This window comes from Paracoccus sp. NIOT.M2S5SZ12 (assembly GCF_057748165.1).
On record NZ_JBYLFR010000021.1, the window covers coordinates 1 to 49,166 of the forward strand.

50 protein-coding genes and 4 pseudogenes are annotated in these 49,166 nt (G+C 65.9%); 17 read left to right on the top strand and 37 right to left on the bottom strand.

From position 1 onward, the window contains the following. Positions 1-191: 191 nt before the first annotated feature. The 11 genes from AC2SGK_RS15555 (at position 192) to AC2SGK_RS15605 (ending at position 11,478) form a co-directional block, all read left to right on the top strand. The gene (locus AC2SGK_RS15555) at positions 192-1,208 is read left to right on the top strand and encodes an IS1380 family transposase (RefSeq protein WP_299912662.1); all 1,017 of its coding nucleotides are present in this window, start codon (positions 192-194) and stop codon (positions 1,206-1,208) included. Positions 1,209-1,474: 266 nt separating this feature from the next. Then, a complete protein-coding gene (locus tag AC2SGK_RS15560) occupies positions 1,475-1,963 on the top strand; it encodes a hypothetical protein (protein ID WP_488324414.1) in 489 nt (162 codons plus the stop codon). Continuing rightward, positions 1,960-4,152, top strand: a complete 2,193-nt coding sequence (locus AC2SGK_RS15565) for a NosR/NirI family protein (RefSeq protein ID WP_174212933.1) — start codon at positions 1,960-1,962, stop codon at positions 4,150-4,152. The genes AC2SGK_RS15560 and AC2SGK_RS15565 overlap by 4 nt, the downstream gene beginning before the upstream one ends. A 26-nt stretch (positions 4,153-4,178) precedes the next feature. Continuing rightward, positions 4,179-6,140: a TAT-dependent nitrous-oxide reductase gene (gene nosZ, locus AC2SGK_RS15570; RefSeq protein WP_299912668.1), complete on the top strand. Its 1,962-nt coding sequence runs from the start codon at positions 4,179-4,181 to the stop codon at positions 6,138-6,140. 5 nt (positions 6,141-6,145) lie between these two features. Further along, entirely contained in the window at positions 6,146-7,474 is a 1,329-nt protein-coding gene (locus AC2SGK_RS15575) for a nitrous oxide reductase family maturation protein NosD (protein ID WP_174212931.1), read from the top strand. Continuing rightward, positions 7,440-8,336, top strand: coding sequence for an ABC transporter ATP-binding protein (locus AC2SGK_RS15580; RefSeq protein WP_174212930.1), 897 nt, complete (start codon positions 7,440-7,442; stop codon positions 8,334-8,336). The genes AC2SGK_RS15575 and AC2SGK_RS15580 overlap by 35 nt, the downstream gene beginning before the upstream one ends. Continuing rightward, a complete protein-coding gene (locus tag AC2SGK_RS15585) occupies positions 8,333-9,154 on the top strand; it encodes an ABC transporter permease (RefSeq protein WP_174212929.1) in 822 nt (273 codons plus the stop codon). Before AC2SGK_RS15580 ends, AC2SGK_RS15585 begins: the two co-directional genes overlap by 4 nt. 2 nt (positions 9,155-9,156) lie before the next feature. After that, the gene (locus AC2SGK_RS15590) at positions 9,157-9,714 is read left to right on the top strand and encodes a nitrous oxide reductase accessory protein NosL (protein ID WP_488324442.1); all 558 of its coding nucleotides are present in this window, start codon (positions 9,157-9,159) and stop codon (positions 9,712-9,714) included. 4 nt (positions 9,715-9,718) lie between these two features. Next, positions 9,719-10,624: an FAD:protein FMN transferase gene (locus AC2SGK_RS15595; protein ID WP_174212928.1), complete on the top strand. Its 906-nt coding sequence runs from the start codon at positions 9,719-9,721 to the stop codon at positions 10,622-10,624. A gap of 12 nt (positions 10,625-10,636) precedes the next feature. Continuing rightward, positions 10,637-11,050 carry a c-type cytochrome gene (locus AC2SGK_RS15600; RefSeq protein WP_174212927.1) on the top strand — a complete coding sequence of 138 codons (414 nt, stop codon included), beginning with the start codon at positions 10,637-10,639 and terminating at the stop codon, positions 11,048-11,050. A 131-nt stretch (positions 11,051-11,181) separates the two neighbouring features. Next, entirely contained in the window at positions 11,182-11,478 is a 297-nt protein-coding gene (locus AC2SGK_RS15605; protein WP_165016634.1) for a hypothetical protein, read from the top strand. Here the strand turns inward: AC2SGK_RS15605 and AC2SGK_RS15610 are convergent. The 10 genes and pseudogenes from AC2SGK_RS15610 to AC2SGK_RS15655 form a co-directional block, all read right to left on the bottom strand. Next, a complete protein-coding gene (locus tag AC2SGK_RS15610; protein WP_206677640.1) occupies positions 11,475-11,804 on the bottom strand; it encodes a UvrD-helicase domain-containing protein in 330 nt (109 codons plus the stop codon). The genes AC2SGK_RS15605 and AC2SGK_RS15610 overlap by 4 nt on opposite strands. 45 nt (positions 11,805-11,849) lie before the next feature. Beyond that, on the bottom strand, positions 11,850-12,518 hold the full coding sequence (locus tag AC2SGK_RS15615; protein ID WP_488324415.1) for an RES family NAD+ phosphorylase: 669 nt from the start codon (positions 12,516-12,518) through the stop codon (positions 11,850-11,852). Positions 12,519-12,535: 17 nt separating this feature from the next. After that, a complete protein-coding gene (locus AC2SGK_RS15620) occupies positions 12,536-12,949 on the bottom strand; it encodes an MbcA/ParS/Xre antitoxin family protein (RefSeq protein ID WP_174212926.1) in 414 nt (137 codons plus the stop codon). A 58-nt stretch (positions 12,950-13,007) separates the two neighbouring features. Next, positions 13,008-13,685, bottom strand: a complete 678-nt coding sequence (locus tag AC2SGK_RS15625; RefSeq protein ID WP_174212925.1) for a hypothetical protein — start codon at positions 13,683-13,685, stop codon at positions 13,008-13,010. Continuing rightward, positions 13,682-14,254, bottom strand: coding sequence for a DNA methyltransferase (locus tag AC2SGK_RS15630; RefSeq protein ID WP_488324416.1), 573 nt, complete (start codon positions 14,252-14,254; stop codon positions 13,682-13,684). The genes AC2SGK_RS15625 and AC2SGK_RS15630 overlap by 4 nt, the downstream gene beginning before the upstream one ends. Before the next feature lie 46 nt (positions 14,255-14,300). Continuing rightward, a pseudogene (locus tag AC2SGK_RS15635) lies at positions 14,301-14,765 on the bottom strand (DNA cytosine methyltransferase); the annotation flags it as partial. A 5-nt stretch (positions 14,766-14,770) separates the two neighbouring features. After that, positions 14,771-15,778 (bottom strand): helix-turn-helix domain-containing protein, encoded by a 1,008-nt coding sequence (locus AC2SGK_RS15640; protein ID WP_488324417.1) that lies wholly within the window; start codon positions 15,776-15,778, stop codon positions 14,771-14,773. Beyond that, positions 15,775-16,170 carry a VRR-NUC domain-containing protein gene (locus tag AC2SGK_RS15645; protein ID WP_155065512.1) on the bottom strand — a complete coding sequence of 132 codons (396 nt, stop codon included), beginning with the start codon at positions 16,168-16,170 and terminating at the stop codon, positions 15,775-15,777. Before AC2SGK_RS15645 ends, AC2SGK_RS15640 begins: the two co-directional genes overlap by 4 nt. After that, positions 16,167-16,406, bottom strand: coding sequence for a hypothetical protein (locus AC2SGK_RS15650; RefSeq protein ID WP_488324418.1), 240 nt, complete (start codon positions 16,404-16,406; stop codon positions 16,167-16,169). Before AC2SGK_RS15650 ends, AC2SGK_RS15645 begins: the two co-directional genes overlap by 4 nt. Continuing rightward, positions 16,406-16,663 carry a helix-turn-helix domain-containing protein gene (locus AC2SGK_RS15655; protein ID WP_068767734.1) on the bottom strand — a complete coding sequence of 86 codons (258 nt, stop codon included), beginning with the start codon at positions 16,661-16,663 and terminating at the stop codon, positions 16,406-16,408. Before AC2SGK_RS15655 ends, AC2SGK_RS15650 begins: the two co-directional genes overlap by 1 nt. A 573-nt stretch (positions 16,664-17,236) precedes the next feature. On the opposite strand from AC2SGK_RS15655, the gene AC2SGK_RS15660 reads away from it, so the two are divergent. Further along, the gene (locus AC2SGK_RS15660) at positions 17,237-18,502 is read left to right on the top strand and encodes a tyrosine-type recombinase/integrase (RefSeq protein WP_488324419.1); all 1,266 of its coding nucleotides are present in this window, start codon (positions 17,237-17,239) and stop codon (positions 18,500-18,502) included. A 25-nt stretch (positions 18,503-18,527) separates the two neighbouring features. Here the strand turns inward: AC2SGK_RS15660 and AC2SGK_RS15665 are convergent, their stop codons facing one another. Further along, complete coding sequence (locus tag AC2SGK_RS15665) at positions 18,528-19,127, bottom strand: hypothetical protein (RefSeq protein ID WP_488324420.1); 600 nt, start codon at positions 19,125-19,127, stop codon at positions 18,528-18,530. 825 nt (positions 19,128-19,952) lie between these two features. On the opposite strand from AC2SGK_RS15665, the gene AC2SGK_RS15670 reads away from it, so the two are divergent. Genes AC2SGK_RS15670 through AC2SGK_RS15680 form a run of 3 tightly spaced genes read left to right on the top strand, consistent with a single transcriptional unit; the run spans position 19,953 to position 22,532 of the window. Further along, positions 19,953-20,261 carry a helix-turn-helix domain-containing protein gene (locus AC2SGK_RS15670; protein WP_149589762.1) on the top strand — a complete coding sequence of 103 codons (309 nt, stop codon included), beginning with the start codon at positions 19,953-19,955 and terminating at the stop codon, positions 20,259-20,261. After that, positions 20,258-21,169, top strand: coding sequence for a reverse transcriptase family protein (locus AC2SGK_RS15675; protein WP_488324421.1), 912 nt, complete (start codon positions 20,258-20,260; stop codon positions 21,167-21,169). Before AC2SGK_RS15670 ends, AC2SGK_RS15675 begins: the two co-directional genes overlap by 4 nt. A 22-nt stretch (positions 21,170-21,191) precedes the next feature. Next, positions 21,192-22,532: a DUF7986 domain-containing protein gene (locus AC2SGK_RS15680; RefSeq protein WP_488324422.1), complete on the top strand. Its 1,341-nt coding sequence runs from the start codon at positions 21,192-21,194 to the stop codon at positions 22,530-22,532. A gap of 461 nt (positions 22,533-22,993) precedes the next feature. On the opposite strand, the gene AC2SGK_RS15685 is transcribed toward AC2SGK_RS15680, so the two are convergent. The 24 genes and pseudogenes from AC2SGK_RS15685 to AC2SGK_RS15800 all read right to left on the bottom strand — a co-directional run bounded on the left by AC2SGK_RS15685 (position 22,994) and on the right by AC2SGK_RS15800 (position 43,479). After that, on the bottom strand, positions 22,994-23,749 hold the full coding sequence (locus AC2SGK_RS15685) for a hypothetical protein (protein WP_488324423.1): 756 nt from the start codon (positions 23,747-23,749) through the stop codon (positions 22,994-22,996). After that, entirely contained in the window at positions 23,746-24,174 is a 429-nt protein-coding gene (locus AC2SGK_RS15690) for a hypothetical protein (RefSeq protein WP_216032407.1), read from the bottom strand. The genes AC2SGK_RS15685 and AC2SGK_RS15690 overlap by 4 nt, the downstream gene beginning before the upstream one ends. 508 nt (positions 24,175-24,682) lie before the next feature. Next, entirely contained in the window at positions 24,683-24,811 is a 129-nt protein-coding gene (locus AC2SGK_RS15695) for a hypothetical protein (protein ID WP_488324424.1), read from the bottom strand. A gap of 22 nt (positions 24,812-24,833) precedes the next feature. Continuing rightward, complete coding sequence (locus AC2SGK_RS15700) at positions 24,834-25,052, bottom strand: hypothetical protein (protein WP_488324425.1); 219 nt, start codon at positions 25,050-25,052, stop codon at positions 24,834-24,836. Then, positions 25,052-25,711, bottom strand: coding sequence for a lysozyme (locus AC2SGK_RS15705; protein ID WP_043132468.1), 660 nt, complete (start codon positions 25,709-25,711; stop codon positions 25,052-25,054). Before AC2SGK_RS15705 ends, AC2SGK_RS15700 begins: the two co-directional genes overlap by 1 nt. A gap of 65 nt (positions 25,712-25,776) precedes the next feature. Further along, a complete protein-coding gene (locus AC2SGK_RS15710) occupies positions 25,777-26,016 on the bottom strand; it encodes a hypothetical protein (RefSeq protein ID WP_074971075.1) in 240 nt (79 codons plus the stop codon). Between the two features lie 19 nt (positions 26,017-26,035). Further along, positions 26,036-26,779, bottom strand: a complete 744-nt coding sequence (locus tag AC2SGK_RS15715) for a DUF2793 domain-containing protein (RefSeq protein ID WP_488324426.1) — start codon at positions 26,777-26,779, stop codon at positions 26,036-26,038. A 14-nt stretch (positions 26,780-26,793) separates the two neighbouring features. Next, positions 26,794-28,914: pseudogene (locus tag AC2SGK_RS15720) on the bottom strand (baseplate multidomain protein megatron); the annotation flags it as partial. A gap of 573 nt (positions 28,915-29,487) precedes the next feature. Further along, positions 29,488-31,308: pseudogene (locus tag AC2SGK_RS15725) on the bottom strand (baseplate multidomain protein megatron); the annotation flags it as partial. A 3-nt stretch (positions 31,309-31,311) separates the two neighbouring features. Continuing rightward, positions 31,312-31,749, bottom strand: coding sequence for an NlpC/P60 family protein (locus AC2SGK_RS15730; protein WP_488324427.1), 438 nt, complete (start codon positions 31,747-31,749; stop codon positions 31,312-31,314). Positions 31,750-31,811: 62 nt separating this feature from the next. After that, positions 31,812-32,696, bottom strand: coding sequence for a DUF2163 domain-containing protein (locus AC2SGK_RS15735; RefSeq protein ID WP_488324428.1), 885 nt, complete (start codon positions 32,694-32,696; stop codon positions 31,812-31,814). Further along, positions 32,693-33,319, bottom strand: coding sequence for a phage distal tail protein, Rcc01695 family (locus AC2SGK_RS15740; protein ID WP_488324429.1), 627 nt, complete (start codon positions 33,317-33,319; stop codon positions 32,693-32,695). Before AC2SGK_RS15740 ends, AC2SGK_RS15735 begins: the two co-directional genes overlap by 4 nt. Then, complete coding sequence (locus AC2SGK_RS15745; RefSeq protein ID WP_488324430.1) at positions 33,319-35,718, bottom strand: tape measure protein; 2,400 nt, start codon at positions 35,716-35,718, stop codon at positions 33,319-33,321. The genes AC2SGK_RS15740 and AC2SGK_RS15745 overlap by 1 nt, the downstream gene beginning before the upstream one ends. After that, entirely contained in the window at positions 35,681-35,947 is a 267-nt protein-coding gene (locus tag AC2SGK_RS15750; protein ID WP_100526102.1) for a DUF7697 family protein, read from the bottom strand. Before AC2SGK_RS15750 ends, AC2SGK_RS15745 begins: the two co-directional genes overlap by 38 nt. Then, positions 35,944-36,381: a hypothetical protein gene (locus tag AC2SGK_RS15755; RefSeq protein WP_085376818.1), complete on the bottom strand. Its 438-nt coding sequence runs from the start codon at positions 36,379-36,381 to the stop codon at positions 35,944-35,946. The genes AC2SGK_RS15750 and AC2SGK_RS15755 overlap by 4 nt, the downstream gene beginning before the upstream one ends. Before the next feature lie 3 nt (positions 36,382-36,384). Further along, positions 36,385-37,329, bottom strand: coding sequence for a phage tail tube protein (locus tag AC2SGK_RS15760; protein ID WP_488324431.1), 945 nt, complete (start codon positions 37,327-37,329; stop codon positions 36,385-36,387). Further along, entirely contained in the window at positions 37,218-38,828 is a 1,611-nt protein-coding gene (locus AC2SGK_RS15765; protein WP_488324432.1) for a DNA methyltransferase, read from the bottom strand. Before AC2SGK_RS15765 ends, AC2SGK_RS15760 begins: the two co-directional genes overlap by 112 nt. Beyond that, complete coding sequence (locus AC2SGK_RS15770) at positions 38,828-39,010, bottom strand: hypothetical protein (RefSeq protein ID WP_488324433.1); 183 nt, start codon at positions 39,008-39,010, stop codon at positions 38,828-38,830. Before AC2SGK_RS15770 ends, AC2SGK_RS15765 begins: the two co-directional genes overlap by 1 nt. 9 nt (positions 39,011-39,019) lie before the next feature. Further along, entirely contained in the window at positions 39,020-40,012 is a 993-nt protein-coding gene (locus tag AC2SGK_RS15775; protein ID WP_488324434.1) for a DNA cytosine methyltransferase, read from the bottom strand. 4 nt (positions 40,013-40,016) lie between these two features. Then, on the bottom strand, positions 40,017-41,324 hold the full coding sequence (locus AC2SGK_RS15780; RefSeq protein WP_488324435.1) for a site-specific DNA-methyltransferase: 1,308 nt from the start codon (positions 41,322-41,324) through the stop codon (positions 40,017-40,019). Positions 41,325-41,652: 328 nt separating this feature from the next. Further along, positions 41,653-42,141: a DUF6362 family protein gene (locus tag AC2SGK_RS15785; protein ID WP_488324436.1), complete on the bottom strand. Its 489-nt coding sequence runs from the start codon at positions 42,139-42,141 to the stop codon at positions 41,653-41,655. Continuing rightward, positions 42,138-43,019, bottom strand: coding sequence for a helix-turn-helix domain-containing protein (locus tag AC2SGK_RS15790; protein ID WP_488324437.1), 882 nt, complete (start codon positions 43,017-43,019; stop codon positions 42,138-42,140). Before AC2SGK_RS15790 ends, AC2SGK_RS15785 begins: the two co-directional genes overlap by 4 nt. Then, positions 43,016-43,222: a hypothetical protein gene (locus tag AC2SGK_RS15795; RefSeq protein ID WP_488324438.1), complete on the bottom strand. Its 207-nt coding sequence runs from the start codon at positions 43,220-43,222 to the stop codon at positions 43,016-43,018. The genes AC2SGK_RS15790 and AC2SGK_RS15795 overlap by 4 nt, the downstream gene beginning before the upstream one ends. After that, entirely contained in the window at positions 43,219-43,479 is a 261-nt protein-coding gene (locus AC2SGK_RS15800) for a helix-turn-helix transcriptional regulator (RefSeq protein ID WP_240558605.1), read from the bottom strand. Before AC2SGK_RS15800 ends, AC2SGK_RS15795 begins: the two co-directional genes overlap by 4 nt. 315 nt (positions 43,480-43,794) lie before the next feature. On the opposite strand from AC2SGK_RS15800, the gene AC2SGK_RS15805 reads away from it, so the two are divergent. Beyond that, positions 43,795-44,367 carry a hypothetical protein gene (locus AC2SGK_RS15805; RefSeq protein WP_488324439.1) on the top strand — a complete coding sequence of 191 codons (573 nt, stop codon included), beginning with the start codon at positions 43,795-43,797 and terminating at the stop codon, positions 44,365-44,367. Here AC2SGK_RS15805 and AC2SGK_RS15810 read toward each other — a convergent pair. Then, positions 44,330-45,625 (bottom strand): tyrosine-type recombinase/integrase, encoded by a 1,296-nt coding sequence (locus AC2SGK_RS15810; protein WP_488324440.1) that lies wholly within the window; start codon positions 45,623-45,625, stop codon positions 44,330-44,332. The two genes, AC2SGK_RS15805 and AC2SGK_RS15810, sit on opposite strands and share 38 nt — an antisense overlap. A 288-nt stretch (positions 45,626-45,913) precedes the next feature. Here AC2SGK_RS15810 and AC2SGK_RS15815 point away from each other — a divergent pair, with 288 nt between their 5' ends. Next, complete coding sequence (locus AC2SGK_RS15815; RefSeq protein ID WP_488324441.1) at positions 45,914-49,021, top strand: restriction endonuclease; 3,108 nt, start codon at positions 45,914-45,916, stop codon at positions 49,019-49,021. Positions 49,022-49,049: 28 nt separating this feature from the next. Here AC2SGK_RS15815 and AC2SGK_RS15820 read toward each other — a convergent pair. After that, a pseudogene (locus AC2SGK_RS15820) lies at positions 49,050-49,166 on the bottom strand (IS5/IS1182 family transposase); the annotation flags it as partial.

Genomic DNA, 49,166 nt, shown 5'->3' on the forward strand with positions numbered 1-49,166 from the left:
GTAGCGGGCGGGCTTGGGCTTGCTCATGCTGCCCATCTAACCGCATGGATTCACCAAGTGAATCCTTCACGGGGAGAGTTCTGCAACAACGCCGTTCAGATATCGGGCGATCTCAGCTACCAAGCTGATCTGTGAGTACACTCGTTTCTTTCGGCGCTCAGTAAGGTCGAAAGTTTGGCTCGAGGACGCACGTGCAGCGTCGGTTGGGACGGTTCGAGACCGAGACGCTGGCTCTGGCCGCGAACCGGGCGGCGCTGGCCGATCTGAACGGCCAATGGATCGACCGGTTTCATGACCGCAACGGGTTGCAATACATCGTGCTGGACATGGACAGCTCGGTCAGCCCCACCCACGGCGATCAGGAAGGTGCTGCCTGGAACGGGCATTTCGACTGCACCTGCTATCACCCCATCTTCTTGTTCAACCAGTTTGGCATGCTGGAGCGCTGCGCCCTGCGTAACGGCAATGTCCACAGCGCCGATGGCTGGCGGGATGTCCTTGATCCCGTCATTGCCCGATATGCTGGCCGCGACCTTGGTGGACGCTTCTTCCGGGCCGACGCTGCCTACGCGATCCCCGCGATCTATATGCGGCTGGAAGAAGCCAGGTTCTTCTACGCCATCCGTCTGCCCGCCAACGCCGTCTTGCGCGAGAAGATCGCGCATCGGCTGACACGGCCCGTGGGACGGCCTTCGCTGACCAAGGTCAAACGGTTCTTCGAGGACTTCGAGTATCAGGCGGCGTCCTGGGACAAGCCGCGCCGCGTCATCGCCAAGATCGAATGGCATCCGGGCGAGCTGTTCCCCAAAGTCGGCTTCATCGTCACCAACCTGCCGATGGAGCCAGACTGGGTGGTGAGGTTCTACAACCAGCGCGGCACCGCAGAGCAGCACATCAAGGAAGGCAAATATGCCTTTCGCTGGACGCGGCTGTCATGCCGGAAGTTCCGGCACAACGAGGTGCGGCTGCAACTGCACGCGCTGGCCTACAACCTGGCAACCTTCCTCCGCTGCATCGAACTGCCCGAGGCCATGGCGGACTGGTCGTTGACCAGCCTGCAACTCAAGCTGATCAAGATCGGCGCCCGCGTCGTCCGCCACGCCCGCGCCATTACCTTCCAGTTGGCCGAGGTCGCCGTCACCGGCCCGATGGTGCGGGCCGTCCTTGCCGCCATCCGCCGTCTTCGAACGCCTCCGTCATGCGCATGACCACGATCCATGCCCAAGCTGAACGAAAGCGGCAGGACAGGTCCGTCTGCCGCGCGGAAAAGCGGCTCTGCCGGGCCAGAATGCTGCGGGTTCGAGGCTTGATCCACCCGACTTCGGCCGTTTGCGCGACGACAGACACCGCTCGGGGCGAAAAACGCTTGCCCAGCGAGCAAAATCAGGCGATCTTGAAGTCAAGCGGCAGGCCACTTGGGGAATGTCGGTCTATATCAGTTTCATATTTTCCCCCTACCGCTAACAATCGATCCATGACCCGTGCCCTGACCCGATTCCTTTGCCTTTTGGCCCTGTTGGCGGTCGCGCTTTACGGCGCGGCGGCCGGCGCCATGGTGGCCAGGGGACCGGCGATGGAGATGGTCATCTGCTCCGAGGGCGGGATCGCCACCGTTCTGCTGGACGCCAAGGGCGATCCGGTCGATTCCTCGGACTGCTTCCACTGCCCGGACTGCCTTGTCCTGGCTTTCGGACTGCCGGCCGGCCCCGCAGCGGAAAAGGCCCCGCCGCGCCCGGCCCGGATGCTGGCCCCGGCCGCCCCGGCCGTCTTGCCCGCGCCCCGGATCCACCTTCGCCCCTTGTCCCGCGGCCCCCCGGCTGCGCAGGTCCAAGCGCTTGATCCCGGTCAATTCTGCGGCTCCTTGCCGCAGACCCGGGCTTTCGCCGAACCTCTTGAGTTTGGTCAAGCCATCGGTCCCTGTGCGATGGCAGGCAGCGGGCAACGCCAACGGGTTGCCCTATGAATACGCTCGTCCGACTGATCCTCCTTGTCCTCGCCCTGCTGTGTCCGCTGCCCGCGCTGGCGCAAAGCGTGCTGCCCGAATGGCTGGGCAAGGTGCCCGCGGCCGAACTGGTGGAAGGCGCCGACGGCTACGGCCCGATCCGCGAGGACCTGCCGGTCGCCCCGGTGCTGAAGGGCGGCGAGACCATCGGCTGGGCCTTCGTCACCTCGGATTTCGTCGGCACCACCGGCTATTCCGGCAAGCCGATCCATACCCTCGTCGCGGTGGACCCGCAGGCGCGGATCATCGGCATGGATCTGGTCAAGCATTCCGAGCCGATCGTGCTGATCGGCATCCCCGAGGCCAAGATCAAGGCGCTGGTCGACAGCTACATCGGTCTCGACCTGGTGGCCGAGGCGAATTCGGGCGGCACCGCGCATGACGTGGACATCATCTCGGGCGCCACCGTCACGGTGATGGTGATCGACGATTCCATCGTGCGGTCCGGCCTGAAGGCGGCGCGGGCGCTTGGCCTTGGCGGGTTGCAGCCCGAGTCGGCGGCGCAGGGGCCGGCCTTCGAGATCAACCCCGATGCCCCGGTTCCCGCCAGCTGGATGGAGATGGAGGGCGACGGCACCCTGCGCCGGCTGTCGCTGGACGTGGGCCAGGTCAACGCCGCCTTCGCCGCGCTGGACGACAAGCGCGCCGCCGAGCGCGCGCTGACCGAGGCGCCGGAAACCACCTTCATCGAGATGCAGGCGGCGCTGGTCTCGGTTCCCGCCATCGGCGAGGCCATGCTGGGCGAGGCCGAACAGGCCAACCTGCAGAACTGGCTGCAACCGGGCGAACATGCGCTGGTCGTCGTCGGCCGCGGGCTCTACAGCTTCAAGGGCTCGGGCTATGTCCGCGGCGGCATCTTCGACCGGATCGTGCTGATCCAGGACGACGTGTCGGTCCGCTTCCGCGACCGCCAGCACCGCCGGCTGGGCAGCATCGCGGCCGAGGGACACCCGGAATTCACCGAGGCCGACCTGTTCAAGATCCCGGCCGACGTGGGCTTCGACCCGACCAAGCCGTTCCGCATCCAGCTTCTGGTGCAGCGCGAGGTCGGGCCGATCGAGAAGCTGTTCACCACCTTCGACCTGGGCTACCAGCTGCCGCCGCAATACCTGCGCGCCGTGGCGGCCACCGCCCCCGCCGAGGTGCCCGAAGTGGCCGCCGCCGTCGCCGACCGCGACGAGGACACCGCGCAGGCCGAGCTGTGGAAGCGGATCTGGACCGATTCCAAGCTGAAGATCGCCGTCCTAGGCGCCATGCTGGCGGTGCTGACCGGAGTGTTCTTCTTCCAGAGCTTCGCGGTCAGGCACGAACGCCGGTTCTACTGGTTCCGCATGGCCTATCTGGCGGTCACGCTGGTGGTGCTGGGCTGGATGTTCAACGCCCAGCTTTCGGTGGTGAACCTGATGGCGTTGTTCGGCAGCCTGATGACCGGGTTCAGCTGGCAGGCGTTCCTTCTCGACCCGCTGACCTTCATCCTGTGGTTCTCGGTCGCCGCTGCGCTCTTGTTCTGGGGCCGCGGGGCCTATTGCGGCTGGCTCTGCCCCTTCGGCGCCTTGCAGGAGATCACCAACCACATCGCCCGAAAGCTGCGGGTGCCGCAATGGACGTTGCCCTGGGGCCTGCACGAAAGGCTCTGGCCGGTCAAATACATGATCTTCCTCGGCCTCTTCGGCGCGTCGCTGGTCAGCATCGAGCAGGCCGAGCATCTGGCGGAAGTGGAGCCGTTCAAGACCGCGATCATCCTGAAGTTCATGCGCGCCTGGCCCTTCGTGGCCTATGCCGCCGCGCTGCTGATCGCCGGGCTGTTCGTGGAACGGTTCTACTGCCGCTATCTCTGCCCGCTGGGCGCGGCGCTGGCGATCCCGGCGCGGCTGCGGATGTTCGACTGGCTGAAGCGCTACCACGAATGCGGCAACCCCTGCCAGACCTGCGCCCATGAATGCCCGGTCCAGTCGATCCACCCGACCGGAGAGATCAACCCGAACGAGTGCATCAACTGCCTGCATTGCCAGGTGCTGTATCAGTCCGAAACCAAATGCCCCGTCGTCATCAGAAAGCTGAAGCGGCGGGAGAAACTGGCGGAAAGCACTCCGCCGACTCTGGGGCGGCCGCCTGCCGGGCATCCCAACGCCGCCCGCACCGCAGTCTGACAAAATTCAACCGAAGGAGTTCGATCATGGAATCGAAGGATACGAAAGGTCTCAGCCGCCGCGGCCTGCTTGGCGCCGGCGCCGGCGGTGCCGCCCTGGGCGCGCTTGGCGGGCGCCTCGCGCTCGGCCCTGCGGCCCTGGGCCTGGGCGCCGCGGCCGGCCTGACCGCCGGCAGCTCGACCGCCGCGCTGGCGGCCGGCGCGGACGGCGGCATCGCGCCCGGCCAGCTGGACGACTACTACGGCTTCTGGTCCTCGGGCCAGACCGGCGAGATGCGCATCCTCGGCATCCCCTCGATGCGCGAACTGATGCGCGTTCCGGTGTTCAACCGCTGCTCGGCCACCGGCTGGGGTTCGACCAACGAATCGCTGCGCATCCACCAGCGCACGATGACCGAGAAGACCAAGAAGCAGCTGGCTGCCAACGGCAAGAAGATCCACGACAACGGCGACCTGCACCACGTCCACATGTCGTTCACCGACGGCAAGTACGACGGCAAGTACCTGTTCATGAACGACAAGGCCAATACCCGAGTCGCCCGGGTGCGCTGCGACGTCATGAAGACCGACGCGATCCTGGAAATCCCGAACGCCAAGGCGATCCACGGTTTGCGGCCGCAAAAGTTTCCTGGCACCAAGTATATCTTCTGCAACGGCGAGGACGAGGCTCCGCTGGTCAACGACGGGACGACGATGCAGGACGTCTCGACCTATGTGAACGTCTTCACCGCCGTGGATGCTGAAGCGATGCTGCCCGCCTGGCAGGTCATGGTCTCGGGTAACCTGGACAACTGCGACGCGGATTACGAAGGCAAATGGGCGTTCTCGACCTCGTACAACTCGGAAATGGGGATGACGCTGGCCGAAATGACTGCAGCCGAGATGGACCATGTCGTAATCTTCAACATCGCCGCAATCGAAGCAGCAGTTGCAGCGGGCGAGGGGCAGGAGCTGAACGGCGTCCGCATTCTGGACGGAAGAAAGGAAGCGAAAAGCCAGTTCACCCGCTATGTCCCGATCGCCAACAACCCGCACGGCTGCAACATGGCGCCGGACAAGAAGCACCTCTGCATTGCCGGCAAGCTCTCGCCCACTGTCACCGTGCTGGATGTGACGAAGTTCGACACCCTGTTCGACAGTGATGTCGATCCGCGCAGCGTCGTCGTGGCGGAGCCCGAGCTTGGCCTTGGCCCGCTGCACACCGCCTTTGACGGGCGGGGCTTTGCCTACACCTCGCTCTTTCTCGATAGCCAGGTGGTCAAGTGGAGCATCGAGGACGCGATCAAGGCCTATGCCGGTGAGGCGGTGGACCCGATCAAAGACAAGGTCGATGTGCAGTACCAGCCCGGCCACCTGAAGACGGTGATGGGCGAGACGCTGGAGGCTGAAAGCAACTGGCTGGTCTGCCTGTGCAAGTTCAGCAAGGATCGCTTCCTGAACGTGGGTCCGCTGAAGCCAGAGAACGACCAGCTGATCGACATCTCGGGCGACAAGATGGTCGTGGTGCACGACGGCCCGAACTTCGCCGAGCCGCATGACGCCATTGCCGTGGCGGCGTCGAAGCTGAACCCGCTGTCGGTCTGGAACCGCCAGGACCCGATGTGGGCCGAAACCCGCAAGCAGGCCGAAGCGGACGGGGTGAATCTGGACGACTGGCAGGACATGGTGATCCGCGACAAGGACGACCCGAAGAAGGTCCGCGTCTACATGTCCAGCCAGGCGCCGAACTTTGCCTTGGAAAGCTTCACGGTGAAGGAAGGCGACGAGGTCACCGTGATCGTTACCAACCTGGACGACATCGACGACCTGACGCACGGCTTCACCATGGGCAACCACGGTGTCGCGATGGAGATCGGGCCGCAGGCGACGTCGTCGGTGACTTTCACCGCCGCCAATGCTGGGGTCTACTGGTACTACTGCCAGTGGTTCTGCCATGCCCTGCACATGGAGATGCGCGGCCGGATGTTCGTGGAACCCAGGGACGCCTGAGACCGATGCTGCGCGCCCTGATCCTTGCGCTGGCCTGCCTGGCCCCGCCCGCCTGGGCGCGGGACCTGCAGGTCGTGCCCGGGCCGGGCGCGCTGGCCGAAGCCGTCGCCGGGGCCTCCCCCGGCGATGTGCTAATCCTCTCCGACGGGGCCTATCCGGGCCCCGTCACCATCGACCGCAGCCTGACTGTGCGCGGCCCGCGCGGCGCCGTGGTGGACGGCGGCGGGCAGGGCACCGTGATCACCGTCACCGCGCCAGACGTGGTGCTGGAAGGCTTCACCGTCACCGGATCGGGCAAGGTGAACGCCGACCTCGACGCCGGGGTGAAGATCCTGAAGGGCGCCGACCGGGTGCTGGTGACAGGGCTTTACCTGACCGACAACATGCATGGCGTCGACATCCACGGCGGCCGCGACGTGCGCGTCGCCGGCAATGTGATCGAGGGCCGGCAGGACCCGCGGATGAACGAACGCGGCAACGGCGTCTATGTCTGGAACAGCCCCGGCGCGCTGGTCGAGGGCAACGACATCCGCTGGGGCCGCGACGGCATCTTCTCGAACACCTCGAAGGACAGCACCTACCGCGGCAACCTGTTCCGCGACCTGCGCTTTGCCGTCCATTTCATGTATACCCACCGCACCGAGGTGATCGACAACATTTCGATCGGCAACCACCTCGGCTTCGCCATCATGAACTCGGACCGGGCGGTGGTGCGCGGCAACCTCAGCTTGGGCGACCGCGAGCACGGGGTGATGCTCAACTACACCAACAATTCCGATGTCACCGGCAACCTGGTCCGGGGCGGCACCAAGAAGTGCCTGTTCGTCTACAACGCCCACAAGAACCTTGTCGTCGGCAACCGCTTCCAGGACTGCGGCATCGGCATCCATTTCACCGCCGGGTCGGAACGCAACGTGCTGACCGGCAATGCCTTCCTCGGCAACCAGGAGCAGGTGAAATACGTCGGCACCCGTTTCCTGGAGTGGAGCTTCGAGGGCCGCGGCAACTACTGGTCGGACCATCCGGCCTTCGACCTGAACGGCGACGGCATCGCCGACGGGGTGTTCCGCCCCAACGACCTGATGGACCATATCCTGTGGTCCCAGCCCGCGGCCAAGCTGCTGACCGGCGCGCCCTCGGTGCAGTTGATCCGCTGGTCGCAATCGAATTTCCCGGCCACGCTGCCCGGCGGCGTGGTCGACAGCCACCCGCTGATGGCACCCATCGCCATCCCCGTTCCAGAAGACATCGCCGCGATGGAGGCCCTGGTGGCCGGCCGTTGGGCGCAAGGCAATTTCGATGACATCGACGCTGAAAATCTCGGCACTCACTAAGCGCTTCGCCGAGGTGGCGGCGCTGACCGAGGTGTCGCTGACCGTCGCGGCCGGCGAGCGCGTGGCGCTTCTGGGTCACAACGGCGCAGGCAAGTCGACGATGATGAAGATCATCCTCGGCCTGATCCCCGCCACCGCCGGGCAGGTGGAGGTCTGCGGCGCCGCGCCGGGCAGCGCCGGGGCGCGGCGGCAGGTGGCCTACCTGCCCGAGAACGCCGCCTTCCACCCCGCCCTGACCGGGCTGGAGCAGATGCGGCACTACCTGTCGCTGCGCGGCGAAAGCCCGTCGAAGGCGATGGAGCTGCTGGAGCAGGTCGGCCTCGGTCCTGCCGCCCGCCGCCGCATCGGCACCTATTCCAAGGGGATGCGCCAGCGCGTCGGCCTGGCCCAGACCCTGATCGGCACGCCGCGACTGCTGGTTCTGGACGAGCCGACCTCGGGCCTCGATCCCGTCTCGCGGCGCGACTTCTACGCGCTCTTGGACGGGCTGGCGGCGCGGGGGGCCTCGATCCTGCTCAGCAGCCATGCGCTGACCGAGGTGGAGGCGCGGACCGACCGCATCCTGATCCTGTCGAAGGGCCGGATGGTGGCCGAGGGCAGTCTGGCCGACCTGCGCCGCCGCGCCGACCTGCCGGTGATGCTGCACGTCACCCCGCGTCCGGGCGCGGGCGAGGCCGTCGCCGCCGCGCTGCCGGGGGCGGAACCCCGGGCCGACGGGCTGGTTCTGTCCTGCGGGCAGGGCGAGAAGCTGGCGATGCTGGCGCGCATTGCCGCGCTTGGCGATCTGGTCGCCGACCTGGACGTGGCCCCGCCCAGTCTGGAGGACCTCTACAGCCATTTCAGCAAGAGGGACGGGCAATGAGCCGCATCCTCGCCACCGCCGGAACCGAATTCCGCATCGCGCTGCGCAACCGCTGGGTCGCCATCGCCATGGTGCTGATGGCGCTGTTCTCGCTGGTGCTGGCCGCCGCCGGATCGGCCCCCACCGGGGGCCTCGGCGTGGACAGGCTGTCGGTCATCGTCGCCTCGCTGACCTCGCTGGCGGTCTATCTGGTGCCGTTGCTGGCGCTGCTGATGAGCTTCGACGCCATCGCCGGGGAACTGGAGCGCGGCACGCTGCCGCTGCTGCTGACCTATCCCGTCAGCCGGGCCGAGGTGCTGGCGGGCAAGCTGATCGCCCATCTGGCGGTGCTGGCGCTGGCCTGCGCCGTGGGCTACGGGCTGGCCGCCGCCGCTGCCCTCTGGGCCGATCCCGCGGCCAGCGCCGGCTTGCCCGCAATGCTGCGGCTCCTGGCAACCTCGGTCCTGCTGGGGGCCACCTTCATCGGCATCGGTTACGCCCTTTCCGCCCTGTCCCGCCGCCCCTCCGGCGCCGCCGGGCTGGCGGTCGGGCTGTGGCTGGGGCTGGTGGTGCTTTACGACCTCGGCCTCCTTGCCGCCATCGTCGCCGACAACGGCGGCTGGTTCACCGTCCACGGCTTCCCCGCCGCCCTGCTGGCCAACCCGGCCGATGCCTTCCGGCTCTACAACCTGTCCGCCTCCGAGGCGACGGCGGCGGCGGCGGGCGTGGGCGGCGCGGCGGCCACGGTGCCGGTCTGGCAATCCCTGACCTCGATCCTGCTCTGGCCGGTGCTGGCGCTGGCGCTGGCCATCGCCGCCTTCCGAAAGGTGATCCCATGACCCTGAAACGCGCGCTGATCTTCGTGCTGGCGCTGGCGGCCTGCCGCGAGGAAGTGACCCAGAACACCGATCCGGTGGAACTTACCCCCGAGGCGGTGGGTTACTTCTGCCAGATGAATATGCTGGAACATCCCGGCCCGAAGGGGCAGGCGCATCTTGAAGGATTGCCCGGCACGCCGCTGTTCTTCAGCCAGGTCCGCGACGTGGTGGCCTATGTGCGGATGCCCGAGCAGAGCCACCGCATCCTCGCCCTCTGGGTCAGCGACATGGGCGCCCCCGGCGCGACTTGGGACGACCCCGGCGCCGCCAACTGGATCGACGCCACGACTGCCTTCTATGTCGTCGGCGCCGCCATCGAGGGCGGCATGGGCGAACAGGAATTCGTCCCCTTCGCCGACCGCGACGAGGCCCGCGCCTTCGCCGAGGCCAACGGCAGCAGCGTGATGCGGCTTGCCGAGATTCCCGACGCGCTGGTGATCCCGCCCGAACAGCCGGATACCGGCGAAGACCCGGATTACGAACGCCGCCTGCGCGACCTGTCCGACCAGACCGGAGGATGACCCGATGCTGAGCCGCCGCCGCTTCCTTGCCATCTCCGCCGCCTGCTGCCTGCCCGTGCCGGCGCTGGCGCAAGAACTGCATGTCGCCACCGGGCAGGCGCTCGGCGCCCGCGTCACCCTGCGGCTGTCGCATCCCGACGCCGCCGCCATCGCCGCCCGCGCCTTGGCCGAGATTTCCCGGCTGGAGCAGGTGTTCAGCCTCTACCGCACTGATTCGGCGCTGATGCGGCTGAATGCCTCCGGCACGCTGGAGGTCCCGCCCTTCGAGTTGCTGGAATGCCTGACGCTGGCCGGGGCGGTCCATGCCGCCAGCGGCGGGCTGTTCGACCCGACGGTGCAGCCGCTGTGGGCGCTCTACGCCGAAACTGCGGTGCAGGGCCGCCTGCCGACCGAGGACGAACGCAAGGCTGCGCTGGCGCGGACCGGCTGGCAGAACCTGCGGATCGGCCCCGACCGGATCGCGCTGGCGCCCGGCATGGCGCTGACGCTGAACGGCATCGCGCAGGGCTACATCGCCGACCGGGTGGCCGCGCTGCTGGAGGCCGAAGGGCTGGCCGACATCCTGATCGACACCGGCGAGTTCCGCGCCCTCGGCGGCGATCCGCGCGGCGGCGACTGGCCGGTGCATCTGGCCGAAGGAGGGCAGGTCGGCCTGCGCGGCCGGGCGCTGGCGACCTCTTCCCCGCTCGGCACCACCTTCGATGCCGCGGGCCGGGTCGGCCATATCCTCGACCCGCGCACCGGCACCCCCGCCGTCCCGGTCTGGCGGGCGGTCAGCATCTCGGCCCCCTCCGCCGCGCTGGCGGACGCGCTGTCCACCGCCGCCTGCCTGATGGAAGTCAAGGCGGGCATCGAAACCCTATGCGAGAAATTCGCCGAAACCAGACCCGAATCCATAACGCCAGCCTGAAAGGACCAAACCATGATCCTCCGAGTCAGCACCACGACCCTTGCCTTCCTCGCCCTCGCCCTGCCGGCCCTTGCCCAGGGCGACGCCGAGAAAGGCGCCAAGGAATTCAACAAGTGCAAGTCCTGCCATGCCATCGTCGATCCCGAGGGCAACGCGGTCGTCAAGGGCGGCAAGACCGGCCCCAACCTCTGGGGTGTCGTCGGCCGTCAGGTGGCCTCGGACCCCGACTTCAAATACGGCGACTCCATCCTGTCGGTCGGCGCGGCCGGCAAGATCTGGGACGAGGCTTCGCTGGTCGAATACACCAAGGACCCCGCCGCCTGGCTGAAGGCCGAGACCGGCGATGACGCCGCCAAGTCGAAAATGACCTTCAAGCTGAACAAGGGCAACGAGGACGTGGCCGCCTACCTGGCTACCATGAAGTGACCCCGGTCCCCGCGCGCCCTTGGGGTGCGCGGGCCGCTTTCCGGCCTCCTGCCGGGACTGTTCCCTTGCGGCTTGAAAATGTTCCCTGTTCGTTCTATATCAGGGGGCCGATCAGCAAAGGGAGTTCCGCCATGGAAGACCCCGATTTCCCCCTGTCCCCCACCCCGCGGCAGATGGCCTATGCCCGCTCGCTCGCGCTGCGGAACCAGACGCTCCTGCCCTGGGAGGTGCAGCGCGACCGCCGCAGCCTCTCGGCCTGGATCGACGCGCAGGCGCGGCTGCGGCCGCTGTCGCCCACCGATCGGCTGCCCAGTTCCAAGCAGGTGGCCTTCGCCGAGCGGCTGGCCCGGATCAAGCGCCGCGCGGTGCCGGAGGAATGCTTCCGCGACAAGGGGCTGATGTCGAAATGGATCGACGGCAACCGTTAGGGGGCGGCCCTGCCGCGGCCTTCCGTCGCCCGGACCGCGGCGGATTTGATGTGAAATGTCCCGAGGTACATCTCATTCAGATTGAAACTGATTTCCAGTTCAGAGAGCCGGTTCGATATCCGGGTGGTCAGCTCTCGGGCCGCCTTGTCAGTGAATGTGACGACGAGCAGGCTTTCCGGGGCGATCTTCTTCTCAATGATCAGATGAACAATTCGTTCCACCAAGGTGAATGTCTTGCCCGAACCTGGGCCCGCGATGATTAGTACGGGTCCATCCACAGCCTCAATAGCGTCAAGCTGGTTTGGATTTACGGATGTGCTGGACAAGCTCTTTCGAGTCATGGGTGCGCAACAGAACTGCTAAAGGGTGTGCTATGCAACTTGAATGATTTCCTTGGTTTCGATGTTCCTGACATAGTCGACAGCCGTCCCGTTCCAGTGATAGGCGAAATGCGCGCCTTGGGTGGGGATAGGGATCACGTCGGGCCAAAAGACGGCGATGCATTGACCATCGGGATAGCGGATGCTGGGCCAAGTGATGCCGTTTGACCCGGCTGCGCGCCGCTCGGCCCCGAAGACCTGCGAGGCGCGGTAATCGTCGGGATCCAGTAGATCGGCACGGCCGGTGGCGTCGTCCAGATCGGCATCGATGGACCCGATCAGTTCGCGGAACTGCGACGTCCAGCCGGGGGCCTCGTTCGTGGAACGCATGAAGCGGGCGTGGTGGTGGATGGTTTCGGCGATGGCCACTTCGGTGCGGTCGCCCGCATAATAGAGGCCGAAACTGCCGTCTGAGAACCGCCCCGGCCGCAGGGGCGAGCAATGGACGAAAGGCGCCATGACCCAGCTCGCGCCGGGCCCGGTCACGCGGCGCGCGACCGGCACCTTCGACAGATCACCGATGCTGTCGCGGATGCGCGGGTTGAACTTGGCCTCGGCCGAGGCCAACGCCTCCCAATCGGCGGGGTCGGCGATGTCCTCGAACAGGTCGATGGGCGGATGGATGGAGCGGATGATGCGGACAGTGCGTGGCCATGTCACGCGGCGGACAGGCACATTCACCAGGCACCCCGTTCGGCATCCAGATAGGCCCGCAGGTCGATTAGGTCGGTGATCTCGCCCCGCAACATGATGTCCAGCGCGCTGCGGCCACCAAAGGCCGTGCTGGGCTTGCGGATCCACGCATAACCGCGGGCAGGTTCGGTGAAGAGATACCGCAGCGACTTGTGGATGCCCATCAGGATCGCCATCCGCGCGCGCAGGTCCCGGTCGATGCGCCCGATGTCGCCAACCTTCCAGCGCGCCCATGTGCGCTGGGTCATGTCGCCCAAGAGCACGCGCGCCTCAGCGTCCGTCAGGCCCCAGGCGCGGAACAGGTTGACGGTGGTGCGTGCCAGCGCCGCCGCTTCCTCGTCGGTGATGACAGGAAGGTCGGGTCGGGCGATGATCGGCTGGACCGTGGCGAACTGCATGGTCGTTCTCCTTTGGCATCAATATAGTCATTATGTGCCAAAAGGCAATGGCGATCCGTTACCCGGACGGACGCACCCTCGCCCAAGGGGCGGGACGGGGCATCGCCCCTGTCACCTCGACCTCTCGCAGCATCCCGCCCGCGATAAGCCCGTCCCGAACCCAGCCCAGCGCCTGCCGCCAGTCGTCATATCCCCGCCGGGCGGCCTCGATCTGCTGCGGGTGGGGGGAGAATGTGACCGGGCAGGCGAGGATGTCGATTGTCTTCCAAGTGGCGCGCGCATTCGCGCCGCGCACGCGGATGCGTTCGACGCCCACGATGATGGTTCCCGCATGCGTGCCATGCTGGTTCTGCTTCACGATGGTCGGCACGCAGCGCGGCACAGCGCCCGGCATCCAGTCCGGGGTCAGCCCGGCGCGGGCCAGTTCGGCGACGCGGATCGCCATGCGCTTGCCGCCGAGGCTGTCGGGGATCCCGGCGACGGTGGCGGCGATCACCTCGGCGTCCTCGTGGGTGTAGCCGCCGATCTTGTGCTGGCCGCCGTCGATCTTGCAGCCCAGCACGGCGCGTTGGAGGAGGACGTATTCGAGGCCGAAGCCGAAGCCTTCCTCGGTGACGTCCGGGGGCAGGGGCAGTTCCAGCTGCGCCTGTTCGATTCGGAACGCCCATTCCAGCGCCGCCTGCACGCCCAGCGCGCGCTTGATCCTGGTGCCGCTGACGCGGCCGTGGAAACTCATGTCTGCAATCCTTCAAGGAAATCCATCTGCGCCGGGCGCTGGGCCGCATCGGTCGGCCGCCAGATCCACGGGCCGGAGGCCATGGGCAGCTGCGAGAGAGCGCCACGCATGTGCTGCTGCCAGAGGGTGAACTCCGTTGCCGAGCAGGCGCAGAGCGCGTGCCCGATGGGCCAGCCCATCAGCCATCCGACGAAGAGCGGGTTCAGCCGCCGCCGCGACCGGCCCTTCAGGATCCGCCGCGAGGTGACGCGCCCATGCGAGGCAATCATCGAAGCCCAAAGCGGGCGCGAGATCGGGGCGTGCGGCGAGGACCGCCGCCCATCCGGCAAGGTCACCGGGGCCGGGCGGGTGAAGCCCTGTTCCGCCCGGTAGTGCAGCAGGTCCATCCGGGACTTGCCGTCGCTGCGCGTGATGCTGGCCTCGCTCGATCCCTTCCAGTTCTGCGCGGCCGGGGTTGGCCAGTGGTTCGGCAGGGCTTTCGCGATGCCCATCGCCAGCGCCTCGGCCTTCCGGGTAAAGTCGCTGTTGCCGGCCGGGTTGTAGCGGTCGGTGCCGGGATGCAGGCTCATCGGTGTGGGCCAGGATGAAGATGCGCAGCCGTTCATGCGGCGCGCCGACCTCAGCCGCCGAGAACAGGCCCGCCGCAGGCGTATAGCCCAATCCCCAAAGCTCTCGCAGGACGGTCTCGAGGCCGAGGGTGACGTGACCGGCGACGTTCTCGAGGAAGACCCATTCGGGACGGCATTCTCCGATGACCCGGGCGACGTCGGGCCAAAGGTGGCGAGGATCGTCGGCGCCGCCACGTTTCCCGGCCGCGCTGAAGGGCTGGCAAGGGTATCCGGCCAGGACGGCATCGAAGGCGCCGCGGAAGGGCCGGGCATCGAAGCTGCGCAGGTCGGTCCAGATCGGGGCCGGGGCGAAGTATCCCGCGCGCTGGGCGGCGATGAGCACCGCCCTTGGCCAGCTCTCCCATTCGACGAAGGCGCGGGTGTGATAGCCGGGTTCGGCGAGCATGAGGCCCAGATCAAGGCCTCCGCCGCCTGCGCAGAGGGACAATCCGTGCCGGGGACGTGACACCATGTCATTCACCGCACCCCGCGCTCGCGCAGGCGTTCGGCTGTGACCAGCCCGCGGGCCAGCATGGCATCGCGCATCGTGTTGCTGATCGCGCTGACCGGCAAGTACCGGTCGGAATTGACCAGATCGGCGTAGAAGGCGGGCAAGTCGGTGATCGGCTTTGCGGCCGGGGCAGGGGGTGTCTTGGGCGTCCTGCGCTTCCGGCCCACAGCCTCGACCTTGCGCTGGGCTGCGCGCTGCATCACCCGGTCCAGTGCCTTCGGCCCATCGGGCGGTTCGGGATGCTCCTCGCGGCTGGCCTCGGTCGCGGCGATGATCTCTGCCTCGGTCAGCCCCAGTTCGTCGCGCCAGCGCTGAACGTGCTGCCGGGGCGGCCAGCCTTGCCACCAGCCGGGCAGGGCCGCGGGGTCGAGGCCCAGCGCATCGAGCAGGTCCCCGAAAACTTCCTCGGAAATCGCCGCGCGCGCCTGCGCGCCCTCCTCCTCCTTTACTGGTTTACTTAGAGGTTCCCTTACAAGGTTAGTGTCCGAATTCCGGACACGGCTTTCGGGATTTTCCGGACACGGCTCGGCCGGGAAATCGGACACGGCTCCGGCGTCATCCCCGTGTCCGAAATCCGGACACGGCAGGACGTCGGCCATGCCGTCGACATCACAACCATCGGCATCGTCGAGGCTTTCCACGGCGCCGTCGTCCCCGTGTCCGATTTCCGGACGCGGCACCACAGCCACAGGTGTGAAGCCCGGCTCGAACCCCAGGATATAGCGGGTGGGCAGCTGTCGTTTGGTCACGGGATCGAGCCGCGGCACCCGCCGCAGCAGGCCCACGGTCTCGAGCTGGCCAAGGTGATCGTTCAGTGTGGACCGGCTGATCTCGCAGTCATGCGCCAGCCGGTCCTGGGAGGGGAAGCAGCCGTAGTCCGGGTTGAACCGGTCGCAGAGATGCCAGAGCACGATCTTGGTCGTGGGCTTCAACCCGCGCTGCTTGATGGCCCAGTTGGTGGCCTCGTGGCTCATGGGGCGGGCCTCCGCGGGGCCGGGGCGATGCGCGTGGTGAAGCCATGGTCCGCCAGCGCGCCCAGCGCATCGTCGAGGCTGCGCACCAGCGCCCAGCCGAACCTCTGCGCCAGAACGGCATCGCGGAATGCCTCCTGTTCCGGTTGCAGCCGCCCCTTCGGCGCCTTCAACTCGAGGAACAGGACGCGGCCGTCGCAGATCACCATCAGATCGGCGAACCCGGCATGCACGCCCATGCCGACGAGGATGGCCTGGCGCCTGGCCCCGCGGGGCCCGGCCTCGGTCACCTCGTTGGCGCAGTGATGGATGATGGCGGTGCGGGGCAGGGCGATGCGCAGCGCCTGCACGACCGCGCGCTGCAGATCGGCCTCGGGGGTGCCGCGGCGCATCATTGCGCGGCCCTCCCCTGGTCCTCGCGCTGGGCGCGCGCTACCCCCCGCCGCGCATCGACGACGACCAGCAGGCGCTGGGCATCAGCACGTTCGTCCGGGGTCTCGCCATGTTGGGCAAGCACGTTGCAGGCGAGCCGAATCAGGAGATCGCTGTGATGCGCAACGTCGGCGATGACGGCGCGGGCCTCGGCCACACGGTCGGCGGGCCAGGCGGATGTGCAGGGCTGGATGGACATCACCGGCGCCCTCCGGCACGACGGCGGCGCGGGGCTGCCTGTTCCTGTTCCTCCAGCCATTCTTCGACGGCGACGCGGCGGTAATAGACCTTGCGCCCGGCCCGAACGCAGGGTGGACCCGTCCGCATCGCCTCCCAGCGGCGCAGGGTGTCGACCGAAAGGCCGAGTTCCAGCGCGAGGTCGAGGCGGCTGATCCAGCCGACCAGCAGCGAGCGGGGTTTGTCCTTCGGGTCTGGCATCGATCCGAGATGCGGCATCGGGGTCTCCTGGTCCTGGCCCCGAAGATCGGGGACTCTTGCAGGGACCAGTGAGCGCAGAGCCCGAGGGGTGGCGGCGAGGCGGAAGGTGGCGGAAAGGATGCCACCCTTGTGCCACCCCTTGTTTTATTGGGGTTTCCGATGGTGGTCGGGCTGAGCGAGGTGATGTGGGGAGGGCCTGCTAGATGGAGGAAACAGACTCCAAGGCCGCAAACAGGTGCGAACACCCCGATTGACCGTGTTTGACTGGCATTGACGGGCAAAAAGGAGGTGGCACCCGGCACGACACCCCTGCCACCCATTGAATTCCTTGAGGATTTGTCGCTCAGCGGCGCGTTGAAGGCTGGATTTGCGGCGTAATCACCGTGCCTACGGCATCAAACGTCCCATTGCGCCTATCGTCACCAGTCGCGCATCGAGCCGCCCAGCGCCGAAAACCTAAGAAAACAAGGGGTGGCGCGGCTCTGGCATCCTTCCTGCCACCCTCCGCCTCCCCGCCACCTAAGGCGCCATGCTTGCCTTGATAGTCAGGCGAAACCACGCCTCATGTCGGATGCAAGAAGGACCAAAGCCATGCCCGAACGCATCAAGCTGACCGAGAAAGTGCTGCGCGACGCCGAGCCGGTGCCGGGTCGGGACTACCAGATCTTCGACACCGACGTCCGGGGTTTTGCCGCCTGCATCTACCGTGGCGGTGGTCGTGCCTTCACGCTGGATTATCGCCACGCCGGGCGACAGCGCCGGATGACCTTCGGGCGCTGGCCGGAATGGTCTGTGTCGGCGGCCCGGGAAAGGGCCAAGGAACTGCGGCGCGAGATCGACGCCGGGGCCGACCCATTGGGCCAGCGCGAGGCAAAGCGCGAAGCCCCGCGCGTGACAGACCTGATCGAGCGCTACGGAGCCGAGCATCTGCCGAAACTCTCCGCCCGCAGCGCGGCCGACCAGCGGTCGGCGCTGGCCAAGATGGTGGCGCCCGTCTGGGGCCGAAAGCTGGTGACGGAGATCACGCCGACCGACGTCGACAAGCTCCTGACGAAGATCGCCGAGGGCAGGGCGCGGCCGCACAAGGAAAAGCCCAACAACCGGGCGCGCAAGCTGCAGGGCGCGAAGCCTACGCCAGTGCGCGCCAACCGGATCGGCGAGGTGCTGCGCAAGATGTTCATGCTGGCGGTCCAGTGGGGCTGGTGCGAGGACAACCCCGCCCAGCGCTTCCATCGCCGCACCGAGACGCCGCGCGAACGCTTCCTGTCGAAGGAGGAAATCGCCAGCCTCGCCGCCGCGCTCGATGCCGCCGAGGACCGGCGCGCCGCCGACATCATCCGCATGTGCATGTTGACCGGTGCCCGGCTGGGCGAGGTGCGCCAGTCCCGTTTCGAGCAGTTCAACCTCGAACACATGAGCTGGTCGAAGCCGCCCACCATGACGAAACAGCGCCGTGCGCACCGCGTGCCGATTTCAGACGAGACTGCCGCCATCGTGCGCCAGCGCCAGCTACTGGTGCCGAAGGGATCGCCGTGGCTCTTCCCCGGCGACACGCCGGGCCAGCCGGTGCAGGAGGTCCGCCGCTTTTGGGCGCAGGTCCAGAAGCAGTGCGGGTTGCAGGACGTCCGCATCCACGACCTGCGCCACACCTTCGCCTCGCTTCTGGTCAGTGGCGGGGCCTCGCTGGAAATGATCGGCAAGCTGCTGGGTCACAGTCAGATGCAGACCACCCTGCGTTATGCCCACCTGATGGACTCGCCACTGCGCGCCGGGGTCGACGCCGTGGCCAGCGCCTTCCGGCCAAAGCCACGGCTGGTTCATGACGCGGACGATCAGGGCGGCCGAAAGACCGCCTGACCCGGGCCCGCACGGACCCTCGTCATCACGCCTCCTCCCGTCGCAGCGCTCTCCATATTGGCGTTATTCGCCGCCGGATCGAGCGGCTGTCTGGCATCTTCTTGCCGCCCGACCGATCCGCGAACCAGTCCTGCATCTCGGCAACCAGCTCGGCTTGAGTGGCGGGCAAACCATGATCATGGATCCGCACGATCAGGGCGATGTTCATGCCCTCCCAATCGTATGGCGTAGCAGCACCTGGCCCCGCCGCCACCCGCCGCACCATGTCGTTCTCTTCCTCGAAGGCATGTACCTCATCGGCCATGACCATCATGTCCGCGACCGCCACCGTGACCCCGCCGACAGGATCGGTGATGATCTGCCATTGGCTTTTGTCGCCCGTCATGATCCGGCGCACCACGCCCTCGGTCGGGCCGGTCCCGCAGCGGCGGAACAACGGCATGAGGTCCATCGGCGAGAGGACCACCCGACCGGCGACGATCTCCTCGCCGCAACGCACCAGGCCGATGCCGGTCATGATATGGAACTTGCCCGCCGCGGCCCAGCCTGCGACGTCGGCGATGTTGCAGCCCCAGCGGGCCGTGACTTCCTGAAGGGTGTAGTAAACGCGGGGCGGCAAAGCCATGACAGATCATCCTCACATGAACCGAGGACGGGCCGAACTCATACCGCCTGCAGCCCGTGCCGGGGGCGGCACGGGGTCAAGAGATCGGGCGCAACGACGCGAAGGGCGCCGAGGCGCCTTCGGTCAGTACGACTGGTGTTCCGATAGACCTGTTATGCTTTTGGTTGAGGGCTGCTCTCCTCAAGGATGCACCCTGACGCTGGCTTCGATTCGGAGCAAGGGGTTGGCCAGCAGGATGCTGTGGATATCATTCAAGGCTTCGGCGGTCATCCGCTTTGGGCGCCCGACGAACACTACATATAGTGCGCAGTCGGACGTGTGGCATAGGCAGTTCGCTATTGGCGAACTTGGGGCTTGAAATGGCGAACAACGTGCTCTATCTAGCGATCAATGCTCAGGTGAGAGATAGCTGCCATAGGCTGATCGGTTCGCCGATCGAGGAGGCTCCGGCCTCTACCCACTTCGGGGCGTGGCGACCGCATCCGCGCGATGCGATCCGCGACGACGACCCGACGACTTAAGTCCGCAGCTCGCGTTGCGGCACGGGGATACCTAGGAGATAGCCTCTGCCCTGATTGCCTCTTGGGAAGGCGGCACACTCGTCGGGATGGTCCCGGCGAGGAAGCCCAGGAGGTTGCGACATGGGTACTGAACCTGTGAAGCCCCTGAGCACCGGGCAGTGGATCCGTCGCTGGATTCGGCGTGTTCTTCGGAAACGTCGGACCTTGATGGTCGCGTTCTGGATGGTGAAAGCCATCGTGTATCTGGCGCGACTCTTCTTCTGAGACGGCTCCTAGGTGTTCAACTGCTGAGGATGGGAGAAAAATGCTGAATGAAGCTCTTCGCCTGGTTCGGGTCTACCACGACCTGTCGCAGGCAGACGTGGCCGAACGCGTCGGGCTTTCAAAATCCTATGTTTCGGAGATCGAGAGTGGCGAAAAGAACGTCTCTCTTGCGGTTCTGGAGAAGTATTCCACTGCCTTCGATATTCCGATGTCCTCGCTCATGCTGTTTGCAGAGCGCGTGGAAGGTGCAGGGAAGGCTGATGCGATTCGGGCGTATGTCGCAGATAAGGCGCTGAAGATGTTGGATTGGGCTGCGACAATCTCCGAGTATCGTGGGGCGGGCAGGTGAGCCACGACCGCAACCAGTCTATCCTGTACAAGGTAACAAGCCCGCAGATGCTGGCGGATCGCCTGCTGATTTCCCGAGGGGAACTGGACGCGCTCCTTGCGGATGCCGACCCCTACAAGCGGTGGATCGACAAGAAGTCCGGTCGGGCAATCCAGGAACCTCGACCGAAGCTAGCAAAGGTACATCGCAGGATCGCAACCCTTCTGGCCAGGATCGACACGCCAGCCTATCTGCACTCGGCCAAGAAGGGGCGATCCTACATCTCCAATGCTGCAGCACATTCCGTCGACGACGGGTGCGTCAAGATCGACGTCCGGAGGTTCTATCCGTCAGCGAGGGCTCAGGCCGTCTATCACTTCTTCCTCGACCGAATGGCTTGCGACGGTGATGTTGCCGGAATGCTCGCGAAGCTTCTGACCGTGGACGGACATCTGCCAACAGGCAGCAGCGCCAGCCCAATCGTTTCGTACTTCGCCTACGAGGACCTGTTTCATGAACTTGCGGTCTTGGCCGAAGCATCTGGCTGCAAGATGACCGTCTACGTCGATGACATTGTATTCACGGGGGCAGGGGCGACGCGGCGCCTCCTGTTTGAAGCTCGGAAGGCCATAGGCAAACGGCACCTTCATGGGCACAAGACCAAGCTCTTTCGGCCCGGTCAGCCGCGGATCGTCACCGGAGTTGCTGTCACCAACAACGGCCTTCGGTTGCCGAACCGGCGCCAGGTCCGCATTGCCGAGGACCAGAAGCTGTTCGATGACCTGCCACTTGGCCGCGAGAAGCTCATCGTCGCACGGCGGCTCACTGGACGACTATTTGAAGCCAGCCAAATCGATGCAGGGTGGCGATTGCGCGCTGAGGCCATGGCTGCCCTGCGCGATGATATTCAAAGAAAGATCGGTCGCTAGACCGGCATAGACAGGGCTGGTTATGGCTGAACGCAACGACATTTCCGGCCTTTTGGCCTTCATCGGCCGAGAAGGTGACTGGCGCGAGCGGCTGCAGGATATTGTCGCCGAACACCTGATGCCCGCGCTGGAGGAATTCGAGATCGATCAGGACGGCTTGGCCGACCTGCTTGGCGAGCAGTGGTCAGGCGTCCTCTGGGGCTGCGCGTTCGAGGATTTCCTTGGCCAGCACTATGAGGATGGCAACATCATCGATCCCTATCTGAAGCGGCGCGGCTGGAAGGAAACGGCCTTGAACCGGGCCTATTTCACCGCGCTGCGGGATGCGCCAGTCAGCCTGTACGAAGTCGGCGATGTCCAGCCTGGCACATCGATGGTGCTGCGCGACCTGCTGTCGGATGCCGCACCCGTCACGGTCAGAGAGAAATCCGCCACACGCACGCTGAAGCAATGGGACCGGATTGCCGTGCGGGTGCTGCCCGAACGCGATCACCATGTCATCTCCGGGGCGCTGTTGCCCTTCCGGGCCGAGGCGGTGGATTTCCTGTTTGCCGGGCTTCGCGATGCCCTGAAGCTAAAGAAGCGAGATGCGCTGCGGCTTTCGCACGATCAAATGATGGGCTGCGCACCCATCTTCACCTCCGCCTGGCTGTTCATCGAGATCGACCGCGCTCTCGCTCCGGAACAGCCGCAGTTCACCAATTCGGACGGCGACGATGTGCTGTTCCACGATCTGCGCTACCCGCTTGCCAGCGGCGTGACGCAGAAAGCAGTGGCGGAGCGTCTGGACCGGGTGAAGGGCTTCCTGGCCGAGGGGCCGAAGTTCTGGAACTGGCTGGCTGCGCGGAAGGGGCGCGGCGGCAAGGCGGGCGGTGGCATCATGCTGGACACTCAGATGGAGGGGGCCACCGTGCTGGGCTCGCTGGAACTGAAGGGCAAGACGCTGCTGGTGACCGTCAACTCGGCCGAGCGGGCGGCCAAGGTCCAGACGTTGATCGGCGCGGCCGCCGGGGATTTGCTGAGGGCACCGTTGACCACGATCCGGACGGTTGAGCAGATGCGGGCCGACCATCGGCATGATGGGCCAAGTGACGCCGCCGATGAAATCCCGCCAGAGATCGCGCGCCAGCTCATGCGAGATCACCTGGACAAGCACTACCGTGAAACGCTGGATGGGCCGATCCCGGCGCTGGGCGGCAAGTCACCACGTCAGGCTGTCCGTACGGCTGCGGGGCGCGAGAAGGTGATCGAGTGGCTGAAGATGCTGGAAAACCGCAGCGCCGGGCATGGCGAGGGGCCGATTGCAGAGTACGATTTCGGCTGGATGTGGGTCGAGCTTGGGCTGCTGGAACCTCGCAAATGAAGGCCGACAAGACGGTCTGCGATGATGATCTGCGGGGGAGGGCGCGAGGGCTACATCAACACCACATCAACCTGCGACTGCGGGCTTCGTGCCGGTCTTGCGTGTGAATCCGTGCGAACGCTGATGTTTGCGAGGGTGAAAATCAAGCCATAACAAAGGCTTGCCGCGTAAGACGCTGATTTCGATGATTTTTCGGTTTTGCCCTTCCATGGGCTCATAACCTGAAGGCCGCAGGTTCAAATCCTGCCCCCGCAACCAAAAAAACACGTAATATCAGCACGTTAGAAGCCGTCCGAAAGGACGGCTTTCTGCGTTCGCGCGACGACTCAACACCAACTCAACAAAACACCCGTCGGTGAGACGCGCGGAGCGGGGCAAGGGCCCAAGGGCCACGGGTGCTGGCCCCATGGGTTTTCCAGCATCTGGTACGGTATTCCGAGGGGTCTGATGCGATAAGGCGCTTAGACGCTAAGCCGCGGAAGTGCAGGGGCGTCGCCAGCTGCGGCCCCAGAAAGTAGCTCGTCCCGCCAACTCTTTAGCGCCGCCCGCGCACTCTCGATCGCTTGTTGGTGCTCAGAGATTTCTGCATCTGGTAGGTGCCTGGCTACTGCTACGCCAGCATCAAACGTGTATGTGGCAACACGGATCGGCCCAGCGACTCCGCCTGGGTTTGTATCGATGACGTGCTGAACAACCCAAGTTGCCATGAACACGCCTTCTCGGGTCGTCGGTTGTGCGTTGTTCGCGCAAAATGTGTCTGCGAGGAAACGTAAAAAGGGATCAGCTGATAGCTTGCCGGAGCCGAGAGCCACATAGAAATGATGCTGGTCAAGAAATCGTGGCTGTAGGGGGCCTTCAAATACGCAGCAGTGGTGAGTGCCATGCATTTGGAATGAAACAATCGCATTGGCACCGATTTGGCCCATTCCAATGCCTGTTTGCTGAAGCTGTTGAATGATGCTTCCGGATAGCGACACCGCATAATCGAGCGGGTGCTGAACTTGTGCGATGAGCCCGTGCGAGCCATTCGTCATTGTTTTGAAGCGATCAGCCTGCCCCTGATCACCAGCAAACGCGAAGAGTTGTGGCCCATCGAGTACGGACAGCTTCTGCCCATGATGATGGCCCACCGGCATGCCGCCCATACTTGGAGTGATCATGCTGTCAGCGGCAATTACGACGCCATCTGTGCAATGAAAGGCTACGACAACCGTCATCCCCGAAAAACGCTATTAACCTTCATGTCCGGGTAAGCCTTATAGATCGAAGCTACGAGCTGTTCAAAAGATAGCGTGCGCACCCATGTTGAAATTTCACTAATGAAGGTGCGCGCGTTTTTTGGCATTTCCGCAAGGCTGGCTTGGCCGCGCGTTAAGCCCTCAGGAGTAAGGCTGTAATTTCGATACTTTCCGGAGCTCTGAACACGCGTAAAGCCCTGACAGGCAAGTGCGTCCAACCCATCATAGACGGCCTTATCGAACGGGCCATAATCATAGGCACGGAAGTTGAAGTGCGGCCCACCCACAAGGTGATGAGCTTCGCGGTCAATCAAGAAAAACAGCTTCTGCACCTGCACTGGTGAGAAGGTTGCGCCTGCACCGCCAGCCGCAAGGGCAGCCAACAGGATGTCGTCTCGGTCCATAGCGTCCTCCGGTTCAGACCGATTCTATCTTACATGTCAAGTCTTGACGAGCCATAAACGTTTGACTCATCGCCTCTACTTTCACTGAACTATGAGAACTTAGCGACACGCCAGCGCTTGCTGCTGCATGATTTGGCAGTCAACGAGGATGCCCTAGATAACGGATTTCGGCGGCAGTACATCAACTTCTATTACTGGGCTCTGCTGGAGCCCGGCGGGATACTCGGCCACTGGCGGGCAAGCCTGGTGGTCAGAAACCGCCCTCGCGCAACCGCTCGACAGGATTGTCACGTTTACGAGGACGCTCCGTCCTGGCGACTAGCGCCGTTCTTCTAAGGTGCGCAATTGTGCCCCTCTCGGCAGGGGACAGGGCGGAGCATCCGTGCCACCATTCCAGCGCAGCGAATCCCTGCCACTTTTTGAAACCATGAATCCGTGAACCGGGCCGGGCATGGCGCTGCGGTCGAGGCGTCTGGCGCTTCCCGCGGGGCTTTGCCCGGCCCGGTCCTCACCTGCAGGCCCGCGCCTGATCGCGCATCACGGCGTAGTTGCTCATCATCCGAACCAGTACGGCGTTTTCCGGCATCGCTTCGACCTCAGCTGCGGCGCGGGTTTGGTCGGCGGTGCTGTATTCCACCACGGGCGGGCAGGGTGCGGTGTCAGAACTTTCCGTCGCGCAGCCGCTCAGCGAGAGCGTCGCGATCATGAGGGCGGCGGCTGGCTGCTTCCAGCATCCTTTGATGTGCATCATTGGTCCTTTCTAGATTTTCGAGGCGTTCGTTGGCGCGCCCGGCCTTCTCGCCGCTGCGCCGCGCGCCGAGGATGAACAGGATGGCGGCGGCGGCGATGGCCAGCCAGGACTTGAAGCGGGCCAGCATCACGAGGCCCGCCTGATCAGCCGGAACAGCACCCAGGCCCCGGCCATGACGATCAGCGCTGCCAGCGCGAAGGAGACCGGCCCGTCGCCCTGCAGCGTCCCGGTCAGCCCGGCAAGCGCGCCGCCCGCCGCTGTCAGTACTTCCGGCGTGACCAGCTTTTCGACCAGGGGCGGGACTGCGGCCTCGACCGTGCGCGACGAGACAAAACTGCCCTTCGACCACAGGCCGATCTCGGCCGCGCGGCGGTTGACCAGCCCGGTCATCTTCTTGCCGTCATTATAGACCCATCGCGCAAGCTGATCGGGCACGGCATCATGATCGCCGGCATTCAGCTTTCTGAGCAGGGTGGAACCAGCGAACTGCCCCTCGCCGATGTTGAAGACAAAGCTGGTCAGCGCCGCCCTTTGCCCATCGGTGAGCGGCACCTTGACCAGCCGGCGCAGGATATCCTCGGCCTCGCCCAGATCGTGCTCCAGCGCGGCCTCGGCCTGCGCCTCGGTGATTTTCAGGCCCTTGTGGACTGTCATGAAGCTGTCCGAGATATGCCCGTAACCAATGGTCCAGGGGGTGCCGTCCTTGCTGCCCGGATCGGGATAGGCTTCCAGCCGCAAGCCCTCCCAGCGCTTGACGTGCTCGATGGTTTCTTTCGCTACAGACATGATGTTCTCCAAATGAAAAACCCCGCGCGCTGGCGGGGTGGGTGGATGGTCGGGTTGGGCGTCGGTCAGTCGCGGGCGGGTCCGCTGCGTTCCAGCAGGCGTTTGATGTCGGCGCGCATCTCGCGCAGCATCTCGTTCTGTTCCTTGCGGGTCTCGGAGATCGCCTGGCGGTCGGCGTCGAGCTGTTTTTCCAGCCGCGCCACTTCGCGCAGGGCAGTCTTGCTGCTGCCCTCAAGCCGCACGAGCCAAATGCCAAGGCCGGTCGCCGCCATGATCGCGCCCCACCATTCGCGGATGGTATCCATGAAGTTCTCTCCCATGGGTTCAACCCGGCAGGCCGCAGGTCAGATAATGGATGGCGATGCGCACCGCGCCGCCGGCAAAGCTGCCGCCATTAGCGGTGAGGCGCACGGGCGTGTCGGCATAGAAGGCGGTCGGGCCGATGACGCCGATATTGCTGCTGCCCACGGCCACGCCGAGCGAGCCGCCGAACTTCGAGGGCTCGCCGTTGACGCCGCAGTCGAAGGAGCTGGGCCCCAGCACCGCGGTCACGGTTCGTGCGGAGACGCCGAGCACGATGGCGCGGTTGGGGATCTGGATGGTCGAGTCCCGGCTGGCCCCGGAAAGGCCGGAGAGGGTTTCTTCCCGCACCGCCATGCCGGTGGTCGCGCCATTTGCCTCCCGCGCCACGGCGACCGAGGCTGCCTGCGCGATGAAGCCCATGGCATCCACAACCGGGATCCACGCCGATCCGGTCCAGACGATGGCCTGCGCCTCGTCCTCGATCCAGGCCATCCAGCCGGCGCTCGGCAGGATCCGCATCCAGGCGCCGTCGATCCAGTAGGCGATGCTGCGGTCCCAGCCAGCCCACGCGCCCGTCGCGCCACTGGCTGCGATATAGCGGTCGCCTTCGGCCGGACTTGCCGGCGGCGCGGTCAGATCGCGGTCGAGAACGGATAGCTGCACGATGCCGTCGAGCAGTCGTAGCGCCTCGTTCATGGTCACGTGCTTCTGGGCCTGCGCGGCCATGATGAACGGCAGCGCGAGATGCGCTGTGGTGTCAGGCATGGGTTGTCTCCTGTTTAGAACCAGAGGGTGGTGACAGGGGCCGCCCCGGCACCGAACGCCTGCCCGATCTGGGCAATGCGGATATCGAGGGACTCACCGGGGGCGAGCGGCGCGCCCCAATCGGCGGTTTGCTGCGCCGCAGTGTAGACCGCGCTGGCGGTCACAGTCGTCAAGGATCTCTTGACAACTGCGCCGTTGAGGATCTCGACCCGCCAAGACTCGCCAGCCTCGGACATCGGGATCTCGACCGCGTTCCAGCTGTCGGCGGCGAGCGAGCGGTCGCGACGGATCCAGCGGATGGTCAGGTCGCCGGGGCTGCGCGCGCGCCGCCACGGCTGCTCGACATGCACGGGCGCGAACGGGCGCAGACCCGTGCCGCGTAGTGTGAAGGCCCGCGCGGTGAAGCTGTCGTCGCTGACCGGACGGCTGGCCGGGCCGATGCGCCAGTTCCACGGCATGCCCAGATCGGCCTCGTTCACCGGCAGCGGGGCCAGCGCTGTGTCCAGCACCACCACCCGCGCCCCGGCCGGCACCACCGCCGCCATGTCGGTCTCCGTGCCACGCTGGCCTCGCAGCAGGCGCGACAGCCGATATCGGCCGGGGGCGATCAGTTCGGCGGTGCCGAATTGCAGGATCTCCCAGCCGCCGCCCGGCTGCGCGACGGCGAGCGCGTTCTCGCCAGCGAACAGGCGCAGGTCGGTGACGCTCTCGAGGGTGCCTGACAGCAGGTCGAGATAGACCGAGTTGCCGTAGTCGAAGCGCGAGGTCGGGCCGGAATGGAGATCGGCCACCAGTTCGCCCATGCGCGCCCGGGTGCTGACTGTGGTCAGCAGTTCGAAGCCGGAAGCCTCGGGGCTGCGGAACACCGCCATCTGGCCCGGCCAGGGGCGGGCATGGGTGGCGATCAGCGGGTGGTATGGCGCGACATCCTCGCGCAGTTGCGGCAGGTTCAGAAGCTCGACCAGCGGTGACCCGAACACCACCGGCCGGGTCAGCGCGGCCGGGCGGGGGCTGCCGGGCGGCAGATCATAGGCATCCCGGTCCTGGCGGATGCTCTCGATGCTGCGGGCCTCGGCATCCGAGGTGGTGAGGATGCGCAGTTCCGCGCGCCGGCCGTCATGGTCGAGCGCGATCACGTCGCCCGGGTCCAGCGCCAGCAGCGACGGCGGCAGGCTGAAGGCTCCGGTCTCGCGGCCGATCCATGCCTCCATCAGCGCCCGGCGGCAGCGCCGGTCGGCTTCCTCGGGCGGCACCGCCACCGCGAAACTGTCCGAGGAGACCCTGCTGGCATCCACGGTGATGCGGCGGGCCTCGACCGTGATGCTGTCGTAATCCTCGTCCGCGCGGGCGACCTGCCATTTCAGTGCCTGCGGCAGTTCAGTCTCCTGGCCCCGGGTCAGTTCCATGACGTCGCCCGCGCCCGAGGATACCATGTCGTCCGGGGCGATGGTCGCCACCGGGGCGCTGCCGCGCATCACGAACCTGATCCGCCCCTCGCTCTCGACGGCATCGAAGCCGAAATGCCGCGCCAGCATGGTGATCGAGGTCCGCGGCGATTCCAGCGCCGAGATCACATAGCCATCGACAGCGCCGGTCAGGCCCGAGACATCGATCCACGCCGAGGGCATGCCGGCGCGCAAGCAGAGGTGGCGCACCAGCGCCGCCAGCGACACGGCGCCCAGCCGGCCAGTCAGCCAGTGCCCCAGCCGCCAGTTGTCGCCATCCGCCCATATGTCCCCGAGTTGAGGGAAGAACGGATAGGGTCGGGCATCCCAGGTCCATGCCGCGCATTCCGCAACCTCGACCATGCGGCCGGCATATCCGGTCGAGACCGGGTTGTTTGCGGCGTCACCCCAGAACAGGTAGGTCGCTTCCAGATAGGCTCGCTGGACGGCATCGTCGCGCCAGCCGCGTGAGAACCAGGGCACGAAGGATTCCGAGGATTTCGGGTCATGAAACACGTTCGGCTGGTTGGGGCCGCGATCCACGGCAGGGCAACCGAGTTCGGTAAACCGGATCGGCTTCGACTGCGGCAGCCATGCGGTCGGGGACGCTGCGGGGATCCCGCCTGGGCGGTTGCGATGCGGGTTTGACCACCAGCCGCGGATGTCCTTGTAGCGGAAGATCCACGGCTCGGGCACCACCGCGGGCAAGGTCGCGAAACTCGGGATCGCGCCCGACCATATGCTGAGATTGCTGACCAGCGCTCCCGGCCAGGGGAGTGCTGTCGTGACGGTGCTGGACCCCGGCACCGGGCCGTTGGCAAGGCCATATCCTGCGCCGTTGTTGGCGGCCCATGTGCCGGATACGGACCCGCCGAAGCTTGCCGTGGCCGCAACACTCCCGTCGACTGCAAAGCCGATCTCGCCGCTTGCCATGTCGAACCATGCGACCAGATCGACGGTCCTGTCGGCAAGTGAGGCGGCAGGGATCGCGGCTGTCCTGGTCTGTCCGATGGCCGAGAAGATCTCGTGCATGATCAACTGCCCGCCGGCCAGGCCAAAGAACATGCCGCTGCTCTGGTTGCCGATCTCGAAAACAATGCCGTCCGCGATCAGGGCCGGGAACTGAACCCGGCAGTATAGGGTGATGCTGGCACTCCGATATGGCACCGTGGTGGTGAAACTGGTGCCGGGACTTTGGCTGATGCCGGGTGCTGCAACAGGCATCGCGGTGATGACCTTGCCGCCGGCGCCCGGTGTGATGCTGTCCTCGATCGGTGTGCGGTTCTGCGCGATCCGGTCGCCCTCGCTGGCATAGTACCAGTCGAAGCCCTCGCCGCCGGCAATGTTCGATTGCAGATAGGCGCGGTCGTAGATTGACGGCCATGCCAGCGCATCGAGATGCTCCCAGCCATCGCGCCAGTCGGAAAGCGGCATGTAATTGTCGATACCGATGAAATCGACATTGTCATCCGCCCAGAGCGGGTCGAGGTGGAAGAACACGTCGCCCGAGCCGTCCTGCGGATGGTGCCCGAAATACTCCGACCAATCGGCGGCATAGCTGATCTTAGTGCCCGGCCCGAGGATCGAGCGGACGGCAGCGGCCAGCGATTGCAACGCGGCAACCGCCGGATAGGTCGATGCCCCGGAACGGATCGAGGTCAGCCCGCGCATTTCGGATCCGATCAGGAAGGCATCAACCCCGCCCGCCGCCGCGCAGAGGTGGGCGTAATGCAGGATCATGCGCCGGAAGCCCCAATCCGCCCCGCCGGTCCAGGTCACGCTGTCGCCGCTGACTGCGAAATCCGAGGGCTGGGCATTGCCGAAGAAGGCATCGACCTGCACCGCGGCGGCGGCGGTCTTGTCCACGGTCCCGGCGAAACCGGCCGCAGGTGAGCAGGTGATCCTGCCGCGCCACGGCAGCACCGACTGGCCGATGGCCGCGGCATAGTCGGACCAGGGATCCGGCAGGGTGTTGCCGGCCGGGACATCCATCATCAGAAACGGATAAAAGGTCACCTTGAGCCTGCGCGCCCTCATCTCGCGGATGGCCTGCAGCACCGAGAAATCCGCTGGCGTGCCACCATAGATCGGCCGCCCCTGATCGTCCTGACTGACCACCAGCGCATCGCCGCGGCTCACGCCGTTGACGCTCCAGGCAGGCGTGGTGTTCTTCTGCGCCATTTCGACCTTCGGGCGGATCGTGCAGCTTCCGGCGCGCAGATCGTCGCCGAACCAGGACACCACCAGCGAGGCGCTTTCGACCTTTGGCACCATGGCTTCCAGCCGGTCCAGCGAAACCACCATGTCGGCGGTTCCGGCCATGGCGTTGACATTCTCGGCCGCGCTGTCGCCGTCCCCGGCCTTGTGCACGATCTGGGTTGCGTAGGACCATTCTCCCGACGCCGGGATAATGGTGACCGCGGGCACCAGCCCCTCGGCGGTGTCGGCATCGTCCAGAGGCCGGAACACCTCGAAGGACAGTTGCGGCAGGCGGTTGCCGAAGCGCGCCAGCGGCAGTTCCTCGAACACCACATAGGCGGTGCCGCGATAGGCAGGCGTGTTCCCCACCCCCATCTTCGCTGTGATGAAGGGGTCGGGGGCCTGTGCCTCGCTGCCCGGATACCAGCGCCACGTCGCCTCGCCGAGATCCACGATCTCGCCATCAGCCCAGATGCGGCCAATGCCGGTGATCGGGCCTTCGCAGAGAGCGACAGCGAAACTGGCATAGTAGAGGTACTCGGTCGTGGTGACCTTCTGCCCGCCGCCCTTGCCGCCGCCCTGGCGGGTGGTGTTAGTTTCCTCGCGGAAGTCGGTCGCCCAGATGATATTGCCGCCGATGCGCATGCGGCCATAAAGGCGCGGGATCACCACGCCCTCGGTCGCCGAGGTTATGCGCAGGCTGTCCATGCGCTGGCCCTCGATGCGCTGGCCGGGCAACAGCGACGAGACGATCCAGCTGTCGACCATCGAGCCGATGCCGGAGCCGATCATGCCGCCGATGGCAGCGCCGGAGAGGCCGAGGATCGTGCCGCCGAAGCCGCCGCCGATGGCGGTGCCGACCGCGCCGAGAAGGATGGTTGCCATGAGTCAGGTCTTCTTCTTGTGCAGGCCGGGCGCCGGGCGCGGGAACAGGAAGGCGAAGGCAATGCGCCGCCGCCATGCGATGGTGAGCGGTTCTTCGATCACCCCGAGCCGCTCATAAGAATGGACGAATGTGCCCTCGCCGGTCAGGATCCCGACATGCTTGACGATGGCGCCCGCGCGCATGCGGAACAGCACCACCGCGCCCGGCCCGGCCTCGGCCGGGTCGATGCGGATCATCACCCGGCCGGCATTCTCGGCCAGCACCTCGCGGCTGCCGATCTCGCCCCAGTCGCGGCTGTAGGGCGGCACCGGCAGCGTCTCGCTTCCGACCACTTCGCGCCAGACGCCGCGCGCCAGCCCGAGGCAGTCGCAGCCGACGCCCTTGACGCTGGCCTGATCGTGATAGGGCGTGCCGAGCCAGCCGCGCGCGGCGGCGATCACGGATCGGGGATCGGCGGGCCGGGCATCAGATGCTGCATGCGGTGCAACAACTGCCGCGCCGCTCACAGCACCGCCCCCTCGTGCCCGCCATCCGCCGTGGCGTAGCGGACAACCGCGTCCTGGCCGGGGATATGCGGGAAGCCGCGGAAGTTGGCGATGTTGCTGAACTTGGCCGCGCAGGTCGCGCTGCGCTTGTCGCAGCCGGCGCGGATGGTGAACGCATTGCCGCCCGCGACCGCGCGCACAGGCGCTTCCAGCAGCGTGATGGTGACCACGCCGGATGCGATCTCGTGCAGCATCACTTCGGCCAGCCGACCGCTGTTCGGGCCGCTCGTCCATTCCAGATGACCGAAGCTGAACCAGCCGCTGGCGAAGCCACCGAGGCCGGAGGCGGTGAAGGCGCCGTCGCGGATCGGATCGACCACCGCGCCGGTGCCGCGATAAGCGGCGGCGGCAATGTTCACCCCGCAGCGGCTGTCGCCCAGTGCCGCATCGCAGGTGCCCTGATAGACCCGGCCGACCGTCTGACCCAGCACATGCGCCATGCTGCGCACCTCGGCGACGAAGGACATGCGCCCGCGCCGCAACTCGCCGATGGCGCCGCGCCGGATCAGCACCCGCTGGCCGAGGGCGTTCCAGTTCACCCGCCAGACCTCGACCAGTGCGTTGTCCCAGCGCCCGTCCAGAATATCGGTCTCGGTGATCCGGCCCGAGGTCAGCGCTCCCTGCGCATCCTGGGAATCTACCGACAGATCCGAGCCGGCCCGGATCTCGGATGCCGAAAGCCCGCTTTCCGGCTCATAGTCCGTGCCGCCGAAGGCAAGCGGGCAATCATGATCGGTAAAACCGAAGCTCTGGCCATCGGCGCGGGTGATCTTCCAGCACCAGGCCAGCGTGGTGGTGCCATCGTCCAGATGCGCCTGCAGGGCAGGAGGGAGCGTTTTCATCGGCGGATTTCCACGAGCGGGATGGAGGTGATCGAGCCGAGCCGCTCGATATCGAGGGTGACGTCGAGCGCGTCACTGTCGAATCGCACCGGCACATCGAATTCGAAGCCGGCGCGCACGGCCACGCCGTTACCTGGGGGCGCGGCGAAGGTGACGGTTCCGGTCGCCGGATCGACGGTCCAGCCTGATAGCTGGCTAACGCCGCCCAGCGCGATGCTGATTGTGCCCGCCACCGGCTTGGTGATGGTGCGGACCCATGTCTGCGACCCGGAAGCGTATCGCTTCACCAGCTGGAAGGCGGTGCGTGTGCCGTCCCCGGTCCCGATCAGCTGGTCGGCAGCATTCGGCGTCTCGCTCGGCTTGCAGGATTTGTGATCAGCCCAGTCCTTGAAGCGGAAGCCGTGCAGCCGCCCGTTGCGGGCCTCGAAGAAGGCCACCACCACGTCGAGATCATCGGCGCGGCGGATGCCATAGGAGATGTCATAGCGGCGGCGCGAGTTGGCCCAGCTGGCGTTGCGTTCCTCGTCGCCGGAGGCCAGTTCCACGATCTGGGTGCGTCGTTCCGGGCCGCCGCGCGCGCCGCGGCTGATATTGTCCGGGAACCGGACATCGTGAAAAGTCATTACATCCCTCTCCTTCCCATGGCGACGGCCCGCGCGATATCTGCCGAAATCTGTGCTCGCGACTGCCGGAAGCTCTCGGCATCGCGGGCGTTGATGTTGATGGTGACGCCGCCCCCGTAACCCGCCGCTTCGCGGCGCGAGAGCACCCGCTCGCCCTTCTGCAGGATCGCCGGCACCTCGTCCGAGCGCAGCCCGGCCCAGCCGCCGGAATGCATCCGGGGCGCATTGCCGAAGGCCATGGCCGAGACCATGCGGGACGGCGCTGCACCGCCGACCATGCCGCCGGCATGGAGGATCGGCACATTCAGCCCCGGCATGAAGCCCGACAGAATCCCGGCCAGCGGCCCGAGCAGGAACCGGCGCGCGCCCAGCTTCGCCATGTCGGCCAGCATCGAGGTCACGAGGTCGTTGAAGTTCAGCTTGCCGGTCTTCACGAACTCGCCGACCGCATTCTCGGCGCTCTGGAACGCTCCGACCAGCGCGTTGCCGATATCACCGCTGATGTCGCGGGCCTTCTGGGCATAGTCGGAGAGCGGGGCGATAACCGCATCCCAGCCCTGTTTCGCCTGTTCCGCGCCGTTTGTAGTGTCTTCGCCGGCTTTCTTGCCAGCCGCACCGGCCCGGCCCGCAGCGCCACCGGCGCGATCCATGGCACCGGCAACCCGCTCGGCCGCGCCAGCGGCATCGTCCAGAGCGTTCGCGCCATCCTCGCCCGAGGCGGTGACTGCATCCTTCAGCGCCTGCCAGCTTTCCAGCGGCGCAACTGCCGCCGCGCCCAGCGCCTGTGCAGCGTCGAGATGGGCGGAGGTAGCCGCGGCGGCCTGATCGGCAAGATCGCCGAACAGGTCCGGCGGTTCGATATATGTCCTGTCCCAGGCTGCGCTGAACGCCTCGGCGGCGGCGGAACCTGCATCAGATGCCGATCCCTCGAACGGGTTGTCGATGCGCCCGATGCTGAACGGGTCCAGAAGGCCGATCTGCGCCCCGCCTTCGCCGACAGCCCATTCCGGCAGCATGGCGAGGGCGGCGTTGATGCCGGAGATGAAACTGTTGATGCGGGTGACGACGCCGTTCAGCATCGCCTCGACCCCGGCGATCAACCCGTTCGCCGCCTTGAACGCCAGATCGCCAATGGCATCCGGCAGCAATGCCCAGATCGCCTTGATCGCCTCAAACCCGCCGTGCCAGACCGCAACATATCGGTCCACGGCGGTGACGCCCCCGGTCACGATCAGGTCGAGCACCGTGAACACATAGGCGCGATAGCCATCCCAGGCCGCATTGAGCAGCGCGAACGATGCCTGGAAGGCCAGGACGATGCGCTGGCCGACCTCCTTTGCGACATCGCCTAGCAGCTTGAACGCCGTGTCGATGCCGCCGACTGATTTGACCAGCGAGGAAAACTGGTAGATCAGCTCGCCCGCCGCGACGATCAGCGCGCCGATGCCGGTGCGGATCAGCGCCCCCCGCAGCACGGTCAGCGCCGTGGACAGCGAGAAGGTCGCGACACGGGCGGCGACAAAAGCCGCCACCCAGCGCCCCGCCATGAAGCCGGCGAAGGCAATCGCGAGCGAGGCGAGGCGTTCGATATTGTCCGCGACAAGGATCAGCACAGAGGCGACGGTGGAGGAGGCACCCAGAAGCTGATCCCAGCTGCCAACCAGTTGCAGCGCCGCATTGCCGATCAGCGTGAACGCGTCGCCGATGGTGGCCGGCATGGAGTCCGCTTCCTCGCGCAGCAGCTCCAGATTGCCGACCAGCGCGGTGCGGATCACCTCGCCGGTGATCGCGCCCTGCGTTCCCATCACCCGCAGGCCGGAAACTGTGGTGCCGAGTTCCGCAGCCAGCAGTTCGGCCACCCGGCCGCCGGTCTGGATCACCGTGTTCAGGTTATCGCCAGACAGGCTGCCCAGCGCCATCGCCTTCGAGAGCGCGTTCTGGACCGAGGCCGCGCGCTCGGCCTTTGCGCCCGAGACCACCATGGCGTTGTTCAGCGCCTCGGTGAAATCGAGGCTCTCGGCGGTGGAAAGTCCGAGTTCGCGCAGGGCGGTGGCGTTCGAGAGCCAGCTTTCGGTCGTCTGCTCGATTCCCGAATAGGTGCGCCGCGCCATCTGCGCGAGCCGGTCCATGACGGCGGCGCCCTTCTCCTGCGACCCGGTCGCCAGATCGACCCGCGAGCGCAGATCGGTCCAGGTATCGGCATATTGCGCGACCTGGCGGATGCTGAGCGCGCCAGCCGCGATACCGGCGAGGCGGCGCAACATGACGCCGGCCGTGTCCACCTCACGCGACATGCGCTTGAAGCTCTCTGCACCCGCATTGCCGACGCCTTCCAGTTCCGCGCGGACCTGGCGTCCGTTCTCAGCGACGAGACGAACGGAAACTTTCTTCTCGGCCATCGCCTCTGCCTTCCTCGATCTTCTGGTTTGTCCTGCGGATCATTTCCGCCTCGATCACCGGCAGCAGTTCCACGACCGCGAGCGGTGCAATGCCAAGGGCGCGGCCCATTTCCAGCGCCGCGCCCATGTCCCAGCCGAGAACCGCGCCGGGGATCGCCCGGACCTGCCCGCTCAGCCGCCCGGCCAGATCCCAGACCTGCCAGCCCTCTTGCGTTTCGGGACTGTTCAGCCGGGCAGGGCAGTCGGGGCAGTGTCCGGGGCAGGCTGCGCAATATCGCTCGCCCCCGCCGAAATGCCATTCGGCGAGGGCGCGGAGCCGTTTTTTTCCGCATCCAGCACCAGATAGGGGCCCAGAACCTTTTCCTGGAATGCCTCGAACACCGGCCAGATGTTCAAGAGCGCGTCGATGCCTTCGGGCGTGACCGGCAGGTCGATACCCTCGGCATCGCCGACGCCCGACCATTCGGTAATCACCATTCTGGCGACGGCCTGCGCCATGGCCACGGCCAGCACTTCCTTCGGTGCACCCGCGTCGAGGGTATCGAGGGAGACATCGGAGCGCGCGGCGGCCATGATGGATGTGGTGATCGGGGCGACCCGGATCATCAGGCCGGGCAGGAGGTCGATCCAGCGCGGCTCGGTGGTGAGGTTCAGACGGATCATGGTTCAATATTCCTCGGTGTTGTTGACAAGGGTGATGGTTGCCATGCGCGCCGGGCTGGACCCGCGCGCGGCTTGCCAGTCGAAGCTGGCCTGAATGCCCTGCGGCCCGCTGATCTCGATGCGGGGGCGGGGTAGATAGACGGCATGGGCGGTGACGGTCAGGCTTTCGCCACTGGTCAGGGTGTATGCGAACTCCAGTTCGCACGGCCCGCCGGCGATGGCCTGGTTCATCAGCACCATATCGGCAAAGCGCAGCTCGATCTGGCCGTTCAGCGCGGCGATGGAGGGATCCGCGCCGTCGATCATGCCGTCGCTGCGGATGGTTTCGATCCGGTCGAGGTTGTTGGCATAGGTGATCTGGGCCGAGATCACGTTGCCCAGCGCCGCGCCATTGCGCGTGATGGCGCCGTTGAAATGCCCGAAGCGCAGCAGGTCGAGATCGGTGGGCGTGCCGGCCTGCGAGGTGCTGGCCACGGTCTCGCCCTGTGCCACAAGCTGGGCGCTGGCGGTCAGCAGCCCCGAACGCTGCATGGTCCAGCTGAGCTGATTGACCATGACGCCGGAATACATGGCAAAGCGCGGCACCTCCGGCATGCCGGTCTCGATCGCCATCGACGGCAGGGTCCAGTTGCCTGACCGGAACTCATGCGTATAGGGTCCCGGCGCGGTTCCGGTCGTGACCGGCGCCCCGAACGCGGCCTTCAGCCAGAAGCCGAAACCCTCGGCATCGATGGGGATGGTCAGATCGCCATCCGCGGTGATCGCATCCTTGACCGGGGCCAGCGGGTCCCGGCCATGCCCCAGCAGCTCCGAGCCGAGCAGCGGCTGTTCGGCGCTCAGCGTCGAGGATGCGAAGGGCAGGCGGGTGAAGCCGCTGACGGGGGCGGTGCCATAAACAGTCTCGAACGCAGCCGCGAGTTGCGACCGCGCACCTTGGGCGCGTGCCATGGAAGGTTCCTTTCTATGGAAGCGATCCCGTGCCGGGACCGGGTCAGTGCAATGGCGGCTTGACCAGCGCGGCCAGCCTGGTGAGGCCCTTGGCGGTCACCCGCACCTGCTCGGTGACCTTTTCCGAACCATCGGCGCGCAAGACAGTGGTGATCCTGTGCTCGAGCAGGCTGGTCGCGGTCTTGCTGTGGTAGCCGAGAAAGCTCGCGCCGCCGGGGCGTTTGTAGATCCAGCCATTTTCCTGCAGCCAGAGAAACAGGTCTTTCGGGCGCATCTGCAAAAGCTTGGCGGCGTTGGTGATGCAGAATGACCCATCCGCCTGCGCGATCCGGTCCAGCTTCTCCTGTGCGGGCACCCGGATCGCTCCAGGCGGCGATCATCTCCTCGGCCAGCCGGACCGGAAACACCGCCGGATGCGCGCCGCCGGCAATAGCGCCCTTGTGGCGCATCACCCGGATCACGCTGTCGGGGATGCGGTGGCTTTGGATCGCGTTGCCGGCGCCGTGCTTGGCGCTCACCGTGCCATCGGCCGCGCGCAACCCGCCGCCGCCCAGCACCTCGCCGGCATGCTTGCTCTCCACCGTCTTGTTCGGCCGCCGTGGCACCCGATTGAAATGGAAGACGAACTCATGCGCCGGGGCATAGCGCCCGTTCCAGTCGCCGGGCAGGCCGGGCCCCTGATCCCAGACATACCAGCCGAAGCGGCGCCAGCCCTGCGTCCGCATCCACTGGATCCATGCGTCCCAATATGGAATCCATTCGCTGTCGCGATGCACCAGCCCGAGATTGACCAGCAGCTGCGCACCCTCGCTCACCGGCGCCGCCGCGAACACGCCCTGCATCAGCCGGTCCCAATCGCTGACCTTCTCCTTCGCCGCGCCGTAATCGCGCTGCTGGCCATAAGGCGGCGAGGTGAAGAGGAGCGTGGCGCGCTGCCCGTCCATCAGCCGCGCGACCGCCGCCGCATCCGTGCTGTCGCCGCACAACAGCCGGTGATCGCCAAGGATCCAGATATCGCCGGGGCGAGTGACAGGATCCTCTGGCAGGTCAGGGATGCCGTCCTCTTCTTCTTCCGGAACGGCGCCGAAACCCGATGCCTCGGCGTCTCCGAGCAGATCGGCTAGCTCGTCATCCGAGAATCCGACCAGATCGAGGTCGAAATCCAGCCCCTGCAGCGCTGTCAGCTCGGATCGCAACAGTTCCTCATCCCAGCCCGCGTTCTCGGCGATGCGGTTGTCGGCAATGACCAGCGCCCGCCGCTGAACCGCGCTCAGATGCGCCAGCCGGATCACCGGCACCTCGGCCAGCCCGAGGCGCTGCGCGGCCATCAGCCGCCCGTGACCGGCGATGATCACGCTGTCCTCGCCGATCAGGATCGGGTTGGTGAAGCCGAACTCTGCAATCGAGGCGGCGATCTGCGCGATCTGATCCGGCGAGTGGGTGCGGGCATTGCGGGCATAGGGGGTCAGGTTGTCGACCGCGATCAGCTCGATCTGCATCACAGTTCGAAATCCGGCTCGAGGGCGCCCATCGCCTTCAAACGGTCGATGATCGGCTTCATGTCCGCGGCAACCTTCTTCCAGTCCGTCGCAGCGAACTCTTGCGCCCATTGTGACGCATCCCATTCGGGAAACGTCACCCCGCCGATCTGCTCTGCCGGCATCATCATCCTGGTTTGCATCACGCGGCCTCACCCATCGGCCAGCAGCTGAGCTGCGAGAGTTCTGAGCGCATGCGCCGCAACCAGGGGCACCACGCCGTTGCCACAGAGGCGAAGCCGGTCCACCCGGTGGGCCAGCCCATCAGCGCCTCGACGAATAGCGGGTTCAATGTCCGGGGCGTGTCGCAGAAAGTCTCGCCAGCCATCGGTGTCACAAGGACCTGGCGGCCAAGCAGGCCATTGACCGGCGTGTTGGCAAGGCTCGTCGCCCCGTCCTTGTGGTCGCGTGCGGTCGGCGTCATCCACAGGGCGCCCGCGTGGGTCAGATCGGCCGCCCGGCGGTTGCCGGCGCTCGGTTTGCATCCATCCGTCGCCATCGGCGTGGGCCAGAGGCGCAGCATTTCCGTCCGGTTGCCGCCGCTCGAGCGGATCCCGGAGCAGGCGCGCGGGGTCGGCCAGCTCGTCCCCCTCGCGGATGGCGAGGATGAACAGCCGCTCGCGCCGATGGGGCGCACCGACTTCCGCCGCCGTGAAGAGGCCTGCCGCAAGCCTGTAGCCCAGACCGACCAGTCCTGCGGCGACTTCGGGGAAGCCGAGGCGGAGATGATGGGCGACATTTTCGAGGAAGACGAAGGGCGGCTCAACCTCGTCGATGATGCGGGCGACGTGGGGCCAGAGGTGGCGGGGATCGTCGGCGCCCCGGCGCTTGCCCGCCACGCTGAACGGCTGGCACGGATATCCGGCAGTGACGATATCCACCGCGCCGCGCCATGGGCGGCCGTCGAAGCTGGCAATGTCGTCCCAGAGAGGCGCGTGATCCAGGGCCGCGTCTTCCATCCGCGCCACGATAACGGACGCGGCGAAGGCCTCCCGCTCGACGTAACCCACAGTTCGATATCGGGGGCAGGCAATGGCAAGCCCGAGATCGAGGCCACCGGCACCAGCACAGAGGGACAGGCCGAAGAGGCAGGCGCTACCGGCTCCGGCAGGCAGGCCGGCGGAAGATACAACCAGGTCATGCATGGCCTCACGCGGCGGTCTTGCGCTTGCGCGCGGGTTTCGGCTGGGAAACGGGGTCGCTGGCCTGCACGGCGGGGGCGGCGGGATTGGTGCCCGACCGTTCACCGGCAATCTCGGTGAAGGATCGGCCGTCGCCCTCCAGCATGGCCACACCGCCGGTCAGGTTTTGCCAGCGCTCGACCGCGACATCGACATAAACCGGGTTCAGCTCGATGCCGAGGCAGGTGCGGCCGGTGGTCTCGGCGGCGATCAGCGTGGTGCCGGATCCCATGAACGGCTCATAGATGGCCTGGCCGGGGCTGGAATTGTTCAGGATCGGGCGGCGCATGCATTCGACCGGCTTTTGCGTGCCATGGACGGTCTCGGCGTCCTGATCGCGTTGGCTGATATGCCAGAGCGTCGTTTGCTTGCGGTCGCCGGCCCAGTGGCCCTTGCCCTTGGCGCGAACGGCATACCAGCAAGGTTCGTGCTGCCAGTGGTAATCGCCGCGGCTGAGGATCAACCGGTCCTTGGCCCAGATGATCTGCGAGCGGATGTTGAAGCCGCAAGCGATCAGGCTGTCGGCGACCGTGGTCGCGTGCAGGGCGCCGTGCCAGACATAGGCGACATCGCCCGGAAACAGCGCCCATGCCTCGCGCCAGTCGGCACGGTCGTCGTTCAGCACCTTGCCGGTGCGCTTCGTGGCTGATGCGCCGGCCTGGTTGCGCCAGTTCGGGTCATATTCGACCCCATAGGGCGGATCGGTCACCATCAGCAGCGGCGTCACCCCGCCCAGCACCCTCTCGACATCCGTCGCCACGGTGCTGTCGCCGCAGAGCAGCCGGTGGGGCCCGAGGATCCACAGATCGCCGGGGCGCGAGACCGGCTCGGCCGGCGGCTCGGGGATGTCATCCTCGCCCTCGATGGCTCCGGCCGTCTCCGGTGCCTCGATTTCCGCGAGCAATTCGCCGAGTTCGTCATCCGAGAAGCCGACCAGATCGATGTCGAACCCGTCCGCGCGGATCAGTTCGATCTGCTCGAGCAGGATCTCGGTGTCCCAGCCAGCGTTCAACGCGATCTTGTTGTCCGCGACAACCAGCGCCCGGCGCTGCGCTGCGTTCAGGTGCGCCAGCACGATCACCGGCACCTCGGAAAGCCCCAGTCGCTGCGCCGCCATCAGCCGCCCGTGGCCGGCGATGATCACGCTGTCCTCGCCGATCAGGATCGGGTTGGTGAAGCCAAACTCGGCCATCGAGGCGGCGATCTGGGCGACCTGGTCGTCCGAATGCGTGCGGGCATTGCGCGCATAGGGCACCAGCTGCCCGGTCGGCATCATCTCGATCTGCAAAGGGCGAACTCCAAAAGAAAAGACCCGCTGCGACAGGGCAGGCGGGTCCAAAGTGATGGACAGGCGAATGTCCGAGAGGTGGCGAAGGGGCCGGCAACCCTGGCAACCCAAAGTGGCAACCGGCGGGTGGAAACCCAGAAAAATCCTTTGACGCTACCGGGCTAGCGCGCTCATGCCCCCCGCATAGCGTTGCCGCTGCGGAGGACCCAAGGCCGGGGGGAGGCGGCCGGCTGGGCGGCTTTCGCCCCGATCATGGGATGAATATGGCCCGTATCGCCTGCTTTTGTCGCGCCCTAAGTTCGACCCTTTCGCGCCCTCACGGCGGCCCCTTCGCACCCTCGCCGCCCCGCTTTGCGGCCCCTTCATCCCCGGTGGCTTTGGCGCTGTGCGGGCGACGGCTGGTTTTCCGCTGTTTGTTCAGTCTGTTGGCGATGGTGACCAGCGCCGCCGTCCAGCGCCGCCAGGCGGTCGAACGCACACAGCCCACGGCGCGGCAAATCTGCTTCCAGCGGTGGCCCTCGGCCCGCATCCAGACGATGCGGCGATTGTCGATCACCGCCTGTTCGCTCTCGCCGCCGATCAGCGCCAGCCATTCCAGCGCCTCCTCCATGCGCTGGATCTCGCGGGGATTGGGGATCACCCGCATCCGCGCCTCCTCATAACCATAGGCATGCCTGGCCTCGTGGACGTAATCCGGCCAGGAGCGGCCATAGCCGCGCGCGCCGGAGCCGGGCGGATTGGGTAGGCGTCGCAGGGTCAGCGCCGCTTCCTCGAAACGGTCCTCGATCTCGCGCGGGGTGATCATCGGCGCTCCTTTCGGGCGGGGACGGGGACACCGCGCAGGGCGAGGCGCTCGGCGCTGGTCAGCCCGGCCTCCAGCAGAGCCAGCGCGACGCTGTTGCTGATGGCGCTGGGGGGCAGGTAGCGATCCGCGTTCACCCAGTCGGCATAGAAGCGCAACTGCGGGTTGGCCGGGGCGCTGGCGTTCTCTGCGCTTTGCGGCCTTGCCGGCTGGCGCAAGCGCTGCCGATGCGCCGCCCGCACCGCGTCGGTGAAATAGGCCCAGGTCCGGATCGGGCTGATGCGGATCGTCGGCGTGCGCGCCCTGATCACCGGCAGGATGTCGGCCTCGAGGTCGATCCCCTCGCGCAGCCAGCCCTCGATCACCTCGGCGGTCCCGGTGATCGCGGCGCGCGATGCCGGGCAGAGACCAGGGCCGGCGACGGCAAGGCAGCGCGCCTGCGGGTCGGAGTTATCCACAGCCGTATCTTCGGCTGGGGGCGTAGTAGTATCTTTATAAGGATGGTTCGGGTGAACGTGGTTCACGGGGTCATGTGAACCTGGTTCACGGGTTACCCGTGCATCAGATTCACGGGGTGAACGTGGTTCACGGGTCGAGGGCAGGTTATCCACAGCCTCGATCACGATGGAATATTCCACCGTGAAGCCGTGTTTGCAGTCGCGCTGGCCGGTCTCGGTGACCAGCCCGTCGCGGATCAGCTCCTGGATTGCAAGCTGCACGCCACGTCGCGACAGTTCGAGATCGCGGGCGATATTGGCCTTCGAGGTCCAGATGCCGCTGCCGTCATCGGCGGCCTTGTCGGCCATGTAGCCGAGCACCGATTTGCGCGTCGCCGAGCCGACGAGGCGGCGCTGCACCGAGGCCGAGATCAGATTGCTCATCGCCGGCCTCCCTCGAGTATTTCCTCGATCGAACGGGTCTCGAAAGCGGTCGGCGCGATGAAGCGCAGCACCGCCTCCCAGTCCACGGCCGCAACCAGCGCCCAGATCAGCAGCCCGGCGAGAAGCACGAGCATGATCAGCATCAGCGCAAATACGATGGCCCATGCGATGGGCCGGCGGCCGTCATCACTGCCGCCGCTCATCGCGCCGCCCTCCCGCGACCGGCGGTCTTGCGGCTTTCCTGCTCCAGCAGCCAGTCGCGCACCGCCCCGCGCCGGTAGAGCACCTTGCGCCCGATGCGGATGCAGGGCGGGCCGATGCGGCGGGTCTCCCAGCGCTTCAGCGTGTCGGCGCTGATGCCGATGATGCCGGCCAGTTCCTTGCGCGGCATCCAGTCATCCAGCAGCCCTTCATGGGCGATTGCGCCGGTCTCGGCGGTGATCATGGTCTGATCGGTCATCATCCGGTCCTTTCCCCGTGGTTGTGGGGCAAGCGAGAGCACAGGCGGAGGACCGGCGGCGCGGCGCGGACCGGCGCCGGAAGCGCCGGATGTGCGCCGGTCCCATGTTTCATGGGGTTTGCGGGCATTCCGTGGGGCAGGGGCGGGAACGTTGTCAGCACCGGCATGCTGGCTTGCAGGAGATGGGTCGGCGGTGGTGCGCCCACGAGCCTAATCAACCCATGCGTGCGGACCTGTCAGAGGCATCGGCCTGAAAGGCACGCCTTTCACAAAAGCCAACAATTCAGGAAATACACGATGGCTCTGCCAAACCGCGTGATCTACACGCTGCCCGAAGCCGCTGCCCGCTGGAGCTGCCATATTGCCGATATCGCCGAATGGGCCATGTCCGGTCAGTTGGATATCACCATCGCGATCCCGCCCACGTGTTTTGGGGCCGAGATCATCTCGGACCTGGTGGTGATTGCGCCAGGCGATATTCTGGCGATGTTTCGCCGCTGCGGGACCGGCCCGCGCGAGGGGGTGATCCGCCGCGCCCGAATGCCGGGCTGCGGCGAATGGAAACACATCCCGCTGCCCGATGCCGGGCTGCGGGTCACCCGCGATGATCTGTTGATTCAGGCCGGCACGCTGGCGCGTTTCGAGGAGGAGCACGGGGTGTTTCGCCGGGTCAACTCCAACCCGACCAAGAGCTATGATTGGGAAGGCTTTTATGGCGCCCTGATCCTGCGCATCTTCCAGCACGGCCTGCCCGAGAAACAGGGCGATCTCGTGGGCGAGATGCTGGACTGGTTCATTGCCAACAGCACGGATGGCGATGCACCCGACGAAAGCACGGTCCGCAAGCGGGTCAGCCCGATCCTGCGGATGCTGCACGCGGAGGCGTGACCTCCTCGGCCGAGGGTGCGGAATGCACGAGCCTCGGCCGTATCCGCATCATGTCGGCCACCGCATCCACCCCGGCACGCAGCGGCGAATCCATCAGATGCGCATAGCGCATGGTGGTGCTGGATTGAGAATGCCCCAGCAGTTTGCCGATCATTTCCAGCGAGGCCCCGCCGCTGACCAGCAGCGAGGCGAAGGTGTGGCGCAGATCGTGAACCCGCACGCCCGGCAACCCGGCCTGATCCTGAATGCCCTTCCAGAAGCGGCGAATCTCCTGCACCGGCTGGTCCTTGCCCTCGACATCGCCCGGAAACAACCAGTTGCAGCCGACCGGCACGGCGGAAAGCCGCGTGCGCACCAAGGCGGCTGTTTCTGCCGAGATCGGCACGCGGTGAATGCGGCGCTGCTTGGTATTGGCGGCGGGCTTCACCCATGTGTTGCGCTCCAGATCGAAATGCTCGAAGCGCGACGTCCGGACCTCGCCCAACCGCGCCCCGGTCAGCATGCACATGCGGATGATGCTGGCGCCGCGCTGGTCCTCGGCCCCGCCCAGCGCCTCGCTGAGCCGGGCGATCTCCTCCATGTCGAGGAACCGCTCGCGCTCGGTCTCGACGCGGCGGCGGAAACCGACCGCCGGATTGTCGGGGCGCATCCGCCATGCGATGGCAAGGTTGAAGACCCGGCGCAGCATCTCACCGGCGCGATTGGCCCGCACCGGCGTGGGCCTTGGCGGCCTCAGCGGGGTGCGGCGCTTGGTCTTGGGTTTCTTCTTGGCCGGGCGCGAACGCCCCTCGGCAATCAGGTTCAGCACCTTCTCGACATCCGCCGGCTCGATCTCAGCCACCAGCCGGTGCTTCCAATGCGGCATGATCAGCTTGTGCAGCATGGATGCCTGATCGGCGGCATTGCGCGGCGCCAGATGCGCGGCATGTTCGCGCAGGTATCGCTCGACCAGGTCGGGAAAGCGCGGCGCCTCGCGGATTTCCTCACGCTCGGCCAGCGGATCCAGCCCGCCATCGACATCGCGGCGCAGCGCCTTGGCGCGCTCGCGCGCGGCGGTGACGTTCCATTCCGGCCAGCGCCCGATGGTCAGCCGCCGCTGCCGCCCGGCCGCGCGGTAGTCGAACATGAAGCTGCGCCCGCCGGATGGATAGATGCAGATCGACAGCCCCAGCACATCGCTGTCGAAAATCTGCCATGCCTTCGACCGCGGCTCAGCCGCCCGGACCAGTTTTTCCGTCAGTCTTTCTCTGTTTCGCAATGCCCTGCACTCCGTTTTCCGCTCCGACACAGGCGTAGAAGCGCCGGCTTATCAACGAGATGATTCGCAGACCGGAAGACAGGCGCGGACCGGCGCCGGAAGGGCACAATCCGCGCCGGTCGGGTGGAAGGGGGGCATCGGGGGGCGGAGGACGGGAGGGAATCGGTCAGTTGCATATGGATTCAACCGCAACGGGCGGCTAGGTTCTGTTTCAGGCCCTCGAGCGCCTGATGATAAAAAGAAAACCTTGTTCCGGGACAGGCGGTACTGATGAAGTTGCGTGATTTGTTGGATTCCTACCGCCAGGCTGCCCGGTCCGAGCGCGAGAAGGGCGATTACTTTGAGCGGGTCGTTCGCGTTTATCTGGAAAACGACGATGCGCAAAAGCAATACTATTCCGCCGTTGTGCCTTTTGCCCAATGGGCGAAGGAACAGGGCTGGAGCAAGGCCGACACCGGCATCGACCTCGTGGCGACGCTGGCCGATGGCTCGGGTTATGCTGCGATCCAGTGCAAATTCTATGCGCCCAATCACACGATTCAGAAGCCCGATATAGACAGCTTCATCTCGGCCGCCTCCAATGATCTGTTTACGCGGCTGATCATTGCCGACACCACGCAGAAGGAATTCGGCAAGAACGCCAGCGGGACGCTCGACAAGCTGTCGAAAGACTGGAACCGCATCAGCATCAGCGAGCTGGAGGCCAGCCGCATCGACTGGTCGCAGTTCCTGCGCACCGGCACCGTCAGCCTCGCCCCGAAGAAACAGCTGCGTCCGCACCAGCGCGATGCCCTGAAGGCCGTGACCGAGGGGCTGGCGGAAGCCGATCGCGGCAAGCTGATCATGGCTTGCGGCACTGGCAAGACCTTCACCGGGCTGCGGATCGCCGAAGCCCTGGCGGGTCCGGGCAAGCGGGTTCTGTTCATGGTGCCATCATTGGCGCTGATGTCGCAGACCGTGCGCGAATGGAGCAATGACCGCCAGCAGGAGTTCACCGCGTTTTCGGCCTGCTCCGATGTGAGGATCGGGCGCAATGCCGATGCCGACAGCCTCGATCTGAACGTCCATGATCTGGCCTTTCCGGCGACGACTGATCCGCAGAGGCTCGCGCAGCAGGTTGCCGCTGCGCCGCCCAACCGCATGACCGTGGTGTTCTCGACCTATCACTCGATCGACGTGCTGACCCGCGCACAGAAAAACCATGGCCTGCCGGAATTCGATCTGGTGATCTGCGACGAGGCGCATCGCACCACTGGCGTCACGCTGAAGGACGAAGACGACAGCACCTTCGTGCGCATCCACAGCAACGACCATGTGGCGGCGAGAAAGCGCCTCTACATGACCGCGACGCCGCGCATCTTCGGCGATGCCGCCCGGCGCAAGGCGGATGACCACGATGCCGAACTGGCCTCGATGGAGGACGAGGACAAGTTCGGCAAGGATCTGTTCCACCGGGGCTTTGGCTGGGCGGTCGAGAACAACCTCCTGACCGATTACAAGGTCGTGGTGCTGGCGGTGGACGAGGGGCTGATCTCGACCACCATCCAGAACCGCCTCAAGGACGGGCCGGAACTGACCCTCGATGACGCGACCAAGATCATCGGCTGCTACAAGGCGCTGACCAAGGCCGACTTGGCCGACGACCTGGCCTTCGATCCGCGCCCGATGCGCCGCGCGCTGGCCTTCTGCCAGACCATCGCGAAATCGAAGATCATCGAGGACGAATTCACCAAGGTAGTCGATGAATATACCGGCAGCGAGTTGATCGACGATGCCGGCCACCTGACGACTGAGGTGCGTCATGTCGACGGCACCTTCAACGCCACCGCCCGTGATGAGATGCTGAGCTGGCTCAAGGCCGATGCGGGCGAGGATACCTGCCGGATTCTGACCAATGCCCGAGTGCTGTCCGAGGGCGTGGACGTGCCGGCGCTGGACGCGATCATGTTCATGCACCCGCGCAAAAGCCAGATCGACGTGGTGCAATCGGTCGGCCGCGTCATGCGCCGGGCCGAGGGCAAGAAGATGGGCTATGTCATCCTGCCCGTCGCCATCCCGCCCGATACCACCCCCGAGGAGGCGCTGAAGGACAATGAGCGCTATCAGGTCGTCTGGCAGATCCTGAACGCCTTGCGCGCCCATGACGAACGCCTCGACGCCCGCATCAACCAGGCCAAGCTGGGCGAGGATATCAGCGACAAGGTCGAGCTGGTGCGCATCTCATCCGAGACCGAGCTGCGTGAACTGACCGCCGTGGTCGACGACATCAACATCAACAAGACCCGCGCGGAAAAAGCCGGTGCCAATATCGGCCAGGAAGGCCGCGACCCGACCATCACCGATCTTGGCCCCGAACAGGGCAGTTTCGTCTTTGACGAGTTCACCCGCGCCATCATGGCCAAGATCGTCGAAAAATGCGGCACCCGCGATTACTGGGACAGCTGGGCCAAGGACATCGCCAAGATCGCCCAGGCCCATATCACCCGCATCACCGCCATCACCGCCAAGCCCGGCCCGGAACAGACCGCCTTACGCGCCTTCCTGGATGACCTGCACGACGACCTGAACCCCGAGATCTCCGAGGCTGACGCGATCGAGATGCTGGCCCAGCACCTGATCACCAAGCCGGTCTTCGACGCGCTGTTCAAGGACAGCAAGTTCACCGAAGCTAACCCCGTCTCCCGCGCGATGGAGACCGTGCTCGGCCAGCTGCACGAACACAACCTCGCCAAGGAGGCGGAAAGCCTCGACAAGTTCTATGCCAGCGTCGCCCGCCGGGCCGAGGGCATCAAGACCGCCCACGGCCGCCAGTCCCTGATCACCGAGCTTTACGACCGCTTCTTCCGCAACGCCTTCCCGCGCCTGACCCAGCGCCTCGGCATCGTTTACACCCCGGTCGAGGTGGTGGATTTCATCATCCACTCGGTCAATGACGTGCTGAAGGCGCAGTTCGGCCAGACGCTGGGGTCAAAGGGCGTGCATATCCTCGACCCTTTCACCGGCACCGGCACCTTCATCACCCGGCTGCTGCAATCGGGCCTGATCGCGCCGGACGAGCTTGAGCACAAATACAAGCACGAGATTCATGCCAACGAGATCGTGCTGCTGGCCTATTACATCGCCGCCGTGAATATCGAGACCGTCTATCACGAACTGGCGCAGGGTGGGCTTCAGGTTGATGCGCCCTATCACCCCTTCACCGGCATCCTGCTGACAGACACCTTCCAGATGTATGAGCAGGAGCGCGACATGGTCGCCAATCTCCTGCCTGACAATTCCGAGCGCCGCTCGCGCCAGAAGGCACTGGATATCCGCGTCATCATCGGCAACCCACCCTATTCTGTGGGGCAAAAAAATGCGAACGACGATGGGCGTTGTTGCAGAAAGGCGGCTTGAGGCGTGACTTCCCCTTTCCCCTTTAGGTTCAGGCGACGCGGGCGACCTCGGCTGTGCCGAGGGCGTTGAAGCGGTTGATGAGTGCGACGCGGATGTGGATTTCGGCGGTCTGGCGGTCGGGGTCTCTTGCGGCGATGCACTCGCC

Bases quoted from the DNA above. Each gene is read 5' to 3' on its own strand.
- AC2SGK_RS15670 (WP_149589762.1), top strand. From the start codon at position 19,953: ATGCTGAATGAAGCTCTTCGCCTGGTTCGGGTCTACCACGACCTGTCG.
- AC2SGK_RS15560 (WP_488324414.1), top strand. From the start codon at position 1,475: ATGACCCGTGCCCTGACCCGATTCCTTTGCCTTTTGGCCCTGTTGGCG.
- AC2SGK_RS15625 (WP_174212925.1), bottom strand. From the start codon at position 13,685: ATGAGTTTCCACGGCCGCGTCAGCGGCACCAGGATCAAGCGCGCGCTG.
- AC2SGK_RS15620 (WP_174212926.1), bottom strand. From the start codon at position 12,949: ATGCAGTTCGCCACGGTCCAGCCGATCATCGCCCGACCCGACCTTCCT.
- AC2SGK_RS15565 (WP_174212933.1), top strand. From the start codon at position 1,960: ATGAATACGCTCGTCCGACTGATCCTCCTTGTCCTCGCCCTGCTGTGT.
- AC2SGK_RS15790 (WP_488324437.1), bottom strand. From the start codon at position 43,019: ATGAGCAATCTGATCTCGGCCTCGGTGCAGCGCCGCCTCGTCGGCTCG.
- AC2SGK_RS15780 (WP_488324435.1), bottom strand. From the start codon at position 41,324: ATGATGCCGACCGGGCAGCTGGTGCCCTATGCGCGCAATGCCCGCACG.
- AC2SGK_RS15630 (WP_488324416.1), bottom strand. From the start codon at position 14,254: ATGAGCCTGCATCCCGGCACCGACCGCTACAACCCGGCCGGCAACAGC.
- AC2SGK_RS15585 (WP_174212929.1), top strand. From the start codon at position 8,333: ATGAGCCGCATCCTCGCCACCGCCGGAACCGAATTCCGCATCGCGCTG.
- AC2SGK_RS15710 (WP_074971075.1), bottom strand. From the start codon at position 26,016: ATGGATACCATCCGCGAATGGTGGGGCGCGATCATGGCGGCGACCGGC.
- AC2SGK_RS15770 (WP_488324433.1), bottom strand. From the start codon at position 39,010: ATGCAAACCAGGATGATGATGCCGGCAGAGCAGATCGGCGGGGTGACG.
- AC2SGK_RS15760 (WP_488324431.1), bottom strand. From the start codon at position 37,329: ATGGCACGCGCCCAAGGTGCGCGGTCGCAACTCGCGGCTGCGTTCGAG.
- AC2SGK_RS15800 (WP_240558605.1), bottom strand. From the start codon at position 43,479: ATGACCGATCAGACCATGATCACCGCCGAGACCGGCGCAATCGCCCAT.
- AC2SGK_RS15700 (WP_488324425.1), bottom strand. From the start codon at position 25,052: ATGCTGGCCCGCTTCAAGTCCTGGCTGGCCATCGCCGCCGCCGCCATC.
- AC2SGK_RS15595 (WP_174212928.1), top strand. From the start codon at position 9,719: ATGCTGAGCCGCCGCCGCTTCCTTGCCATCTCCGCCGCCTGCTGCCTG.
- AC2SGK_RS15795 (WP_488324438.1), bottom strand. From the start codon at position 43,222: ATGAGCGGCGGCAGTGATGACGGCCGCCGGCCCATCGCATGGGCCATC.
- AC2SGK_RS15655 (WP_068767734.1), bottom strand. From the start codon at position 16,663: ATGCCGCATCTCGGATCGATGCCAGACCCGAAGGACAAACCCCGCTCG.
- AC2SGK_RS15785 (WP_488324436.1), bottom strand. From the start codon at position 42,141: ATGATCACCCCGCGCGAGATCGAGGACCGTTTCGAGGAAGCGGCGCTG.
- AC2SGK_RS15645 (WP_155065512.1), bottom strand. From the start codon at position 16,170: ATGATGCGCCGCGGCACCCCCGAGGCCGATCTGCAGCGCGCGGTCGTG.
- AC2SGK_RS15690 (WP_216032407.1), bottom strand. From the start codon at position 24,174: ATGGACCGAGACGACATCCTGTTGGCTGCCCTTGCGGCTGGCGGTGCA.
- AC2SGK_RS15705 (WP_043132468.1), bottom strand. From the start codon at position 25,711: ATGTCTGTAGCGAAAGAAACCATCGAGCACGTCAAGCGCTGGGAGGGC.
- AC2SGK_RS15580 (WP_174212930.1), top strand. From the start codon at position 7,440: ATGACATCGACGCTGAAAATCTCGGCACTCACTAAGCGCTTCGCCGAG.
- AC2SGK_RS15680 (WP_488324422.1), top strand. From the start codon at position 21,192: ATGGCTGAACGCAACGACATTTCCGGCCTTTTGGCCTTCATCGGCCGA.
- AC2SGK_RS15640 (WP_488324417.1), bottom strand. From the start codon at position 15,778: ATGAGCCACGAGGCCACCAACTGGGCCATCAAGCAGCGCGGGTTGAAG.
- AC2SGK_RS15775 (WP_488324434.1), bottom strand. From the start codon at position 40,012: ATGCATGACCTGGTTGTATCTTCCGCCGGCCTGCCTGCCGGAGCCGGT.
- AC2SGK_RS15600 (WP_174212927.1), top strand. From the start codon at position 10,637: ATGATCCTCCGAGTCAGCACCACGACCCTTGCCTTCCTCGCCCTCGCC.
- AC2SGK_RS15665 (WP_488324420.1), bottom strand. From the start codon at position 19,127: ATGGCTTTGCCGCCCCGCGTTTACTACACCCTTCAGGAAGTCACGGCC.
- AC2SGK_RS15755 (WP_085376818.1), bottom strand. From the start codon at position 36,381: ATGATCCGTCTGAACCTCACCACCGAGCCGCGCTGGATCGACCTCCTG.
- AC2SGK_RS15765 (WP_488324432.1), bottom strand. From the start codon at position 38,828: ATGCAGATCGAGCTGATCGCGGTCGACAACCTGACCCCCTATGCCCGC.
- AC2SGK_RS15605 (WP_165016634.1), top strand. From the start codon at position 11,182: ATGGAAGACCCCGATTTCCCCCTGTCCCCCACCCCGCGGCAGATGGCC.
- AC2SGK_RS15685 (WP_488324423.1), bottom strand. From the start codon at position 23,749: ATGACGGTTGTCGTAGCCTTTCATTGCACAGATGGCGTCGTAATTGCC.
- AC2SGK_RS15735 (WP_488324428.1), bottom strand. From the start codon at position 32,696: ATGAAAACGCTCCCTCCTGCCCTGCAGGCGCATCTGGACGATGGCACC.
- AC2SGK_RS15715 (WP_488324426.1), bottom strand. From the start codon at position 26,779: ATGCCTGACACCACAGCGCATCTCGCGCTGCCGTTCATCATGGCCGCG.
- AC2SGK_RS15575 (WP_174212931.1), top strand. From the start codon at position 6,146: ATGCTGCGCGCCCTGATCCTTGCGCTGGCCTGCCTGGCCCCGCCCGCC.
- AC2SGK_RS15745 (WP_488324430.1), bottom strand. From the start codon at position 35,718: ATGGCCGAGAAGAAAGTTTCCGTTCGTCTCGTCGCTGAGAACGGACGC.
- AC2SGK_RS15740 (WP_488324429.1), bottom strand. From the start codon at position 33,319: ATGACTTTTCACGATGTCCGGTTCCCGGACAATATCAGCCGCGGCGCG.
- nosZ (WP_299912668.1), top strand. From the start codon at position 4,179: ATGGAATCGAAGGATACGAAAGGTCTCAGCCGCCGCGGCCTGCTTGGC.
- AC2SGK_RS15650 (WP_488324418.1), bottom strand. From the start codon at position 16,406: ATGTCCATCCAGCCCTGCACATCCGCCTGGCCCGCCGACCGTGTGGCC.
- AC2SGK_RS15660 (WP_488324419.1), top strand. From the start codon at position 17,237: ATGCCCGAACGCATCAAGCTGACCGAGAAAGTGCTGCGCGACGCCGAG.